The following is a 55832-nucleotide window of genomic DNA, read 5'->3' as shown; positions in this document are numbered from 1 at the left end:
GACGGACCCCCGGTCGTGGGCCACCGACCGGGCCAGCTCGGCGACATGGGGGTAGCGCCGGGCCGTCTCCTCGTACGCGGCCGCCTGCGCCCGGTCGTCCCACGGCGTGCTTGCCCGGTCGTCCTGCGGCGCGGTGCTCGCCGGGTCGTCGAACAGCTCCTCGGTGAATCCCAGCACCCGGCTGCCCAGGGCGTGCATCACGTGGTGGGTGAGGTCGAGCGAGAAGCCGCCGGCCCGGAACATCGCGATCACCGAGTCCAGGTACGCGAGTACGGCCGGGGTCGGGGTGGCGCGCGACCGGATCACCTGGGCCGCCCAGGAATGCGACAGCAGGGCGCCGCGCGCTCCGAGGATCCGCCCGCGGACCGCGCTCTTCCAGTCGGATCCGGGTACCTGGCCCCCGATCTCCGCGACCACCACCTCCACCATGCCGTCCAGCAGCTCTTCCTTGTTGGCCACGTGCTTGTAGAGCGCCATCGGTACGACGCCGAGCTCCTGGGCGAGCCGGCGCATGCTCAGCGCCTCGATCCCGGAGCCGTCGGCGAAGGCGACGGCGGCGCGCAGCACCCGGTCCCGGCTCAGGGGGGTCCGGCGTGGTTCCTGCGGCTGCTCGGGCATGTGGGCTTCTCCCTCGTTCCGTTCCCGGGGTGGCGCGGCCGGTGGCCCGCCTTGACGAGTGTACGGCGTACACCTAGGGTGGGCGCCAACTGTCGGGTGTACGCCGTACACCCATCGAGGGGGGTCTTTTCCGTATGAGCTCAACCAGGAGAATCGCGGTCGTCGCCGGTGTGTTGTTCCTCGTCACCGAGGTCGCCGCGATCGGCGGCCTCGCGCTCTACCGACCCGTCCTGCACGACGCCGCGTACATCGTCGGTCCGGGCGCCGATCCCCGGGCGTTCCTGGGTGCGTTGTGCGAGTTCGTGCTCGCCCTCGCGGTCGCGGGCACCGGGGCCGCGCTGTACCCGGTCCTGCGGAAGCGCAACGAGGGGGCCGCCGTCGGCTACGTCTGCGGGCGGCTGCTGGAGGCCGCCGTCATCGTCGTGGGCATCATCAGCGTGCTGTCGGTCGTGACGCTCAGGAAGCAGGCCGAGGGCGCGGCGGGTGCCGACGGAACCTCGCTGATCACGGTCGGCAAGGCCCTGGTGGCCTTCCACGACTGGACGTTCCTGTTCGGGCCGAACTTCGTGCTGGGCGCCAACACCCTGGTACTGGCCGCCCTGATGTACACCTCGCGGCTCGTGCCGCGGTCCCTCGCCGTCCTCGGGCTGGTCGGCGGGGCGATGATCTGCGCCTCGGCGACGGCCGTACTGTTCGGGGTCTACGAGCAGGTCTCGGTGGCGGGCTCGCTCGCCGCCCTCCCCGTCTTCGCCTGGGAGGTGACGCTGGCCGTCCGGCTGCTCGCCAAGGGCTTCGACGAAGGCGCCGGCGCCCGGGCGGACGCCGACGCCTGCGCCGGGTGACGGTTTCCGTCGCCGCTCAGGGCATCCGGTCCACGTTCCACATCGGCAGGCCGCGGAAGAACTCCACCGCCTCCGCACGCCAGTACGGCTGCCAGGACGCGGCCTCGGCGGAGGCCTGCTCCGCGTACCGCCGGACCTCCGCCTTCAGCCTCCGGTCCACGCCGGCGGCGCGGGCGATCTCCCTGATCCGGCCGAGGGTGGCCGCCGAGCAGCCGGGATCGCCGAGCGCGGCCTCGACGAGCGCCGCCTCGGCCCCGCTCACGGAGGCCAGAAGCGCGCGGACCGCGTAGGTGCGGCGGCCCGAGCGTATGTCGGCCCCGGTGGACTTCACCTCGTCCGCAGGGTCGTTGCCGGGCGGGCCGAACAGGTCGATGAAGTCGTCGCGCATCTGCTCGCCGATGCCCACCAGCCGCGCGTACCGGTGCAGTCGGGCACGGTGCGGCGCCGGGTCCTCGCCCGCGGCCAGCAGGCCCATCGTCAGCGGCGCGAGGATCGAGTACCGCGCGCTCTTGAAGTCGGTGACGGTGTGCAGGAACTCCTCGTCGGGCAGTGCGTGCGCGTCCCGCTCCAGATCGGCGAGCTGCCCGGCCACGGTCTCCGCCGCGGTACGCGTGTGGACGGCGAGCAGGGCCTGCCGCAGCTCGGCGGGAGCATCGGCCTCCAGCAGCACCTGGGTGGAAAGGAACGCGGCGAGGTCCCCGGCGAGTATCGCGAGCCCGAGGGCGGTGGCCCCGTGGTCGGGGAACTCGCGGCGGTACGCGTAGTAGGTCGAGGGTCCGCCGCGGCGCAGGGGCGCGTCGTCGATGATGTCGTCGTGGACGAGCCCGTGCGTCTGCAGCAGTTCAATGCTCAGCGCCGCCTCCGCGAGCCCCGCCGCCTCGTCGGTGGTGACCAGCCGGGCCGCCTCGTACAGCAGGACGACCCGCAGCCGCTTGCCGCCGCGCATCGAGAACTCCCGCAGGAGCTCCAGGCACCGGGGAACGTACCGGCTCGGCACCGGGACGTCGAAGCGCTCGTCGAGGCCGTCGAAGTACTGCTCGAACCGGGCGTCGAAGCGCGCCCGGTGCCCGGCGGCGCGCTCAAGGGCGGCGGTGACGTTGGCATACATGAAGATCAGTATCCCTACGAGTCCGGCCGGCGGAGCACCGCCAGGATGCGCTCCGTCGCGGCGGGTTCGGGATCGAGGTAGCGGGGAGCCCGGTGCCTCCGCGGCCATCCCTGAGCGGGCTGAGCGGCGAGGAGCTGCTCGGCCTGCTGGCCGACGACGGCACGGAGCCCGAGACCAAGGTCGACGCACTGCGAGCACTGTCCGGCCGCGGGCCGACCGAGCGACTGATTCCACTGGTCCCCTCACTCGGCACCGGCACCGGCAACGGCCGCCGGGCCCTGCCCTATGTCCGGCGAGCGGTCAACCGGCTGGGACCCCTCGCCGTGCCGGCCGCCCGCGGATGGGCCGTGGACGAGCGGGAGTGGCTGGCCCGGCTGGGCACGGACGTCCTCGCCGACCACCCCGGCCCCGAGGCACTACCGGGGCTCGTGGCCGAACTCGCCGACCAGTGGCAGGCGCGCAGCTGGTGCGGCCCGGACGTGACAGCGAAGCGACTGGCCCGCTTCGGACCCGAAGCCGCCGAAGCCGCACCCGTCCTTTGGGCCTACTGGCTGCACACCCCGCACTCGTACGAACGGGCCGACTACCTGCGCGCGCTCGCCGCGATCGACCCGACCGGCCTGGACGACGCGTACACGGAGTCGCTCTGGGACTGCGAGGAGCGGGCACGGTTGCCCGGCATCGCCTCGGCGCCCCGCAGACCGCAGACCACGGAACGAATCGCCGCGCTGCGCGACGACCCGATGGAGTGCCCCGAGGTACGGGCCGCCGCCGGAGCCCGCTTGGCCGCTACCGCCTGACGCCGGGGGCGGGTGTACGGACGTGCTTCGCTCATGGGGTGGAGGCCCGGTGGTAGCGGATCGAAGCGTCGGGCCGCTCTCGCACGTTCCGGTACCGCCCCGGCCCGGACCGGAACGGCTGCCGGTGGGGGAGTCACATGCGACGCCGACCGGGAGCAAGTCTCTGCGCGGCGCGTCGTATCAGTATTCGCCGTCGAGGGACTTCGCGGATTCCGCCGTGAAGCATTTCGAGACGACCTTGAAGAGGATCATGGGGTCACCGGTGGCGGACTTTTTGCTGCCGGTGACGTGGAGGGCGAACTGTTCGGCATCGTTCTCGGCATAGATCTCGGGGTCCTGTGCCTGGCTCTTGGCCTTGCCGTCCTTGGTGATCTTCCAGCCGCTGCCGTTGAGTGCCTTGCGCAGGTTGGTCATGCCGGTGTCGACCTGTTCGTCCGTGATCTCGTAGACGGACCAGGGGTGCGACATGGAGAACAGGTCGTCGCCGAATTCCCGGCAGCGGGTGACGCTCGGGCCGGGTTCGGTCACCTTGCCCTTGACGCCGGTCATCTCCAGGAGGCTGCTGGAGACCTGCTTGGTCCTCGCGCGGGCCGGTTCGGGGTCCATCCTCGCCGGTGTGTAGTTGAGTTCTTTCACGTTGGAACACCCCACGGACAGTGTCGACAGCAGGCCGGTGAGGACGACGGCGAGTGCGGTGGCCCTGATCGTTTTGGCGGTTCGGCGGATGCGGCGGGTGCGGCCGGTGCCGCCGGTTGCCCCGGTGTCAGCCACGCTGGACCTTGTCGTAGCGGCCGGCGACCACGTTCGCCTGGTTTTCGATGCTCAAGGAGTGGTCTCTCCAGTAGTCGGTGTGGCTGTCGGCGTCGTTCGTCATGATATTCGCTCCGAAATCTTCGTCGGAGGGCACGTTCGATCCCCATACGGTGCCGAACGGCGACATCTCCTCCCACCAGTCGGTGGGGCCGCCGAGACCTGCGACCTTCCCGCCGAGGGGTACCTGGTCGTCGAGGGTGGAGGCCGCCTGGGACCATACGTGGCCCTCGCCCGTGTCGAGGTCCTTGGCGTGTTCGACCAGCATGCCGGGGCTGCCGACCGCGATCATGTCGTCGGCGCGCAGGTCGCCGGCGTTGGAGGCGGCGCCCAGGACGGTGCTGCCGTAGCTGTGGCCGATGATCGTGGTGTGGCTCTTCTCGTCCTTGGGCGGCGGGGGCTTGATGTGGTCGAGGTAGTCCTTGGCTCCCGCACGCACCTCGCCGGTGTCGGCCCCGCCGCCGCCCCCACCGTCGGGTGCGGCACTCGCCAGCCGCATCTGCGGGTCGGCCGCGGTGCCCTGTTTGAGGCCTGCCCACTCCGCGTCGAAGGACGTCATGCTCACTCGAGCCCCCGTAACAATCTGCGAATGCAATGATCGAACGGTCATCCTGCGAGTGCCCCGGAGCGGTCGGGACCCCACCCCACCGGGCTGTTGGCTGCGGTACCGGACGATGGCCTCCTGCGAGGTCGACGGCGCGCTCCCGTAGGCGGGAGCGACGGTGTGGAAGGCGATGATGGAACCCCTGGTGACGGCGTCCAGGACGCCGGCCCAGGGGATGGTGCGGCAGGCCGAGGTGATGCCGGCGGTGATGCTCACGACCAACGCCGGGCGGTGAGGCCGGATCCGCGTACATGGCCCCGCCCTCGGTGGTGTTCGCGTCAGCCCTGCCCGGGCGCCGGGTCGGCTTTCGCGGGTGCCCGTCCGCCGGTCGCAACCTCCCCCGCATGTGCGGCGTTGTGCTCCTGTTGGCCCCCTCTTTCTCAGGAGTACCGCGTGACGCCTACCTCTTTACCCGCCACCGACGGCCTGTTGCGCCAGACCCTCGGCGAATGGCGCATCGGGCTGGTGGCCTGGCGGCTGCTCGTCCTGCAGACCGCGCACCCGGCCGTCGCGGCCGGCACCGCCCGCTACTCCACCTACCGGGCCCACCCCTGGCGGCGGATCGAGCACACCATGGACAGCGGCAGCCGGCTGTTCTTCGCCGGGCCCGAGGAACGGCAGCGCGAAGTCGCCCGGCTGGAGCGCGCGCACCGCCGGATCCGCGGCACCGACGACGCCGGCCGCCCGTACAGCGCGGAGGACCCGGAGGTCCGCGCCTGGGTGATGGTGACGCTGTACGAGGCCATGACGGCCATGCGCGAACTGTCCGGTGATCCCCTCGAACCGACCGAACTCGACGCGCTGTACGCGGAGTTCACCGAGGTCTGCGCGGCCCTCGGCATCCCCGGCGAGTTCCTCCCGGCGACCGCCGCCGACGTACCCGCGTACGTCGACCGGACCGTCCGGGAGGTCCTCGAGGTCGGCGACCAGGTCCGCTACCTGCTCTTCGAGATGCTGCGCGAGGCGCCCGCACCCCGTCGACTCGGACGGCTGCGGCCCGTCTGGCCACTGGTGCGCACCGTCGCCGCGAGCGTGCTGACCAGCTTGACCGTCGCCGACCTGCCGCCGGCCTGGCACGAGCGGTTCGGCATGCCCCGCACCCGTACCGCCGCAGCCCTGTCCTGGACACTGCACCGCGGAATGCGGCAGGTGATGACCCGCCTGCCGGACCGCCTGCGCTACCGCGGCCAGTCCGGCGACGACGAACAGGCAGCCGGGAAGCAACCCGCCTCCCGGCGGCCCATGGCGGCCCCGAGCCTGCCCCGGCCCCGCACCTACGACTCCCGCCCGGCGCGGCTGGAGGCGTTCTTCCGCCAGGTGCTCGACCAGACCGGTGACGGGCGGGTGGACTCCGCAGACCTCCAGGCGATGGTCCACAACGTGTGCTGGCAGCTGGAGCTTCCCGTCGAGCGCGAGGACCGGCTCTACGCAGCCTTCGAGTCCTGGTGGGAGCAACTGCGCGAGGGCATGGACGCGGACGGCGACGGCGCGGTGGAGTGCGCCGAGTTCGTGTCCGCGATGCTGGGGGGCATCGACCGGGATCCGGAATACCTCGACCGGGGCCTGGGCCCGGCGGTACGCGTTCTGTTCCGGACCGCCGACACCGACAGCAGCGGATATCTCTGCGCGGACGAGTACCGCGTCCTGTTCGGCGGCCCGCGCGTCCACCCCGCCGAGCTGAACGATGCCTTCCGGCAACTGGACGGGGACGGCGACGGCCGGATCAGCGAGGAGGAGTTCGTCGCCGCCTTCGTCGACTTCTTCACCGCCCGTGCGGACACCGCCGCGGGCGTCGCACTGCTGGGCCGCCCCTGACCCCTGCGCTCCCCACCGCCCGGGACGGCCTGTCGCAGGGACCCGCGTGGTCCTCCCGGTCCTCCCGGTCGTCCTGGTCGTCCTGGCCGTCCCGGTCGTCCCGGTCGTCCTGGTCGGCAGCCGGGGGCGCGGCCGTTGCCATGCCCTGGGCGCCCCGCGCTGCGGCTGGATCACCGAGGGCGGCCCTGCGAAGGTCGTCTTGATGAACTCGATCACTCAGGGCCGAGCGCAAGCGGGTAGAGGGGTTCCACGAGGTCCCGGCTCCTGAGTCGGCAGAGTGCGAGAACAGAAGCGATCGTGCCCAGTATCGGCCATCTGGCACCGGCGATTCTGTGCAGAGGATCGCATGCGGGCCGACAACGACGAAGGCCGACTGCTCACGCTACGCCGATGCCCCTCCGCGATGACGCCGGACGAACCTCTGGCCTCACGAATACCGGTGATCTTCAAGCGGAAGCGGAAGGCTTCGAGCCTCAACGCCACCGTGTCCGAGCTGGAGGAGGCCGTCGCGGCTCGCGACGGCGACCGAACCGAGCGCGCCTTCATCGCCGTGATCGACGCCGTGCAGCCGGAGCCGGAGACCGAACACGTGCTGGCAGGGCCCCGGCTCGCAGCGCTGATCACGACATGACACAGGCCCTAGAAGGGTTCAGCGGCCCGCAGGAGTTCCTGCGGGAGGTACGGGGATTCGACGCGGATGTCCCAGCCGCGACGGCGGGCGTGGCAGGCCAGCGCGAGGATGTCGAGGTTGACGGAGACCCCCGGATGGTCGGCGCGGTCGGCGACCTCGTAGTACGCGCGGTGGGCTTCGAGCGCGTCGGCCAGGGCGAGGTTGAAGCTCTCCTCATCGCCCTCCACGAGCTGAGAGAGCAGTACGGCCGGAGGCATCGCGAAGCCCCAGTCCCTGGCCTTCTCGGCCTCCTGAAGCGCCCGCTGCGCTGCCGCTTCGGGCTCGGCGCCCTTCAGGTAGGCGTGGAGGGCCTCGCGGTACGCGGCGAAGGCGGAGCCGTCCGGGCGGGCGAAGGCCGGGCCGGTGAGGACCAGCGGGGCGAGGTCCTCGCGTGCGCCGGTGATCAGGGCGAAGGCGGTGGCCGTCTGCCAGCTCCCGGCACCGGCGTCCTCGCCACGCTTGGCCCGGTAGCGCAGCGTGCGGCCGTCGATGCTCACCTCGACCTCGATGCCCGGCTCCGCCAGCGCGATGCGGAACAGGGCCGCCCCCACGCGAGAGGCCAGCCGAAGGGTGGCGAGCTGGGCGCCCACAATGTCGCCGGGATTCCCCGCCCGCCACTGGAAGAGGCGCTGCTGATCGCCCATCACGCTGCCGAGCCGCCAGACGGCCGAGGGGCTTCCCGTCGGCGGGGGTGAACGCCTCCCGCAGGTGTTCCTCGTACATGGCCTCGACCCGCGGGATCCCCTCGCGCTCACAGGCGGGCCGCTCCACCACCAGCGGTCCCGCGGCGAGCGCGGCGACCGCGTCCGGCCGCCGGTGCCGGCCGAACCCTGCGACCCGCGGGCCCCGGTTCTCGAAGCCGGTGACCAGCGCGTGCGGGAGGTAGTCGGTGTGAACGGCCGGTGCCCAGCCGAGCGTCCGGTACGCGAGCGCGGCCAGGGCGAGGGGGACGAGCGGCAGAAGGCTGCTCGGAGAGGCCGTTGGACCGTGCAGCGTGCTGTGCCGGACCAGGAGGTCGGCCAGCGCGGCGTCGAAGGCCTGCCGGTCCTCGGCGGCCAGCGCGCGCAGCGTCCGCAGCGCCAGGCCGTTCGGCTGGTCCAGGAGGGGCTCGCCCGTCTCCGCCGCGCGCGTACGGATCCGGTCCAGAGCCGCATCGACAGCAGCCAGCCTGGCCCGCGCACTCGGCGGGTACTCCCCGTCGCCGGCGTCGTCCAGGGCCACGGCCGTCAACCCCGTGGCGAGCTCGCCGACGGGCGTTCCCCTCGCCTGCTCGGCGAACTCGCCAGCTCGCCTACCGCGAGGAACGGGACAGGGCCTCGGCCATGTTCGGGGGCACCACCTCGCCCCCACCGGCCGGAGCGCCCCGCTCGTCGAGCGGCGACGGGACCCTGCTGCTGTCGGCGCTGATCCTCGCCCCGATCGCCGTGGTGGGCCTGGTCCTGCAGGGGCTCGCGGCGGGAGTGGACGGGCTGACGTACGACTCCCCGCTCGCCTCCCTCTTCCCGGTCCCCGGGGACAGCCCGATCCGCTTCGCGCTCTCCCTGATCACCCTGCTCCTGCTCCTCCCGGGCACCCTGCTGTGGACCTCCCGCAGACTGCGGACCACGAGGCTGCGGCCGCTCGGCGCCTGGCTGCTCTCACCGGCCGCCGTCCTGCTCGTGCCCGTGGTCGTGTACATCGCCGTCACCACCTACACCACCGATGTCGTCAGGCTGGGCGGGTGAAGGCCCTCACCGGCGCCAAGGGCCGGGCCGCCGCCGTACTGTCCTCGCTGGTCACCCCGCAGCGGCTCCCGGCCGCCCTCGGCCTGGCCGGGGCGATCCTGATGCTGCTGGGCGCCGTACTGCCATGGGTCGTCGGGGCCGACAGCGACACCCTGTCCTGCGGCTTCCACCCGGACGCCGCCACCGGCGCCCCTGCCCTGGGATCGCGGGCCGGACTCCCGGGCGGGGACGCCCTGGTCGTGGTCCTCACCGGCACCGCCGCGCTCTGGGCGGCCGGCCTCCTGCTGATCGGCCGGGGCCGGAGCGTGCACCGCGCGACACTGATCGGGGCGGCGGTCCTGGGAGGTGCCTGGGCGGCACTGGACCTCGCCGAGACCGGCACCGTCGGCGACCGCGCCGGGCGGCTGCTCGATCTCTCCACGGGACCCGGACCGTACGTGGTCCTGGTGGCCGTGCTCCTCCTCCTGGCCTCCGGTGTCCTCACCCGGTACGACGCCGAATCGGAACTGTACGTCCGCACGGAGCGAGCGAACCGCCTGTGGAACAACGGGCGTTCCGGCGAGGCCCTGGAGATGCAGCAGTGCACCGTGCGCGCGGCGCGGCGTTCCCCCGGCCGGAACCACCCGTCCACGACGAGCGCGTCGATGGGACTGATCTGGATGTACGCCTGGGCCGGCTGGCCGGACCGGGCCGCGGAACTGGCCCGGCAGGCCTTCGAGGACGCGGGCCAGTGGGCATCGGAGCACCCGGAGGACTACCGGCGTCTTCGGGCGGACATCGCCGAGATCCTCGGCTGACGAAGGGGCGCGCGTTCCGCCGAGGGATCCGGTGGAGGTCCGGTGGCGCTGAGCCCTCCGGCAGAGCCGCTGCCGGCGCAGCGCCGGTCACGACGATGCCGGGCAACTCCCGCGCCCCCGCCCCCGATGGGGGGAGGGGGCGGGGGCGGTGCGGTTCGGTCACGGGGGGAGGGGCCGGCTCGCCGGGCCGGGTGGGTGTTCTAGCCGGCGATGATGTTGTGGAAGAAGAGGACGGAGCCGGCGAAGGCGGCGCCGCCGGCGAGGACGGAGGTCGCGGTGTTGTGCTGCGCGAGGTAGGTCAGGACGCCGGCGCCGGTGCCGACGAGGATGCCGAGCACGAGGACCAGTGCGCTGCGCAGGCCGATCAGGGCGCCGCCGGGACCTGTTGTCGCCTGGGGCGGGTGGGGGTCGGCTGGTCCTTGGGGTGCCGGCGTGGCGTGTGGGGTGTGCGGGGTGTGTGCGCACGGCTGGGTGGGGACCGGGGCCGCGACCGGGGCCGGGGCGGTTGCCTGCGGCTGGGCGGGCGGGGTGGGGTGTCCGTGTGCGGCGGGCGTGGTCACCGTAGGCCTCCGGCGTGTGTCGGTCGCGGCTACCGCTCCTGCGGTGGCCGTCACTTCAGGTTTAGGCAGCAGCACCCCGGCCCCCCTTGGTGAGCCATGTCACATAATTTTGTTGCGGTTGGAGCGGGGGGAAGCGCCCGGCGGCCGCCTATGACCTCATGAAGCGGACGGCCGAACGGCCCTGCTCACGAGGTACGGGCGAGCGCAAGGGAGCGGATGTGCTGGATGAGGCCTGTGAGGGACGCGCTCACCACCGTGACCCCCTGTGTGAGGCGACCGGCCACGTGGGCCGCTCCCTGAGAGCCCTGGAAGCGTCCCTCGCCGAAGCCGGCGGCGAAAGCGCCGCTGCCCGTGATCAACGTCGTCAGGCCGACGCCGCCATGATCGCCTTCTTACGGCGCAAGGGCTTCGAAGGCCCGCACTACCGCCAGTTCATGCAGACACTGATGGAGTACGGCTGGCGCATCCTGAGCGGTTGGAGCGCGACCGGACAGATCTTCGACCGCGTGGCCCGTGCCGGCCGGCCCGTCCCCGCGACCATGGTGACCACCGCGTGGGCCGACGACGAACGCAGCCAGGTCGTCACCGACACCGTCATCAAAGGCAGCACGCTCTTCCGCGAGCACGGACTCGTCCGCGGCAAGTGGACGCCCGAGGGCGGCGCGAGCCTGCCCACCTATTTCGTCGGTGCCGGTCTGCTGGCCTTCAACCCGGTATACGTCAAGTGGTACAAGACCTACCGCCTCGGACAGTCCGAGCTCGACCACCGCGCGGCCGGAGAGGACGACGTCCTGTGCGCGCAGCGTGATATTCCCGACCAGCGCGCCACCGATCCCGCCCACATCGCCGCCGTGCACGACGACATCGCCCGCCTGAGGCCGCTCCTGCCCGACGAGCAGCTGCGCCGAGCGCTCGCGCTGATGACCCTGGGCTACTCCCAGGTGGAGGCCGCGGCAGAGGTCGGACTGACGACGAGGGCACTGGAGGGGCGCCTCGCCCGCGCCCGCACGAAGGTTTCCGCCAGCCGCTCGATTCGAGTCGGGCTGGAGGAGGGGGGAGCACGATGAGTGTTGACAAGGACGACACGATGCACAGCACCGCTGAGGACGCCGAGTTCGCGGCCTTGATGGCCGCGTCCAGCCTCGGAGCACCCCACGTGCAAACCTGCGCCACCGGCATGGACGAGGGCACCCGCGGGCGGCTGCGAGACGCCGTCGCCGCGACCGACGACGCGACACCGCTGCTACTCGACGACGGCGAGGACGAAGACGACGGCGAGGCCCTGGACGTGGCCGCCGCCGCAGCGCCTCGCATCGGCGCGGAGGCCGACGGGGCCACCTCCACAGGTGAGGGCGCGGTGAGCACCTCCATGAGCGCCCTCGCTTCTGAACTCCGCGAACTCCGGAGCAGGTACAGACTCGCGCCCGGACTGTCGCAGATCGTGCTCATCGGCTACTGCGGGCTGAGCTCACGCGACGAAGGCACCGCTTCCGTGCGGCGCCGGATTCTGGCACTCCTTGCCGAGCAAGTCCTCCATGACGGGGGCGGTGCGTCGTGGCGCTACGGGCATCCTCTGCAAGCGGACCGAGGGGACGGCGTTCTGTTGCTTGTTCCCCGTGGGCCGGTCGAGAGCGAGGCGTACGTCAGCCTCGTTCGGGGTGGGCTGCGGGGAGCGGTGAGAGACGAACGTCCGTGGCGCCGACGCTTCCTGTGGACTGCCGGCGAAGCGGCACTTCCCTGGCCGCGCCGCGCCGATTGGCCCGAGCAGCCGCGTCCCGAACCGGACTACCTCCTGCACCTCGGCCACGGGTCCTGGAATGTGGAGGCCAAGGATCAGCCGCCAGCCTGCCTCGACGAAGGCCCGCAGCGCCTCTTGCTGGAGGTGTGCAAGTGTCGCAAGGCACCCGGCAGGCTGTCCGAACCGCAATCGGCGCGCGGTTCGGCGATGTTGCCCGGCGCCGATCCGGCACTGGCCGTGCGGGGGTTGGTCGTGCGTGCCTTGGTGAGCGCCGGCATGATCCCGCAGGCGTGTCTGACCGATCTGCTGCACGCTCCGCCTCCTGCACGATGGGTTCGTCCGCAGCTTGCCGGTGATCCGTTCAGGGAGCGGAACGAAGCGTTCGCATGGCCACCGGGCCGACCGGCAGACGGATGGCGAAGCCTGCCGGGATGGAATGCGCTCACCATGTGTGAGGGGAGAGAGGGGACCGGGCTGTTCGAGGCGCGCCCGGAAACGCTTCCCGATCTGACGCTCCCGTCCGCGTCGCTGCTGGTCGCAGCGGAGTTGGCCGTGGATCTCGGTGGGGTGCACCGGCAGTCCATTCCGGCCCAGGCGTCGACTCCGCCGAACCTGGACGAGTACACCGTCTGGCCCGGTAGCTCGATCCTCGTACCACGTGCGGAGCGGACAGGGTTCGAACCCGGGCCTGAGCCCTCGCGACGCGGTCCGGATCCGGTTGAGGGCGAAGGCCTGGTGGAGGGCGCGGGCGAGCTGCTGTGGAGCAAGAAGGGAAAGGAGGGCGGCGAGCATCGAGCGAGACTGTGGATGCGCGTGCACTTCCACGAGGGCGATACGGGAGAACGCCTGCCCGTGACGATGATCTGCAGCCAGGCCGACAGGCATGCGATCACGGTCGTCTTCTATGCCGGAACCGACGATGAAGTGCGCTGGACGTTCGCCCGGGAGCTCCTGGCCGACGGCCTGCACAACAGCGTCGGGATCGGAGACGTGATCGTGTGGCCGACAGCACCCAACCCGGTACCGGAGGCGGAGACCGGCAAGGTCCAACGCGTCCACGTCCGATTGCGATCCCCGGAAGGCACAGCACTGCTGTCGGTGGCGCGCCCGGACATCACCGCCTTCCTGGAGATCAGCGAGCCACTGGTGTCATCGGTGGTGACTGAGACTGACGGCGACTACCTGAAAGTGTGGGAGCGGGAACTGGCCGAGCTCATCTGTCCTCACGTCAGCGAGTAGCCAGAAGGTCAAGGAGTAGCGCGGCACAGCAGAACGAGAAGCAGGAGAAGCGGGAAAAGCAGGAGAGGCAGAAGAAGCGAAGGGCACCTGACGGGCCGGCTCGGGCCGGTCCGTCAGCTCTGTCTGCCCCGTGCGTCGGGAGCCCGCGTCGGCGGCATCGGCAGATTGCGGGCGGTCCGCAGTACCGTCCCTTCCCGTCCCGACGGGTCAGTCGAGGCCGAGCGTTGCGGGCATGGGGGGCCTTGGCTCGGACCGTCGTCATCGCCCCACCAATTTGGGATGGATGCTGTTGTCGATCAGGTTGTCGAAGTGTGAGCCGTACAGGTTCTGGCAGGGGTGGCCCTGTCCGAGGGTGGTAGCGGCCGCGGTGACACAGGCCGCGACCACGGACGCGAACAGGAGGTCGTCGTTACCGCCGATGGTCATGGTCACCAGATCGGTGCTGGGGCTCAGTACGTTCGCCTGGGGCGGGGTGATCAGGAACTGAGGGCTGGTGAAGTCCTGCGTACGTGCGCCGCCGCATGACACGTCGGTGAGGCGGGTGCCGATCCTCTCCGCGAGAACGTGCGGGTAGTTCAGCCGGTGGTGAGGGTGGCGGCGGCCAGCACGGTGGCGGCCAGGCGGCGGGTACGGGAACGGAACGACATGCTCCCTCCTGGGTCGGCGGGTGGACCGTGGCGGGGAGGTGCGGGGAAACCGGAGCGGTGTCCCGGTGGTCGCGGCCTATGGACAAGCCCGTCGTCAGGGATTCCCTGACGGCCTAAATTGTCAGGAACACCCTGACGATTTGGGAGAGCGTGCAGTGTTACAGCCTGACACCCTGGCCGAGCCCGCCCGGTGCTCCTTCTGCGGCAAGCCGAGCGCCGAAGCCGGAAGGCTGATCGCCGGTCCCGGCGTGTACATCTGCGACGAGTGCGTGGCTCTGTCCACATCGATCATCGACGGGAGCCTCGGTGGCCCCGTGGGACCGCGCGCGCCGATCTGGGAGTCGATGGCGGACGAGGAGGTGCTGGGTCACATTCCGCGTGTTGCCGTGCACATCGACCAGGCTGAGGCGGACTTGCGCTCGTGGGTGCAGGAACTGCGCCGGCGAGGCGTCACCTGGACCAGGATCGGTGAAGCTCTGGGGATCACTCGCCAGTCCGCATGGGAGCGGTTCTCCGGCGAGGAGTGATGCCCGGGGCCCGCCAGGGCGCAGGAACAGCTGAACTGGGTGCCTGCCGGTGCGTCTTCCGAGTGGGTGAACTGATTTGGGCAGTAAGGGGATCGGGCGGGAGACTGCCCGGATGACTGCACCCCGTGACCGGGCCGCTCTCGGTCGAGGCGTTGCCCAGCTGATCCCGCCGGTATCGGCAGATCCCGTACAGCAGGCCGCGGCCGCGTTGTCCGGCCTGGCGACGGCGACCGTACCGGTCGCTGTGCTCCATGCCGCCCTGCTGCTCCTGGAGGCCACCGCCTGTCGGTCGGAGGACGACAAGATGCGAGCCGTAGCCGAGCGTACGACCGGGCATCTGCGGAATGCCCTGAACCTCGAGCTGCCCCACCCGGCCCCGGCGACGCAGGATCGCGCGCCCGGCAGCCCCTGGTTCGCCGCGCCCCTCTCCGCGCCTGGTCTCCCGTACGACCGTGCATGGTTCGCCGCACCGGTCCCGGCGGCCGATCAGGACTAGGGTCGGCGAGCGGGCTGCACGCGGCATCCGCTACGCCATCCCCGGGAAGGCGGACAGCCGCGCCGCCCGCCTGGGTGGAGCCGTGTGCTCGTTCACGATGCCTCCCGTCCTGCCGACGCGGAGGGTGGCTGCGGGCGACGCGGCGCAGCTCGACGCCGCCGGTCCGCCACCCCGCGGGAGCGGCCCAGTGCGGGTGTCCGACCCGGGCATTAGCCTTGGCGGATGATTTCTGCACCGGTGTCGAAGGTCCTCACGCGCCACCGCGACGGGCGGATCCATGCCTACGTCGTGGACCCCGGCGCCCGCGGGGAGCTGGAGCCCGCCGCGGTGTTCCGGCCGCGGGCCGGCGACGAGGTCGAGGCGTCCGTGGTCCCCCGCGACCTGGAGCGGGTCGTGTACACGACGCTGAACGCCGTCGTCTGCCTCACGCGTGCGGGCGACCTGATGTGGGCCACGGACTTCGCGCCGCACTCCGACGTACGCCATGGCCACCGCCCCGGATGCGCGCTGTCTCTGGACGGCCGCACGGTGTGGGTCTACCGGCCGGACGCGATGGCGGGCCGCGGGGGCGGTGACCAGTGGGTCGTGCACGACGCCGACAGTGGGGAGGTTCTCGCCCGCCGGGACCTGGAGACGGTCGGACGCGGCGCCGGTCACCACGTCCACCCCGTGGACGGCAGCGTCTACCTCGACATCGGTGAGGGCCAGGACGGGTCCGTCATCCTCCGGGGTACGGCCGGGGCGGACGGCGAGCCGGAGTTCGTGACGTACCCGTGGTGGGACCGCTGCCTGATCGACCTGGCCCCGTCCGGGCAGCAGTTCATGACCGTCGACCACGGGCAGGCGGACGTCGCCTTCCACAGCCACCCCACCGGGGAGGTGCTCTTCACGCTCCCCGTCGAGGCCTTCGGGTACGACCCGCAGGAGTGCTTCGTGGGATGGAGCGGCGGCTACCTGACCGCGAACACAGCCGTCGTCACCCTGGGCGGTGAGACTCCGGACGAGGAGGTGTGGTTCCGCCACCACCTGGTCGACGTACGCACGGGCACGCTCGGAGGCGAGATCACCCTCGAGGTGACCAACCCCTACGAGCTGGTGCCCCTGGGCGACGGTTCCTGGCTCACGGACGGCCCCGATGGCCACCCCGTCCGCTGGTTCCCCGCTCCGTAGCCGTCCGCGCGAACGCCCCGTGACGTCGGTGGACCGACATCACGGAGCGCTCCTCGGGCGCGGCCGTCCGGACGGCCACCCGCTACCTGCTATCGGCTGAGGGACCTGAGCGCCGCCGCGTCGTACGGCTTCAGTTCGTCGAAGCGGTTGCCGAGGACCTTCGCCGCCCAGTGCGGGTCCTGGAGCAGTGCCCGGCCGACGGCGACCATGTCGAACTCGTCGCGTTCCATGCGGTCCAGGAGGTTGTCGATGTCGCCGAGCGCCGCACCCTCGCCGGCGAAGGCGCGGATGAAGTCCCCGTCGAGGCCGACCGAGCCGACGGTGATGGCCGGCCGGCCGGTGAGCTTCTTGGTCCAGCCCGCCAGGTTCAGGTCCGAGCCCTCGAACTCCGGGAGCCAGTAGCGCCGGGTGGAGGCGTGGAACGCGTCGACGCCGGCCGCCGCCAGCGGGGCCAGGATCGCTTCCAGCTCCTGCGGGTTCTGCGCGAGCCGGGCGTCGTAGGCCTCCTGCTTCCACTGCGAGTAGCGGAAGATCACCGGGAAGTCGGCCGGGACGCGCTCGCGGACCGCGGCCACGATCTCCGCCGCGAACTTCGTACGGGCCACCGCGTCACCGCCGTAGCCGTCGGTGCGGCGGTTGGTCCGCTCCCACAGGAACTGGTCGAGCAGGTAGCCGTGGGCGCCGTGCAGTTCGACGCCGTCGAAGCCGATCCGCTCGGCCTCCGCGGCGGCGTCGGCGAACGCGCCGATGACGTCGTCGAGGTCGGCGCGGGTCATCGCCCGGCCGGTCCCCTCGGTACCGTCGACGCGGATGCCGGAGGGGCCGACTGCGGGAGCGTCGACGTACGGCGCCTCGCCCTGCTTGCGCACCATGCCGATGTGCCACAGCTGAGGCACGATCGTGCCGCCTGCCTCGTGCACGGCCGCGGCGACCTTCGCCCACCCCGCCAGCTGGTCCTCGCCGTGGAACCGCGGGACCCGGTCGCTCTGCCCGGCGGAATCGTGGCCGACGTAGGTGCCCTCGGTGACGATCAGGCCCACACCCGCGGCGGCCCGGCTGGCGTAGTACGCCTGCACGTCCTCGCCGGGCACGCCGCCGGGGGAGAACATCCGCGTCATCGGAGCCATCGCGATGCGGTTGGGGACGGTCAGGCCGTTCAGCGTGACGGGCCGGGACAGGATCTCGGCCGCGCGGGAGGCGGTGGACGTGGTGACGGTCATGCGGTCCTCCGGGGTGGGGCTGTGGCTCGTCGGGGTGACAACCAGAAGTGCATAGTACACATGTTATGTATCATGCATATTGCCGCGCCCGCGGTCCGGGCCTGCCCGGACCGGCCCTCGCGCGGAGCCGTCCGCGTCCACAGGACACCCCCCCCGGCAGGGGTCCACCGGTCCACGGGTCGGCGATAATGGAGCGCCGGAAGGAGTGGGAGGCGCAGTGCTGGAGAAACTGGAGCGGGAGCTGATGCTGCTCTCGCGGCACCAGGTGCTGGCCCGGCGCGAGCGCGACCCCGAACGCCTGGAGCGGTCGGCGTACCTGCTGCTCAGTCGGATCGATACGCAAGGCCCCATGTCCATCGGACAGTTGGCGGAGGCCTTCGCGCTCGACACCTCGACCGTGAACCGCCAGACGGCGGTACTGCTGCGCTGCGGACTGGCCGAGCGCGTCGCGGACCCGGACGGCGGCATGGCCCGCAAGCTGCGCATCACCGTTGAAGGCGGGCGCCGGCTCGCCGGAGACCGCGAGGTCAACCAGTCCTGCCTGGCCAGGGTGGTCGCCGACTGGTCCCCTGAGGAGGTCCGGGAACTGGAGGACGTCCTGGTCCGGCTCAACCGCAGCGCCGAGGCCCTCGAGGGGCGGTACTGGCCGCGCTCGGAGGAGGACGGCACCCGCGCCGCATGCCACCCGCACCTCTTGCAGGTCTCGCAGGAACCCGTGGCGCCCGCGACTCCAGCCGCGCAGGAATCCGCGCCGCGAACCACGTAGGAACCCACGACTTCCGCCCGGTGGGTACGCCCGTGCCGTGGGTGGCGGCCAGCCCCGCCGGTGAGTGGCCGTGCTACGGCGCCCGACGGGGCCCCGGCCCGTACGGTCGGGTCAGCGCAGGCCGGTGAAGAGATCGTTCTCGGGCACGGCCGCACCGGTGGCGTCCTGGACCCGTACGAAGGTCTCCATGCCCATCAGATCGCCGAACCTCTCCTTGCCCATCCTGAGGAAGAAGATGTTCTCGCCCTGACTGGCGTGTGCGGCCAGCGCGTCGAACTTCTGACCGCTGAATGCGGTGGTGTCCACCCACGTGGTGATCTCGTCGTCGGGGAGGCCGATCTCGGCCAGCGCGGCGGTCTCGGCAGGATCCGGCTCCGGCATGTCCTCATGGAACTCCCGCATGATCTTGCCGAACCGCTCCATCGCCGAGCGCGGCATCGTCGTCCAGTACACCTTCGGTGTCAGCGCGGTCATCTCGAGCGCCGCCATCGTGATGCGGTGGGCCTGGATGTGGTCGGGGTGGCCGTAGAAGCCGTTCTCGTCATAGGTGACGACCACATCGGGCCGGTAGTGCCGCATGAGGGTCGCGAGTCGGGCGGCGCCTTCCTCCACGGGGGTCTTCCAGAAGGATCCAGGGGCGTCGTTGCTCGGCCAGCCCATCATCCCGGAGTCGGCATAGTCCAACATCTCCAGATCGCTGACCTTCAGGACGTCACAGCTCGCCTCGAGTTCCTGTCGGCGCATCAAGGCGACGGCCGCCGGATCGTGCCCGGGATCACCCGGCTTGACGCCCCCCGGCCCGTCACCGCAACCGCCGTCGGTACACGTCACGAGAACCGTGCGGATGCCCTCTGCCGCGTACCGCGCGAGGACTCCTCCCGTACCGGTGGCCTCGTCGTCGGGGTGGGCGTGCACTGCCATGAGCGTCAAGGGCCGGTCAGTCATGAAGGAGTCCTCCTGCAGAGACATGTGGTGGTCCGAGTGCGCGGTGGGCGTTCCGCGTTCCCGGGAGGCCGGATCCTGCCGGTGCGGATGACGTTGGGACCACCCCCGCAGTGCCAGACCCCCGGTCGGTGCAACGCTGCCGCCCGGACCGGCTGTTCCCGGCGCGGCCGCTTGGTTTTCCCAGGCGCCGGCATACCCCCGCCCGCCAGGGCGTCGAAGTCGTGGCACACGGGCCCGACAGGTCAGATGGGTTGAGTGCCGTGACCGAACCTCGCGGGGCGGCTCGCTCCGGTCTGTGAGTGATCAGCTGGAGGCCTCATCGTCGAATGCCTCGCCATAGTGCGCGTGCCGGCGTCCCCAGGGGATGTCCCAGGTGGGAGCCTCGTTGCTGGGGCGGGGGAGGACGGGCAATGGCCCGGGCGCTGTTTCGATGAGGTGGATCAGAGTCCAGCCGACGCCATAGCAGTCGTCCGGACCGAAGCAGGCGGCCGGCGCGTGCGCTTCCTCAGTCGTGACGGGATGGCCGATCGCGTCCAGCTGCAGCCAGCGCCTGTCGATCTCCTCTTCGGTGGAGTTCCAGTCGGGCTGCGGGCCGTCGGCGACGAAGATCTGGACGTCGGTTCTCATACGCGGATGATCGGCTGCTGACGCTGGACCGGGCAAGTGGGGTGATCGTCATGGTCCTCTGCATCACGTCTCGGGGCCCTCGCCCAGCAGGGATCCGGCCGGTGGGGACCCCGGTACCGCCGGGGTCTCCTGTCCGTTCGAACCGCGGGTGCCGCCGTCACGTCGGGCGATCAAGTGACCGGCTGCGAGGTCCCGTCGGGCAGCACGCAGAGGTCGCCGGCGTAGGGGCGTGACGTGATCTTTCCACCCGCGGCGGTGCATTCGTCTCCGGTGATGGTCGGAGATGAGGCGGCCTCCGCGCTGACGGCGCCGAAGGCGCTCATGCCGGCAACCGTCACCGTGGCCAGGGCCAGGCCCAGAGTTCTTCGTATGCGCATGACTTCCTCCCTCTCTCAGGCGCCCTCGTCGGCCTTCGGGAAGGAAGAAACTCCGGGCGACGGCGCCCTCTCTCCTCAGCATGGGCGCTCCGAATGGGGCCCGCGAGGCGGGGGCGATGACGGCGCACCGCGGGCGCTGTGTCGCCATCAGGCGCGCTCGGATGTCCCACGGTTCGGTCGCGGGCCGGCCCGCCGTCGTCAGGTGCCCGCGTCGCACCGGTACGGCGCGCCTGGATCGGACGCGGAACGTGAAAAGATCACTACCCTAAGTGCCGAATGCTGTGGGGAGTGCAGATGTCCGAAGGACTGGTCCTGAAGGTCGAGCAGCTCGAGCAGATCTGGGTCGACGCCGAATCGAAGCTCGATCAGAGGCGCCGTGCCGAGATCGAGGACTACATCGCGAAAGCGAAGCAGGCCCTGAAGGATGGCAAGGACCAGGCCGGGTACGCGGCGGCGGACAGGGCTCTTACGGCTCTGAAGACGGCGCGCGTCTGACAGCCCGCCGCGAGCGCAGGCGGGATGTTTCCCGGCTTCCGACGCACCTCCGCGTTCCCCGTCACCGACAGCTGACGGCCCCGGTTTGCTGCGTCCGGGCCGGACCGGCCATCCCCCGCGGGGGATGGACTCCGTCCTCACTTGCGTGCGCGCGGTGTGCGACGCGCACACCAACGCGCCCTGAGATCAAGCCGGAGCGGCTCTCCACGCGACGATGGAGAGCCGCGCCGCCATGCGTGCAGGAGAACGAGCCTGTCACGGCCCACCCGAGGACGCTCCCAAGGTGGGGGAGAGGGGAGAGGGGAGAGGGGAGAGGGGAACGGGGTGAGCACGGCTGGGTGGTCAGCTGCGCTGCGATCGGCTCCTCCACCGGCCCGGGACGCCCGCCGGTCATCGTGGAGGAGTCTGGGTGCCGTCGATCCGCCCCGTGGTACCGAGCCGCGACGGTCGCGCGAGCGCCGAGCGCATCTGCTGACCGGCCCCACCCGCGCCCACCTGCGGGCCTCCCGGCCTTCGCACCCGCACCGCGGGCATCGGCCGCGACCGTGGTCGCGCTGCCGGCATCGCCGGTCCGGCCCTGCCATGGAACGCAGGCGCGATCGAAGGGCACGTCGACCACCTGATCAAGACGCTCAAGCGTCGGATGTGCGGCCGCGCCGGCCTCGACCTCCTGCGAAGGCGGGTCCTACTCGCTGACCGGCTCCGTCGTCTCCGGGCGGAGATCGTGAATCGGGAACACCGTGGGTGAAAGACGTTCCTTGCACGTTTCGCCGTGCAGTTCGTCCGGCCGCAACGCCCGGGCGATGGCCTCGCCCGGACCGCAGAATGAAGGATCAAGATGGAAGGTGGTCCGGGTCCCGAACGGTTCAGGTGCTGAAAACTCTTCCCGGACACCGGTTGGGGCCGTCCCGACCAACTCCTGGCGATAGCCGTGGCCGTCCAGCCAGATCTCGACGACCGTGCGGACGCTGAGCGCGGCAGCCGCTGAGGGAGCCCAGCGCCGCATGTCGAACATGTCGAGCAGGGAACCGAAGAATCGCGGCAGGATCCTCTCCCGTTGATCGGAGCTGGGGTGCTGATCGCTCTCCACCGTGAAGCTGAGGTCGGATCCGATCTCGACACCGATCTGTCCATGCCGGCCGTCGCGACGGTGCAGAGCGTCCCGGGCCACTGCCCTGAGGACCTCGGTGGGCAGCTCGGGGCTGCCCTGCTCAGCCAGAAAGTACAGCGCTGGGCGGCGACGAACGTGCTCCACGAAATCAACCACCAGAAGCTGCTCGACTGTGAACCTCTCCACTCACCCTCCCCGCCTCTGGACCCGTCGGTCGGCCACAGTCGATCATGGCATCCCCCACGGTCAAGATCCACGCTCCAGGCCCGCCGCTACGGTGCGGCGGACTGCTGGCCATCACGGGAGTGAAGCCAGAACCGAAGCGCGGGAACAGGCACGGCCGCCTCTCGCGGCCGAGTGCCGCCCGAACGCATTGCCTTGACGGACCGTCAGGGGAAGATCAGTTCGTCGTGACTCCGGAGACATGCGCGACTGCGGAGTCGTGCTCCTGGAAGCGGATGTCGACCGACAGGTGGTCGGCGCTGTCGTCCCCGTCCTGAAGGACGGTGGGCGAGGAGCAGAGGTCGGCATCCACGCAGTCACGATAGACCCGGGCGTCGGGATACGTGGTGTGCAGCCACGCTTCCGCCTCTGTTCGCGAGGCCTGGAAGTCCATGGTGTACCAAGTGGTCTGCCACTGGCCCCACGTGCACTGCTTGTTCCGTGCGGTCTCGGGAGGGTGGGCCGTTTCGAGGAAGCGGATGGCCTCGCCGCAGGACACCGGGGCCTTCCCGTCCAGGACCAGGCTGACCTGGTGCAGCCACCAGCCGGCGGCCGCCAGCACGGTCGCCACCGCTCCGGCCGAGGGCCGTACGGCGATCTTCGTGCGTTGCGTGGCCAAGGAAACCTCCGGAAAGTGATCACTGAACATGTTCAATGATGCGTGTCGGCTCCGATCGGTTCCACGGTGCTCGCTGCCGGGTGCCGGGTGGCGTGTCACCCGGTGGACCGGTCGGTCGAGATGCGGACTCCCGCGGGTGTGGCGGATGGCCGCTGCCCCCGGACGGTCGCGGATACAGGATCTACGCATGAGTAACTTAATGAGCCCGGTCGACCCCGCGGTCACTTTCGTCCTGGTCCATGGAGCGGGCAGCAACGCCTACGGATGGTCTCCGGTGGTGACCGAACTGGGGCTTCGAGGGCACCGTGCGGTCGCGGTGGACCTGCCCGGCCACGGCCCCGGCGCCTACCTTCCGGTCTCGTACCAGGCGCCGCAGGACCTCGAGCGACTGCGCACGGAGCCCTCCCCGATCTCCAGGACCACCCTGGCAGCCTGCGCCGCTCACGTGGCCGCGGTGGTGCGGCGGGCACACCGGAACGGCCCGGTGGTCCTGGCCGGCCAGAGCCTCGGCGGCGTCACCCTCAACGCGACGGCCGACCTGGTACCCGAGCTCATCTCGCACCTGGTGTACGTCTCGGCCCTGTGCCCGGCGAAGCGGGCCTCGATGAACGAGCTGATGGCGACTCCGGAAGCGGCCACCAGCCACATATTCAGGATGACTCCCGTCCCGACCCCGCCGGAACTCGGGGTCACCCGGGTCAACTGGCGAAGCAACGACGCGGCGTTCTTCCGGATCGCCAAGGAGGCGATGGCCGCCGGCTACTCCGACACCGAGGTCAGGACCCTGCTCAACATCCTCGAGCCGGACGAGTCAGCCTCGATCGGGGCATCCGACGGCCGCGGGCCGCCACACAAGTGGGGCCGGATACCGCGTACGTTCGTGCGGTTCACCGAAGACCGGACCCTCCCACCGGCACTCCAGGACCTGATGATCCGGGAGGCCGACGAGACGACCCCGGACAACCGCTTCCGTGTGCGATCGCTGGCGGCTCCGCACATCGGCCCCCGCGACCCGGCGCTTCTGGCGGACGAACTGGAGCAGGTGGCCCGGCTCTGCCTCTGAGCCGGAGGCACGGCTGTGGTCGCGGTCAGGAGGTGGACCGGCGGACGGTGTTCACCGTTCCTCCGGGCCGCCGAGCGGCGCAGTGAGCCGCGCCCTCCAGCCGTTCTCCGTCAGCGCCACCAGCTGGACCGCCGCCGCACGGGTGCGCAGAGGCAGCAGGCTGCCGACCGCGTCGCGCACAGGGGTGGCGGCCGTCGGGTTGTCCGCGCCCAGGGCGACCGTGAGGTGGGCGGCGGGCCACGGCCCGAAGCGGCCCCGGTACGGGCGCAACCCGGGCCACCGGGCGTGGAACGCATCGACGACCGGTTGGAGTTCCGGAACGGCGACGGCGACGAAGCCGGGCTCCGCCACGACCTCTCCCAGGAGGAGATCTGCTGCCGGGAAACTCGCCGCCAGGGAACGTACGCCCTTCTCGTCCTGACCCGTCAGCGCTGACTCCGGCACGAACGGGTAGAGGAGCGAGACGTGCGCCGGAACCCCGTGTCGCACGAGAGCCGGGTCGATGCGCCGCACCGCCTCGAGAAGAGGGGCGGCATCGGGCAGAAGAATGACGACGGCGGTGGTTCCTGGCTCTGGCACTCCGTCATCATCGCAGGCCAGGTGCAGGACCCGACGCTGTCGGACTGGTGGCGCGCCCTGCCCGTATCGGCCCTCACGGCGCCGGTCCTCCTGAAACCGCCGCGGGCGTGGATACGGCGACGTGCGCGGTGATGGTACGAGCGACACCGGCGCCACCCGGAGCAACTGACCGCGTCCTGCGGATGGGCGAACCTACACGGGGGGAGTTGTCGTGCGAGCCGGGCTGCACTCCACGATCTCTCGTGCTGCGCGCAGTTTGCTGGGGTGGTCGCCCAGAAGTCCGGTGGTGATGAGGATGGCGTAGAGCATGCCGACGCCTTGTTCCTTCAGGTGCTGTTGCACTGCATCCATGTCGGCGCCCGCCTCCATCAGGAGCCTGCACTCGTCGATGTGGTCAGCAATCTGCTGTGCGCGCTCAGGGGTCAGACCGCTGACGTTGGTGAGGAGCTCGTGTGCGGTGGGGCTTGCCATGGCGGTGATTCTTTCAGCGGTTCGCCGACACCTCCACGCAGTTTCGCCTCGGTTCGCCGTGCCCGACGCCGAGTCGGCGCTGTCGTTCGTGGGCGAGCTCTTCGTGTCGGGTCACCCCGGGTACTGCGTCCGCGGGGCCCGCCGCCGGGCCCCGTGGGGCCGTTGTCACAGGTGGCGGTTATCTTGCAGCTCAGCACACAGGCACGGCAGGACATGCGAACAAGGAGCGGCCATGGTCGTCGAGGTGCGGTACGCGCAGGCGTGGGACCTGGAGGCCCGTGCGCCCTGGCGGCCGATATCCGCCGGGGAGGCGCGCGCCAGGGATGCCGCCGGTCTTCCGTACGTGGTGGTGTACCGGGAGCCGGGCCGGGAGGCTCCGCTGGAGGTCCGGCTCGTGTCATGGCGGGACCACTACGTCGGCCTGTGGGTCTACGACGCCCAGGGCCGCCGCACCTACGACCTGGACATGCGGCTGCTGGACGATCCGTCGCGACTGATGCGCCGGTACAGCGTCGCTTGGAACTACACCGGCCCGGAGATGCCGGAGTTCGACGGGAAGTGCCCGCGCATCACGGTGGACCTCTTCCCGGACGGGAGGGGCCGGCGGACGGAGGAGCCCAGGGGGGAGCGCGGGGGTTCGTACGTCACCAGGCCTGCTCTCCGCGACGACGAGCGCTGGATGGACCGCCCGGCCTTCGGGGAGTGGCCGCTGCTCTCGGCCCGGGTGCACGGGCTCATTGAGCCGCCGACCTTCGAGCCGGCCGAGCCGGCCGAGCCGGCCGAGCCGGCCGAGCCGGCCGAGCCGGCCGAGCCCGGTGGCGGAGACGCCCCCGGCACCTGCTGGCGTCCGCCGCGCCCCGCGCAGCCCGGGCCGATCAATGAGCTGTTCCGGCCCGGGGTGCGCGTGACCGACGGGTACCACCCGGAGATGACCGTCGTGGAGCCGCGCCGGGTCGGCTCCCTGCGCGTGCCCAGCGGGCTGCTGGCCGTCTCAGGCCCGGACATCGACCACGGCGGTGGTCCTCGCATCACGGTCCCCGTCCCGCCCGGGGAGTACGTACTCGACGAGGCGCGGGTCCGCTACAGCTACCACTGCGAGTGGCGGGACACCGAGGTCACGACCACGTCACCCACGGCCGTCCGCGTCCTCGTCGGCGAGACCCCCGCCGCGAGCTGGGAGATGGCCCTCGGTCCGGACGACGACCTCCGGCTGTTCATCGAGGATCAGATAGCCGGCTTCGCCACCGACGGAGCCACCGGCTGTTTCGCCGACGCCGGGGCCTGGGAGCCGCTCGTCGGGCTCTTCGAACGGGGGCTGATCCGAGGGGAGCCGGACCTGGACGGGTACGAGGACCTCGACGACGGTTCCATGTTCATGCAGCGGACCTGGGACGAGGCTTCCGGTGGCGAACTCATGGCCTTCGCCACGACGGGCGACGGTACCTACCCCGTGTGGGTCGGCCGTTCCGAGGTTGGTGAGGTGGTCGGTGCCGTAGTGCTCGTGGAGGGGATGCCCGAGCTGCTCCCGGAGCAGGACGGAGCCACCGCCGATGCCTGAGACGTACGTGACCGTGAGCTTCGAGGAATCCTGGGACGCGGCGTCCCGTACCGGCGGTCGCGAGCTGTCCCCCGAAGAGGCGCGCGCCCGGGATGCCACCGGCCTTCCGTACGCGGTGGTCTACCGCGCACCGGGGCGCGAAGTCCCGCTCGGGGTGCGGATGGTGGCGTGGCAGGCCGGGGTCCTCGACACCTGGGCGTACGACGAGCACGGCCGCCGGACCGCCGAGACCGAGCTGCGGCTGCTGACCGACGAGCGGCGGCTGCTGCTCCGGCGCCTGCTCGTGCGGGGGTACCCGGACAAGCGGACGGCGGAGTTCGATGTGGACGCTCCCCGCACGGAGGTGGAGCTCGCCGCCGACGGAACCGCGCGCGTCTCGCACCAGCCCGAGGGCATGCGCGGAGCCTCCCTGGAGGCAGAGGTGGCGGTGGCCGAGGAGGACCTCTGGACGGCCCGCCCGGGCTTCGACGACTGGCCGGCGCTCCCGGTCGCGGACGCGCTCCCCCACTGGGTCGCCGCCGAACTGCGTACCGCGGCGTCCGGCTGGCGCCGGGAGCCCTCCAGGCTGCTCGGGTCCACCGACTTCGACCGGGTCTTCCGGCCCGGCACCCACATCCCCGGGCTGACGGTCCTCGAGCCGGTCCCGTGCGGCAGCGTGCGCGTGCCGAGCGGGGTGCTGGCGGTGGCATGCCCGCAGAGCTGGGACGAGGTGCCGAGGCTCACGGTGGCCGTGCCGCCGGGTACGTACCCGGTGACGGCGGCCCTGGTCGAGGTCGCAGACGCGGGCTACGGGCCCTACGAGGAGGTCGCGGCCGTCCGGCTGCAGATCGGCGACGCTCCCGTGGCGGCATGGGAGATGGCGCTCGGACCGGGTGACGACACGCTCCGGCTCCGTGCCGGAGAGGCCTTCGGCTTCGGCACGGACGGGGCAACGGGCGCCTTCGGCGACGCCGGGGTCTGGCAGGACCTGCGGGACCTGCTGGAGCGGGCGAACTGGCAGGGTTCCCCGGAGGCCGACAAGCTCGCGAATTCCGCAGCCGGTATGCACCTCGACGGCGGAGGCCTGGGCGCGGACCTGGCGGTCTTCTGCACCGGTGGCGACGGCGTCCACCCGGTCTGGGTGGGTCGGTCCGCCTCCGGGGAGGTTGTCTGTGTCGACGTCCGGACGGCCTTCGATCTGGACCTCGACGCCTGAGCCCGTCGCGTGGGCCCGGTTCGAGGGCCAAGCGAACGGGCCGGCCCGGTGCGCCGGGAGGCTCGGGCTCTGCGGTCGACCGCTGCGAGCCGTGACGTCGGAGCGGCCCCGCGAAAGGAGCCCCGCGACAGCGGCCCCGGACTGTGACCCGGATCACCCTCAGGGGAAAACCTGACGCCCCGGCGACGCGTCTAGCAGGTGTGAAACGGGTTGGGGCGGCAGCGCCGCAGGAACTGGACGAGGAACGCCTCCTACGACGGGTGGCCCGGGGAGACCGGGCCTCCTTCGAGGAGTTGTACCGGCGCACGTCGCCGTGGCTGGCGGTGCGTCTGCACCGCCGCTGCGCCGACCAGCAGATCGTCGCCGAGGTCATGCAGGAGACGTACCTCGCGGTATGGCGGGCGGCCGGCTCCTTCGCCGGGAGCCGGGGCGGGGCCGGCGGGACGGCCGTCGGCTGGCTGTGGACCATAGCGGCCCGCCGCCTCGTCGACGCGTTCCGGCGCAGGGCCCACCACGCGCAGCCGCCGCTCGCCGCCGCCCCGTACTCCGTCGCGCCCGCGGCCGAGGAGGAGGCGCTGGTGGCCACCGTCGGCGGTGACGTCGGGGACGCGCTGCGGCGTATCGCGCCGGAGCTCAGAGACGTACTGCAGGCCATGGTCCTCGACGGACTCTCCGTCCGTGAGACAGCGGTTCTGCTCGGACTGCCCGAGGGAACGGTCAAGACCCGCGCCCGCCGGGCCCGGACGGCGATGCGGGAGGCGCTGGCATGAACACCGGCAAGGACGCTGGCAGGAACACCGGAAAGAACAAGCACGAGGAACACGCGTCGCCGCGGCTGATCGACGGGTACGTGCGCGGCGGGACGGACCTCGCCGCCGACGAAGTATGGGCCCTGGAAGCCCATCTGGAGGGCTGCCGGGTCTGCCGTGACCGGCTGTCGGCCGCCGTCACGGCCGGTTCGCCCGCCGTGGCCGCCCTGACTGAGGCCGTCTGGTCCGATCTCGAACACCGACTCGCCGCGGCCGCCCCGGCGCCGCCCCGCCGGCTGCGGGCCCGGCTGTCGGCGTGGACGACGCCCGCCATGACGCCGTGGCTGGCCATGGTGCCGGCCGTGGCACTGCTCGCCCTGCTGCTGGACCTGACCGGGCCCGGCTTCGGCGAGGTGTCCCTGATGCTGCTGCTCGCCCCGGTCCTGCCGGTGTGCGGGGTGGCGGCCTCCTGGTCGCGCGGTCTGGACCCGGCGTACGAGCTGACCTCCTCCACGCCGAGGGCGGGGCTGCAACTGGTGCTGCGGCGCACCGCCTCCGTGCTCGCCGTGGTGATCCCCACACTGCTGGCGGGGGGATGGGCGACAGGGGTGACGGCCGCTCAGTGGCTGCTGCCCTGCCTGGCCTTCACCTCCATGACCCTGGCGCTCGGCGGGGTCATCGGCGTGACCCGCGCCGCCGCCGTGCTCGTGTTCGTATGGGCTGCGGTGGTGGCGGCGCCGACCCTGGCCACCAGCCGTACGGCCGTCGCCCTCGGGACGGACGGCCTGCCGGTGTGGGGGCTGCTCCTCGCACTCGGCGTCGCCGTGCTGATCGTCCGCAGGGGCACCTACGCCTACGCCTGCACCGCACCCAAAGACCACCGTTGAACCCATCGAAGGAGAGGAAGCGCATGATGCCCGCATTCAGCAGGGCCGACATCGCACCCACGGCCTACGCCTGGCAGATCCGGGCGACCGCACTGAAGGTCAGGGTCGGCAGGAAGCGGATGGCCGTCGACGGGCTCGACCTGTCGCTCGGCACGGGCGTACACGGTCTCCTCGGTCCCAACGGCGCCGGCAAGACCACCCTCATCCGGGCGCTGGCCACCGTGCTGCGCCCCGACGAAGGTGAGCTGGAACTGCTCGGCGAAGCCGTGGGAGGACTCGGTGAGCACCGTGCGCTGCGTCGCCGCATCGGCTACCTGCCACAGGATTTCGGCTACTACAAGCGCTTCACCGTAAGGGAGTTCGTCGAGTACATGGCGTGGCTGAAGGAGGTGCCCACGGCGGACATACCCGGCGCGGTGCAGCGTGCCGTGGAACGGGTCGGCCTCGCCGACCGCGCCGACGAGCGGATGAAGGCCCTGTCGGGCGGGATGGTGCGGCGGGCCGGAATCGCCCAGGCCATCGTCAACGACCCGGCGATCCTGCTCCTGGACGAACCGACCGTCGGCCTGGATCCGGCGCAGCGGCTGCGCCTGCGCGAACTGCTCCAGGAACTGGGCCGGGACGCCTGCGTGGTCGTCTCCACCCACCTGGTGGAGGACGTGGCCGCCGCCTGCACCGATGTGGTGCTCTTCGCCGAGGGACGGCTGGTCTTCCATGGCTCCCCGGGCGAGCTGGCCGCGGCCGGCGGCCCGGAACACGAGGGCGACAGCCCGCTGGAACGCGGCTACTCGGCGCTGCTGGTCGACCCCGCACGGACGAGGGGCGCCTGGTGACCCGACTGGTGAACTTCCGTATCCTGCGCATCGAACTGAGGCGGTCCGTCGCCCCCTGGGCCGGCGTCTTCGTCCTGGCGAGCGCGCTCGCCTTCCTGTACCTCGTTCCCGGTCCGTGGTGGCAGGGCACCGCGCGGTGGACGTCCCAGTGGACCTCCATGGCCCTGTGGACCCGGAGCCCGCTGATCTTCCTGTGGCCGCTCGCCGTGGGACTCGGGGCGCTCCAGGGGCTGCGCGACCACCGCTCGAAGATGCCCGAACTGCTGATCAGCACCCCGAGACCGGCACGCCATCGCGCCGCCGCCCTCGCGGGTACGACGGCCTTCGCGCTGGTCTCCTCCTTCGCGCTCCTCGTCCTGCTGGGCGCGGCGCAGGTGCTCGCCGGTGACGCCACGTACACCCATCTCGGCTGGCTGCCCGTGTCACTGGTGGGGGCGCTCGCGCTGACCGCGGGGGCTGTCCTGGGCATGGGGGTGGCGCGCAGCGTGCCCTCCCTCCTCACTCCGCCCGCGCTGGCCGTGGGTGCCTTCCTGGTCGTCAACCTGCTGCGGCAGACCTCGGACGCGGCGCTGCCGGACTCCGCAGCGCCGCACCGCCTCTCGCTGCTGTCGCCGGCGGTGGCGGACGTACGCGAAACGCTCCTCACGCTCTCCGTCCCCGTGCACCTCGGGCAGACGGTCTGGCTGCTCGGCATGGCCGCGACGGGCTTCGCGCTGCTGGCCGCCGCCACCCCGCGCGCCCGGCTGCTCGCCCTCACCCCCCTGCTCGCGGGCGGGGCCGTGGCCCTGCTCCTGTTCCCGGCCGACCCGCGCGCCACGTACGTCGTCGACCGGGACGCGGCGAGGCCGGTGTGCGACGGCCCGGTGTGCGTGACGACGGCCCGGCGGGCGCGGCTCGACGACCTGGCGGCGCCGGGCGGGGAGGCGCTGCGCCTGCTGCACGAGGCACTGGGCGACCGGGCGCCCGTCGGCATCCGCGAGACGACCCTGCCGCGGGCGCTCGGCGACACGCCCGAACGGTCCCACGAGTACGTGCTCGTCGACTTCGACGACGCGGCGATCGGCGACGCCGAGGGCGGGCGGCTGACCCGGGCCCTGGTCGCCCAGGGCATCGCCCCGCTGTGCCGCCCCCGCAGCCACACCGAGAGCGGCACACTGCAGGAGGCCGCCGCCCAGAGCATCGCGGCCGCCTGGGTCCTCGGGGAACTGCGGCCGCTCGAAGGGACCATGCACGACGTGGGTGACCAGGCCGCTGTGGCCGAACCGGTGTGGAAGAAGTTCATGGCACGGCCGAGGGAGGAGCAGCGGCAGGGGATCGGCGCCCTGCACGCCGCCGCCGTCTCCTGCTCGGGCGACCCGCTCGGCGCGCTGACCGGCGAGTCGTCCCGGTGAGATGGCTGACGCTGTACGCACGCTCGCGACGGGCCCCCGCCTCGCTCGCCGCGGTGCTGATCAGCGCGGTGGCGGTGGGGGCACTCGCCCGGATCGGCGACGGCGGGCCGATGGATCCGCGACTGTCCACGCTCGCCCTCGCCGCGGGCGCGACGGCGCTGTCGGCCGGACTCGGCGGGCAGGACCTCGCGTTGGACCGTACGGCCGCCATCCACTGGCTGCCCCGCAGGGCGGCGCACGTGCTGCTCTGCGGTGTGCTGATCGGCGCGGTGCTGCTGGCGGTGCAGATGCCGATCGGCGGGTCGGCGGTCGCGTCCTCCACTTCCTCCTCCTCCGCGGCCTTCGTGGTGCGCAACAGCGCCGGGCTGATGGGGCTCGTCGCGATCGGGGCGGCCTGGTGCGGAGGGCCGTACGCGTGGATCCCGCCCTTCGCGTGGCTGGCGGTCTCCTTCGTCGTCCCGTCCACGACGGACGGGGTGACGCAGGTGCTGACCTGGATGCTGCTGCCGCCCGGAACGACGGCCGGGACCTGGACCGCTCTTGTCCTGGCCGTGGTGGGCACCACGGTCTACGCCGTCGGAGGCCCGCGGCGTTAGGCCTGTCGTGCCCGCCACAACCCGGCCCGGGAACCCGGCCGCCCATGGCCTCGACTCCTGTCGTGGAACGGGCTGCCGGCCCGCACGATCGGAGGGGATCACCAGATGAACCGCAGGAGCGTGCTCCGGGCCCAGGCCGCGGTCGGTGCGGCGGTCACGTTGGCGGGCGCCGCCGGGGTGGCCGCCGCGGCGGAACCGCGACCGGCCGGGAAGCCGGCGGGGCCGTTGCGCGTGCACGTCGTCATGTACGACGGGGTGCTGGACCTCGCGCTGTGGCTCGTCCGCCGGGAACTCGGCGCCGACGCGGCGACGGGCGTCGAGACCATGCTCGAGTACGAGGCCCGCGGCACGGTGTGGACCCCGCCCGGCGCCGCACGGCGGTAGCCGCAGGTCAGCGGTGGAGCTGGTGGTCCCAGTCCGCGGGGACCCGGTCGGCCGGGCCGGGGGCCGGCTGGTCCGTTGGGTGGTCGCTCGGCGGGGTCAGCCGGGGACCGGAGTCGTACAGGGCGTCGGTGCCGTAGTTCCAGAACCACTCTTCGCCCGGCTCGAAACTCTGCACCAACGGGTGCCCGGTGGACTTCCAGTGGGCGGTGGCGTGCTGGGCGGGGGAGGAGTCGCAGCAGCCGATGTGGCCGCACTGGGCGCAGCGCCGCAGGTGGAACCACCAGCCGCCGAGCTCGTCGCACTCGACGCAGCCATGGCCGGTGGGCGGGGCGCTCGGGTCGATTCCGTCGATGTCGGTCATGCGGGCTCCTCGGCTGTTCCGGTCTCGGTTGAGGGGTCGGGGTCGGGGGAGGTCAGCGGCAGCAGGACCTGGAAGCGGGTGTCGCCCGGGGCGGACTCGACCTGGAGGCTGCCGTGGTGCTTGTTGACGACGATCCGCCAGGAGATGTCGAGGCCGAGGCCGGTGCCCTCGCCGACCGGCTTGGTGGTGAAGAAGGGGTCGAAGATGCGGCTGCGGATGTCCGCCGGGATACCGGGCCCGGTGTCGCGGAACTCCACCAGCAGGCGGTCGCCCTCCCGCGCCGTACGAACCGTCAGCTTGCCCTCGCCGCCCGTGCTGCCGATGGCGAAGACGGCGTTGTCGATGAGGTTGGTCCACACCTGGTTGAGCTCCGCCGGGTAGGCGGGCACGTCCGGCAGGGAGCGGTCGTACTCCTTGACCACCCGCACCCGGGAGCCGATCTTGCCGGACAGCATCAGCAGGGTGCTGTCGAGGAGTTCGTGGACGTCGACGACCCGGTACGGGGCGCGGTCGAGCTGCGAGTACTGCTTCGCCGCGTCCACGAGGTGGGAGATGCGGGTGGTGGAGTCGTCGATCTCGTCCATCAACAGCTCGGTCTCGACCGTGTAGTTGAGCCAGCCGATGGCCGACGGCAGGATCTCCTCGGCCACGGTCGCCGCGACCTGGTCCAGCCAGTCCGTGTCCAGCCCGGCCTGCACGAAGACCGGCGCGATCCGCCAGCCCTCCGCGATGCCGTGGTCATCGAGCCAGTCGGCGAGCTCGTCCTCCCGGTCGGAGGCTTCCAGCGGGCTGAGCGCCGTCGCCTTCGCGACGCGCTCGACCGTGCGCTCCTGGATCTCGATGAGGTCGGCGATCACCTCGCGCGAGTACTGGCCCTGGGAGATGTGGGCCAGCTTGTGCCGCATCTTGCCGACCCGTTCCCGCAGCGTCGCCGTGGCCCGGACGGCCGCCGCGGCCGGGTTGTTGAGCTCGTGGGTGAGACCGGCGGACAGCGATCCGAGGGCCAGTAGCCGCTCGCGCTGCCCGATCGCCCGCTGGGTGTTCTTGGAGCCGAAGAACAGCCCCTCCAGCAGGTGCGCCGCCATCGGGAACCACTCCCGCATGATGTCCGCGAACGACTGCGCGGGCAGCACGAAGAACCGCGTCGGCTCGGTCACCCGCATCGAGTTGGTGTACGTCTGCGGCACCTGGTCGCCCAAGTAGGCCTGCATGGCCCCCGCGTACACGCCGCGCTGCGAGGTGCGGCTCACTTCGACGTCGTCGCCCCCTACCCGGCGGGACAGGACGACGGTGCCCTCGATCATCACGTAGAAGCAGGTGGCCGGGCCGCCCTCCGTGTACACCGGCCCGGCTTCGAAGCGCTCCACCCGCCCCTCGGTGCACAACCGCCCGAGCTGCTCCGGGGTGAGCTTCTCGAACAGGAACAGCGAGGCGATCTCCGGCGGGCTGCACGGCATGGCCTGGCCGCTCATGACTGCTCCAGGTACCGGTGGACGAGCATCACGGCCATGGCTCCCTCTCCGACGGCGGACGCGACGCGCTTCGCGGACTGGGCGCGCGCGTCGCCCGCCACGAACACGCCGGGAATATTGGTTTCCAAGTGGTAGGGCGGCCGGTCCAGTTCCCACTCGGCCGGCGGCCGCCCGTCCGCGGTGAGGTCCGGCCCGGTGAGGATGAAACCGTGCTCGTCGCGCAGCACGGTACCGTCCAGCCAGTCGGTCAGCGGGGCCGCGCCGATGAACACGAACATCCACTGCGCGTCGACGAGTTCGGTCGCACCGCTGTCCACGTCCCGCAGCGTCAGCTGCTCCAGGTGGCCGTCTCCGTGCGCCGACTCGACGACCGTCCGCGTGCGCACGGTGATGTTCGGCATCTCTTCGATCTGCTGGACCAGGTAGTACGACATCGACGCCGTCAGGGACTCCCCGCGCACCAGCAGCGTCACCGACTTGGCGCCCCGAGCCAGATACATCGCCGCCTGCCCCGCCGAGTTGGCGCCGCCCACGATGTACACGTCCTGGCCCTGGCAGGAGGACGCCTCGGTGAGCGAGGAGCCGTAGTACACCCCGCAGCCGGTCAGCCGGTCGCAGCCCGGCGCGTGGAGCTGGCGGTAGGAGACACCGGTCGCCAGGATGACGCTGTGGGCGGCGATCGTCGAGCCGTCCGAGAAGTGGACTACGCGGGCCGCGCCGTTGACCCCCAGCCCGGTGACCTCGCGCGCCGTCAGGATCTCGGCGCCGAACCGGCCGGCCTGGCGGCGGGCGCGGTCGGTGAGCTGGGCACCCGAGACACCGTCCGGGAAACCGAGGTAGTTCTCGATGCGGGAGCTCTGGCCGGCCTGGCCGCCGGTCGCCGACCGCTCGATCAGTACGGTACGCAGCCCCTCCGAGGCCCCGTACACCGCCGAGCCGAGCCCGGCCGGGCCACCGCCGATGACGACCAGGTCGTAGAACTCGGCGGTCGGCGTCGTCGCGAGCCCCACGTGGGCGGCCAGCTCGGGCGCCTCCGGCTCGACCAGCGCCGTGCCCTCCGGTGTGATCACCAGGGGCAGCCGCTGCCCGTCGGCCCCGGCCGCCTCCAGCAGGCGCCGCCCCTCCGGCTCGTCGGAGGAGTACCAGCGGTACGGCACCTGGTTGCGGGCCAGGAACTCCCGTACGTCCGAGGAACGCGCCGACCAGCGGTGCCCGACCACCTTCGTCGCCGGTACCGGCCGGTAGTCGCTGGTGCGCCAGGCCGTGAGCAGGTCGTCCAGGACCGGGTAGAGCTTCTCCTCGGGCGGGTCCCAGGGTTTGAGCAGGTAGTGGTCGAGGTCGACGACATTGATCGCGTCGATGGCCGCGTTGGTGTCGGCGTACGCGGTCAGCAGCACGCGGCGCGCACCCGGGTACACCTGGAGGGCCTGTTCGAGGAACTGGATGCCGTTCATCTGCGGCATGCGGTAGTCGGCCAGAATCACCGCCACCAGGTCGCCGCGCAGCTTCAGCTCGCGCAGCGCCTCCATCGCGGAATCGCCGGACTCGGCGCGCACGATCCGGTACTCGGCGCCGTAGCGGCGCCGCAGGTCACGGGCGATGGCCCGGGAGACTCCCGGGTCGTCGTCCACGGTCAGGATGACGGTCCGCGCTGTGTCGGCGGCCTGTGCCATGCGTTGTCTCCACCCCGAGTCCTCTGGGCGGGCGGCACGGCGAGCCGCCCGCGCCGTTTCCCGCCCATCGTAGGGGCGATCCTCCGGGACCGCTCCGGGACGCCGCGGGCGGTGCGCTCCCGGTGCGCGCCCGGTCGCTCCTGGTCAACGGCCCGTGGCGGGTTCCGGCCCGGACGGCCGAGGGGGTGCGGGGGTGCGGGGCCACGAGCTGCGGGGTCACGAGCTCGGGGTCAGGAACCCTTGCCCGCCCCGACCCAGCCCTCGCCGCCGAGGGGGAACTCGTAGCCGAGGGGGAACTCGTAGCCGGGCCGGCCGTCGCGTCCGCTGGTGCGGAAGGGCTTGCCGTTGTGGTCGATCGTGAGGGTGCCGTGGCGGGAGCCACGGGACCAGGTCAGCTCGAGGTACCAGCTCACGTCATGGGCGGAGTCGGCGGCCCTGATGTGGAACACCTCCGGTTCCGCCTCGCTCACCGAGAACGGGAAGCCCCGCTGGCCCTCCAGGGGCGCGACGGCCGGGCGCGCGGAGTCGAGGGAGACGCCGAACGAGCGGGTCGGGACGTTCCCGCCGCAGCCCACCCCCGGGTAGCCCATGGCGTAGTCGTTCCAGGCGAGCGGCGCCCGTTTGGCGACGGTGCGGACGGCCAGGCCGTCCAGGACGACGGTGTCCTTGCTGGAGCCCTGCAGGGTGAGGGTGACGTACTGCTCGCCCGCGGGCACCGCCCCGGCCGACGCGACCCAGGCGGGTGCGTCCCGTTCCACGGGGGGCGGCGCCACCTGGGACGGGGGCTTGGCGATCAGGTAGTGCTGGCCGCAGGGGGCCTCCCAGGTGTGGGGGCGGACGGTCACCTTCACCGGCGCACCGGCAGCGGCTTCGCCGGCGCCCGCGCCGCTGCCGCCGCCTGCACCGCCGGTCGCGGGGGCGTCGGGCACGGGGCCCGAGGACGAGTCCGCGGACGGTGACGGTGACGATGACGGGGACAGGGTCGACGTACTCATGTGGAGCCGCCCGGCGAGCGTTCCGTAGCTGAGGCCGGACCGGTCCTTCAACTCCCGCAGCAGCCCGGCGAACCCGGGTTCAGCCGTGTCCCGCGGCACTGTTCCTCCCACCCCATGTCCAGTTCCGCATCCCAGGAACAGGTTGTTTTCGCAGCTCAGAGCGTGTGCAGGTATCCCAGCATTCCGGATTGGCCGACAGATGTGGCGGCTGGGACGGATCACCGCTCAGGCTGTGGTCATCCAAGCACACCGCTCCCGGCGGCCGGTCCCGGCGGACCCCGACCGGGCCCTGCGGCCACGCCCCATGAGAGGTCGTCAGCCATGCACGCGTTCCACAGCACCCTCCTCGCCCGTACCGGCCGTCCGCACTCACTCCGGCGCCTGGCGGGCGCGGTCGCCGCGTCCCTCGTCGCCCTCTCCCTCACCGCGTGCGAGGACGGTACGGGCTTCAAGGACGGGGGAGCGGCGACCTCTTCGGGCCCCGCCACGGCAGCGGCCGGGAGCCCCGCCACGACCGCCGCCCCCTCGGCCGCTCCGAACACCTCGCAGGCCCCCAAGGGCGCGCCGTCGACTTCATCGGCCCCGTCGGCCCCGTCGGGCAGTGGTGAGCGCGTCCTGTGCAACGGCTCCAACACCGCCGCGACCGCGCAGCCCGTCTCCCGACCGCTCGACCAGCTGCTGATCACGGTCAGGAACACCGGGTCGAAGACCTGCGACCTGACCTACTACCCCGTGCTGCGCTTCGACGAGATGCAGTGGGCTCCGGCCGCGCAACCGGAGACCCGGCCGCAGGCCGTGGTGTCCCTCGCGCCGGGCGAGTCGGGCTACGTCGGGGCCCTGCTGTCGGCCGCCGACGGCAGCGGCGAGGGCGGGACGACCGGACACCGGCTCACGATCGCCTTCCAGGGCCGTACACCGCTGAGCGACGGCGGGGCGTCCGCGACTCCCGGCCTCCCGGCCGCCGGTCTCGCCTACGACAGCTCGCTGACGGTCACCTACTGGCAGCGGAGCAGCGCGGACGCGCTCGGGTCATGAGTCGGTGTCGACGATGCGGCCGTCGCGCAGTTCCACGACCCGGTCGGCGAGCTCGATCAGGTTCGGGTCGTGGGTGGCGACCAGGATGGTGACCGACTCGCTGCGCACCACCGCGCGCAGCAGCTCCATGACCGAGCGGCCGGTCTCGGAGTCGAGCTGGCCCGTGGGTTCGTCCGCGATGATCAGGTCGGGGTCGTTGGCCAGGGCGCGGGCCACGGCGACGCGCTGCTGCTGGCCGCCGGAGAGTTCGCCGGGGCGCTGCTCGGCGTGGTCCGCGAGGCCGACGAGGGCGAGCAGGGTCCGGGCGCGCTCCTCGCGGACCTTGGCGGGGACGCGGCGCAGCCGCATGGGGACGCCGACGTTCTCGGCGGCGGTGAGGACGGGGATCAGGCCGAAGGACTGGAACACGAAGCCGATGCGGTCGCGGCGCAGGGCGAGCAGGCCGCTCTCGTCGAGGTCCGCCAGGTCGGTGCCGTCGAGGGTGATCCGGCCGCCGCTCGGGGTGTCGAGGCCGCCGACGAGGTTCAGCAGGGTGGTCTTGCCGGAGCCCGAACGGCCCCTGAGGGCGGTGAGTTCGCCGCGGCGGACCTCGAAGGACACGCCGCGCAGGGCGTGGACGGCCTGCGGCCCGCTGCCGAAGCTGTGGTGCACGTCGTCCACCACCACGATCGGCGAGCCGCCGCCCCGGCCGTCCCGCTCCCGCGCCGCCGTCGCGACCGCCGCCGGTTCCTGGTGATCCCTCATCGCGTGTGTTCCCCCGTCGCGTTGTCCGTGTGGGGCGCCCGGTCCCGCGTCCCGCACACCCTGCTGTTGAAGCTTTCTGATCGCATTTGCGCATCTGTCGCACCAATCACGCAAGCCCCTTCCCTCAATCGCTCATTTCTGAAAACATCGTCCGCTATCCGGTACCGAGGGTCCGGACGGGGGAGGAATTCAAGACGTGCTCGGCTTCGTCGTGCGCCGATTGCGCGGGCGATGGCCGCTCGCCGTCGCCGTGCTGCTCACCGTACTGATCACCGCGACCACGCTCACCGCGCTGACGGCCTTCACCCGCGGCGTCGGCGAGGAGGGGCTCAGACGGGCCCTGAGCGGCGCCGAACGGCCCCGGACCACGGTCGTCGTCACCAGCGGCCGTCCCGCCTCCTCCCGCGCCAAGGACGACGAGTCCCTACGGACCTTCTCGGACACGGTGTTCGGACGGCTGCCGGTGGCCTCCGAGAGCGTGGCCCGCAGTCGGTCCTACGGACTCCCCGGCGCGGCCGCCTCCGGCCGCGACGCCGACCTGACCGTGCTCGCCGCCCTCGGCAAGGACCACGTACGCCTGCTCGCCGGCGAGTGGCCCGGACCGGTCGCCGCACCCGCCGCGGGCACCCCTGCGGCCCCGACCCCGGTGGCCGTGCCCCGCGCCGCGCTCGCACGGCTCGGCCTGACCGAATCCGCACTGCCCGCACCGGTCAGGCTGGACGACCGGTTCGGCGGACCGCCGTTGAACGTACTGGTCACCGGCGTGTACCGGGCCGCCGATCCCGACGCCGCGTACTGGCGGCTCGACCCGCTCGGCGGCCGCGAGGTCCAGGCCGACACCTTCGCCATCTACGGCCCGCTCCTCGTCGACGACAGCGCCTTCACCGCCGGCGGCCTCCTGCAAAATCACCGCCTCACGCTGCTGACCCCGGACCTCCGCACGGTCAGCGGCTCCGAGGCCGAGGCCGTCCGCGCCTCGACCGAGCCCGCGAGCGCCGAGCTCGAACGCGCCAGCTCCCTGCGGACCGCCGCCGAACTGCCCAAACTGCTGGCCGAGCTGCGGGCGGGCACGGTCGTCGCCCGGTCCACCCTGCTGATGGGCGCGCTCCAGCTCGCCGTCCTGTCGACCGCCGCGCTGCTGCTCGTCGCCCACATCCTGACCGTCCGACAGGAACCGGAGCGGGTCCTGCTCACCGCGCGCGGCGCCTCCCGCCGCCGCCTCGGCGTGCTGACCGCGGCCGAGTCACTGCTGCTCGCCCTGCCCGCGGCCGTCCTGGCACCCCTGCTCACCCCGCCGCTGCTGCGGCTGTTCGGCCGGTTCGGCCCGCTCGGGCGGGTCCACCTGGAGATACCGGACACCTGGCTCGTCTGGCCCGTCGCGACCGGCTGCGCCCTGGCCTGCGTCCTGCTGACCACCCTGCCCTCCGTCCTGCGCGGCGCCTCCGCCGCCGTACTGCGCCGCGTGGGCAGCCGCCAGGCCCTGGTGACCGGCGTCGCCCGCTCCGGCGTGGACCTGGCCGTCGTCGTCCTCGCCGTCCTCGGCTACCAGCAACTGGCGCAGTACGGCGGTACGGACACCCCCGCGCCCGACGCCTCCGGGCTCGGCATCGACCCGGTCCTGGTCGCCGCCCCGGCCCTCGCCCTGTGCGCGGGCACCCTGCTGGTCCTGCGGCTGCTGCCGTTCGCCGCGCGGGCCGCAGGACGGCTGGCGGCCCGCGGCCGGAGCCTGGCCCCGGCCCTCTTCGGCTGGCAGCTCGCCCGCCGGCCCGGCCGGGCGACCGGGCCCGTACTGCTGCTCGTACTCGCCGTCTCCAGCGGGATCCTGGCCCTCGGCCAGCACGCCGCCTGGTCGGCGTCCCAGCGCGACCAGGCCGACTTCGCGACCGCGGGCGGCCTGCGGATCTCCGGCAGCAGCATGTCCCCGATGGGCCAGGGCGGACGCTACGCGGCCCTGCCCGGCGGGGACCGCCTCATCCCGGTGGTCCGCCGCGAGCAGAAGCTGCCCGACGGCAACTCCGCCGACATCGTCGCGCTGGACGCAGCCAAGGTGGGCGAACGAGTGCCGCTGCGCGCCGACCTGCACGCCGGGCACTCGATGCGGGAGCTGTTCGCACCGCTCGCCGCACCGGCGGACCCCGCCCCCGCCGGGCCCGGAGCCGCCCTGCCCGGCTCCCCGCGCCGGATCGACCTCGCCGTGTCCGTACGCTCCTCCGGTACCAGCTGGGCCGCCGTGAGCCTGCTGCTGCGCGACCGGTTCGGGGCCACCTACGGGACGGCCTCGGTCACCTTGCCCGAAGCCGGCGACGCCACCCTCCCCTTCCTCCTCGACGCGCTGACCGGCGCCCCGGTCGGATCGGCCGCCACCCCGCTGACCCTGGCCGGGATACGCCTCTCGTACGCCGGGGACGGCGATCACCCGGGCAACGGCAGCGAGCTGACCGTGCGCGGGATCGCCGTCTGCGACACCGCGGACGGCGCCGCCGCGGGCGTCGCCGTACCCGCGACCACCGGCGGCTGGCGCTCCTCGGCCGTCGCGGGGCCGGGTACGCCGCGCGTCCCCGAACCGATCCCCGTCCCAGACGGCTCCACAGACCTGCTGCGCCTGCGCTACTGGGGCGGCTTCGGCACCCTCCAGGGTGTGAACACCGTGCTGTTCCCGGCGCCCGCCGCGCCGCCCGCCGCCACGGTCCCGGCCGTCGCCACCACCACCTACCTGCGGTCCCTGGGCGCCTCCGTGGGCGATACGGTCCCCGTCACGCTGGACGGCGCCGACGTCCCCGTGCGGATCACCGCCTCGCTGGACTCCCTCCCCGTGGCCGGCCGGTCGGCGCTCGCCGTCGACCTGCACGTACTCGGCCGGTTCCTGCTGGAGTCCGCCGGCCGGCAGCCCGGCTCGCCCACCGAGTGGTGGCTGCCCGCCACCTCGGCCGCCGACCCGATACCGGCCCGCGCGGCGGACCGGCTGCGCGAGAGCGCCCGTATGGAGCGCGTTCAACTGCGCGAGGAGATCACCGAGCGGCTGCTCGACGACCCGCTGAGCGCCGGACCGCAGAGCGCGCTGGTCGCGCTCGCCGCCGCCTGCGCGGTCCTCGCGGCCATCGGCTTCGCGACCTCCACCGCCGCCGAACGGCGCGTGCGCGGCCGGGAGTTCTCGGTCCTGCTCGCGCTCGGCACCCCGCGCCGATCGCTGGCCCTGGCGTCCGCGGCCGAGGGCGGCGTGCTCATCGCCATCGGGACCGCCGTCGGGACCGGGCTGGGCATCGCCCTGACCCACGTGATGGCGCCGCTGGTCGTGCTGACACCCGCTGCCGGGCGGCCCTTCCCGCCCGTACAGGTGGACATGCCGTTCTGGCAGACCGTGCTGACGGTCGCCGCCATCGCAGCCGTACCCCTGCTGTCGGCCGCGCTCAGCGGCCCCCGGGGCCGCGACATCGCCGCCCGGCTGCGTCCCGTGGAGGAGATGTGACCACCCCGCCGTCCGCCCCGCCGCCGGCCGCCACCCCGCCGTCCGCCACGCCGCCGTCGTCGACCGTCCCGCCGTCGTCGACTGCTCCGCGGCCCGCGCCCTGGGTCAGGACCCGGCTGCGGGCGGCGCCGCTGGGCACCGTGCTCGGCGCCGCGCTGGCCTTCGTCGCCGTCCTGCTGGCCGCCGCGCTGCCCCGGGCCCAGGACCGGGGCGCCGACCAGGCCCTGCGGTCCTTCCTGGAACACAGCGGATCGACGAAGACCAGCCTGCAGGTGACCGCGCCCGCTCCGGAGACCGGTCAGAGCGCCCAGGCCCTGGACGCCACGCTGGAGAAACTGCTCGCCGCCACCGGATCCACCTTCCGCGTGGACCCGGACGGGACGGTCCACGGCACGCGCACCACCAAGCGGCAGCCGCTGCTGAACCCGGAACTGTCCCGCCCGTCCGGCTTCCCGCCCGCCATGGACCTCCTGCACGTCCGCCAGGCGGAGTCGCACGTCAAGCTGGCCGAGGGGCGCTGGCCGAGCAGCACAGCCACGGCCCCGCCCCAGGGCGCCACCGCGGACATCGCACCCCTGGAGGTCGTCCTCTCGCAGAAGGCCGCCGCGACCGTCGGCGCACGCGTCGGATCCGTCCTGAAGAGCGCGCCCCGCGTCGACGGCACCCCCTCCGTCGAGGTCGTCGGCCTCTTCTCGGTCCTCGACGAGAGCGACGACTTCTGGGTCGACAACCTGGGATGCCTCGCCCGTGCCTGCGAGCACTACAACGGCGAAAACCTCTCCTGGGACGTCGACGCCCTGGTCGGAACCGGCGACCTCGACCGGATGAGCACCTGGAGCCGCACCGCCGAGGACTTCTGGCGGTTGCCGGTGGACGTCGGCGGCCTGCGCGCCGACCGGCTCGACGCCACGAGCAAGGAGATCGCCTCGTACGTCGCCGGGCCCACCGCCGCCGCCCTCACCCGGGAGACCGGCCGGGCACGGCTGCGCACCACCTCATGGCTGCCCGAACTGTTCGAACAGGCCCGCGCCCGCACTCAGGCCGCGGCGCCGCTCGCCGCGATCGGACCCGCCGGGGTGGGCGGCGTCGCCTTCGTCGTCCTGTGTCTGGCCGGTGCACTCGCCGCCGACCGCCGCGACGCCGAACTGCGGCTGCTGCTGGCGCGCGGCGGCTCGCGCGCCGCCATCGTCGGCCGGCTCCTCGGCGAGGGCGCCGTCACCGTGCTCCCGGCGGCCGCGGCCGCCACCGCGCTCGCCGTACTGCTGCTGCCCACACCCCGGCTCGCACCCGCACTGCTGTCGGCGGCGGCCGTCGCCCTGCTCGCACTGCTGGCCTTCCCCGTACGGGCCGCCGTCCTGCTGTCCCCGGCCCGCCCGGCCGGGCGGTGGCGCAGGCCCGTGGCCGAACTGCTCGTCCTCGTCGCCACCGCCGCCGCCGTACTGGAGGTCCGCCGCCGCGGGGTCGCGTCGCCGGGTGGCGACCCCGACCCGCTGCTGATCGCGGCCCCGATGCTGCTCGCCCTGTGCGGGGGACTGTTGCTGGCCCGGCTCCAGCCGGTGGTGACCGGCCGGCTCGCCCGGGCCGCCGGCCGCCGCTCCGGACTGGTCGGCTTCCTGGGACTCGCGCGGGCCGCCCGCGGCTCGGCGACGACCGGCACACGGGGCCGAGGCCGCACCGGCCCCTCCGTCCTGCCGATGGTCGCGCTGCTCCTCGCCATCACCACCGGGGGGTTCGGCGGCGCCGTCCTGAATTCGGTGGACTCCTCCCGGCTGGACGTGGCCCGGCTGACCGTCGGGGGCGACGCGGCGATCTCAGCGTACGGAAAGTCCCCGCTCCCGCAGGGGCTCACGAAGGCCGCGGGCGAGCTGCCGGGCGTGCGGACCTCCGTACCGCTGTGGATCGACCATGACTCCTCCGTACTGGGCACCCCCCAGCGGTCCGGCCAGGTCACCGTCGTCGTCGCCGAGCCGGCCGCCTACGCGGAGCTGTCCCGGGTTCTGGGCTGCGGTTCCTTCGACCCGGCCCTGCTGGCCACCAGTGGCACGCAGTCCGCCGACGCCCCGGTGCCCGCGCTGTTCAGCGCGGGCCTGGCCGGGCAGGCCGCGCAGGGCGGCACGTACACGGTGCTGCCGGGCGAGGGCGGCCAGTTGCGGGCACGGGTCGTGGGCGTGATCGACTGCACCCCGGCCCATCCGGCCCGGGCCGCCGCGACCGTGGTCCTGCCGGCGGGCGCCGCGAGCGCCCTCATGGGTGGCGCCGACCACCCGAACCGGTGGCTCGGCCTCGGCTCCGTCGACGGGGACCGGCTGCGCGCGCTCGTCCGGTCCAAGCTCCCGGCGGCCTCCGCGACCCCCGCCCCGGCCCCGGCCCCGGCTCCGATCCCGGGTTCCGGCTCCGCCGCGGGCCCCGCCCCGTCCGACGAGGTGTACCCCGTCAGCACCAGCGCCGAGGCCGTCACCGCACTGGGCGCCGATCCGCTCCAGCGGTCGGCCGAGCGCCTCTTCTGGGCCTCCGTGGCCGGAGCCGCGGGCTTCGCGCTGCTGGCCGTACTCCTGACGCTGATGCAGACCGTGCCCGACCGCGCGGCGCTGCTGGCCCGGCTGCGCACCATGGGGCTGCGCCGCAGGCAGGGCGTGGCCCTGATCCTGGCCGAGACCTTGCCGCAGACCCTGGCAGCGACCCTGGGCGGGGCCCTGGTGGCGGCGGCCGCGGTGGCCCTGCTGGGCCCGGCGATCGACCTGTCCACCCTGGTCGGCGCGCGCGTGCCGAACGGGGTACGGCTCACGGCGGGGCCCGTACTGACCCAGGCCCTGGGCCTGGCCGCCCTGGTCGCCGCGGCCGTGTTCGCCGAGGCGGCGACATCCGGGCGACGGCAGATCACCACCGAGTTGAGAGCGGGAGACCAGCGTTGAACACCGACCAGCCGACGTACGAGGAGCTCCGCCGCCGGGCGACGGCCGCCGCGGAGCCGCGCACCCCGGCGGCGGACGCCGCGATCGCCTGCGACCGCCTGGTCCGGATCTTCAGCCAGGACGGCATCGAGGTGCAGGCCCTCCAGGGGCTGGAGCTGACGGTCGACCAGGGCGACCTGATGGCCCTCGTGGGCGCCTCCGGCAGTGGCAAGTCCACCCTCCTGAACATCCTGGCGGGCCTCGACGTCCCGACGGCGGGCAGTGCGGCGGTCGCCGGCTACGACCTGCTGGAACTGTCGGCGCGGGACCGGCTGCGCTACCGGCGCGAAGCGGTCGGCTTCGTCTTCCAGCAGACGGCCCGCAACCTGCTGCCGTTCCTGACGGCCGGCCAGAACGTCGCCCTGCCCATGCAGTTGAAGGGCGACAGCCCCCGCCGCGGCGCGGGCGCCCGCCGCGCGGCCCGCGTCGCGGAGATCCTGGAGGCCCTCGGGATCGGCGAACTGGCCCACCGGCGCCCGACGGAACTGTCCGGCGGCCAGCAGCAGCGCGTCGCGATCGCCGTGGCGATGGCGAACGACCCCAAGGTGCTGCTCGCCGACGAACCCACCGGCGAACTGGACTCGGAGACGGCCGCGGCGGTCTTCGAGACCTTCCGCACGGTGAACAAGGAACTCGGCGTGACAGTGGTCATCGTGACGCACGACCCCATGGTGGCGGGCGAGGTCCGCCGCACCGTGGCGATCCGCGACGGCCGCACCAGCAGCGAGGTCCTGCGCCGGCTCGTCACCGACGAGCACGGCGAGGAGTCGATCAGCGAACGCGAGTACGTGGTCCTGGACCGCTCCGGGCGCGTCCAGCTCCCGCCGAAGTTCCTGGAGGCCCTGGGCATGGAGCACCGCGTGGCGGTCGACCTGGCCGCGGACCACATCGAACTGCGCCCGGACCGGAGCTAGACCGTCTCTGGTCGATCCTGCAGGGCCCGCGCGATCAGGTCGTGGACGAGGAACTCGCCGGGGAGGCGGTTCTCCTTGAGGCGGTCGAGGTCGCCGGGTCCGAACCAGCCGCAGGCGGAGTGCTTGGACCATTCGAGAGCAGGACGGCCCAAGTCGCCCTCGACCTCGACGAGATAGTCGGCCTCGTGGCGCAGTCCGCCGCCGTCGTCACCGGTCCAGGTGGTGGCGCCGAGGAACCGCCGCACGCGGCGCAGGCGCCAGCCGGTCTCCTCCTCGACCTCGCGCGCGAGCGCCTCCAGGAGCTTCTCCCCGGACTCGACATGGCCGCCCACGATGTCCCAGGAGTCGGGGAAGAGGCGGCGGTTCGGGCCTCGCTTCTGCGCGAAGGCCTCACCGTCGTCGTTGACGATGACGGCGCCGACGGTCCAGATCTCGCCGGGTGCGGGAACGGGCAGCTCGACGTCGGGGTCCACGCTGAACGATGGTTGACGGATCGGCACGGCCGCCAGCGTAGTGCGGGCGCTTCTGGGGCGTCTAGCGGGTTCCGGCGGTGGACGGCCGGGTTTCGAGGGCCCAGGGATGGTGCCGGACGGTGTCGGGCTCCGCGCGGCCGGCGAGGAGGTCACAGAGCAGTTCCGCGCAGGCCCGACCGTACGCGGCGGGGCGCAGGTCGACCGCCGTCACGGGTGGGTTCGCGCCCCGGTTCGCGGCGCCGTCGACGCACGAGGCGACGAGCAGGTCGGCGCCCACCGTGCGGCCGAGGGCGGCCGCGGCGCGCAGGGCTCCGGGGGCCGCCCCGTCGGGGGCGCAGAGCACGGCGTCGATTGCGGGGTCGGCTGCCAGCAGTTCGCGGGTGGCGGCCTCCGCGTCGGCGGCGGTCGCCGCGAACGGCACAGTGAGCAGGGTGACTTCGCAGCCGTACGAGGCGCCCCAGGTGGCCGCCGCCCGGCGCAGGGCCGCGGCCCAGGCGGAGGCGCCCTCGGGGGCGAGGAGGGCGGGGCGGCGGCCGCCGCGGTCGCGGACGTGGTCGAGGAGCGCGGTCAGTGAGGCGGCGTTGTCGCAGACGACCGCGCCGGAGGGGGCGGGGGAGGGGCCGAGGTAGCGCTCGCCGGTGACCACCGGGACGCCCGCGTCGAGCAGTCCGGGTACCGCGCTGTCGCCCACCTCGGGGTCGATCACGAGCAGCCCGTCGACCCGCGAGGCGAGCGGGCCGGAGGCGGCGCCGGCCGGCGCGAGCAGGACCACGTCCAGGCCCCCCTCCTGGGCGCGCTCCACGGCGCCGAAGGCCAGGTTCATGTAGTAGTCCAGCCGGGTCGCGGTCTGCGGAAGGTGCAGGCCGATGGCTCCGGTGCTGGAGCGGCGCAGTCGGCGGGCGGCGCTGTTGGGGCGGTAGCCCAGCTCCGCAGCGATCTCGCGGACCCGGTCCCGGGTCGCTTCCGCGACCCGCCCGGAGCCCTGGAGCGCGTCGGAGACGGTGCTCTTGGAGACGCCGGCGGCGCGGGCGACATCGAGCAGGGTCACGGCAGGTGGGGTCACGCGCCGCATTCTAGACGTTCGGGTCCGGCCTTGCCGGAACGTTCCGGCACGGTCTACATTCATGTTCTGCCGGAACGTTCCGGCATTCTCCTCTTGACTGATCCTTTCCGTATCCCGCATTCTGACTGAAAATTCAGCCAGACAAGCGGCGGGGCGGGTGCCGAACCCTCCCCCTCGACCTCTCGACCCCTCGACCTCTCGAAAGCAGACCGCCCGTGACCCCGTACGCGCTCCTCACCTCCTTCGGATCCCCGCTCGGCTCCCCCGGCCGCACCCAGCCCGGCGAACGCGAGCCGCTGCGCGTCGGCCTCGTCCAGATGCGCTGGTACGCGGACGCCGCCGAGCACGACAACCGGCTCCGCGAGGGCGTGGCGCTGGCCGCCGGGCAGGGCGCCACGGTCGTCTGCCTCCCCGAGCTCACCCGCAGCCCCTACTTCTGCAACACCGACGACCCCATGGCCGACGGCGCCGCCCGTTACCTGGAGGACGTGGAGAGCGGCCCCACCGTCGCCCTCGCCACGGAGCTCGCCACCGAGCTCGGCATCACCGTCCACGCCTCCCTCTACGAGCGCGCCGAGGACGGCGGTCTCGGCTACAACACCGCCGTCTGCGTGGACTTCGACGGCAAGCTGATCGCCCGGACCCGCAAGAACCACATCCCCGCCTTCCCCGGCTACCGCGAGGACCTGTGCTTCCGCCCGGGTGACAGCGGCTTCCCCGTCCTCGCCCACGAAGGGGCCCGCTTCGGCTTCCCCACCTGCTGGGACGAGTGGTTCCCCGAGCTGGCCCGCGCCTACGCGCTGGCCGGGGCCGAGATCCTCGTCCACCCCACCGCCATCGGCTCCGAGGTGGACCTGCCGGACTTCGACACCCGGCCCATGTGGGAGCACGCCATCAGCGCCAACGGCCTGGCCAACGCCCTCTTCATGATCGTGCCCAACCGCGTCGGAACCGAGGGCCGCTCCACCTTCTACGGCTCCTCCTTCATCTCCGACCCCTACGGCCGCGTGATGCTGCGCGCCCCGCGCGACCGCGAGGCCGTACTCGTCGCCGACCTGGACCTCGACCAGCGGCGGGACTGGCTGGAGTTCGGCCTCATGCGCACCCGCCGCCCCGAGCTGTACGGCCGCCTCACCGAACGCCTCGACGCTTCCTAGTCACACGTGCGCCGAAGTGGATGGCGTATAGGCCCCTGTCCATGCCGTTGCGCACGAAGCGCTACGTCCTCCCCCCGGCCTCCTCGAACGCCTGGTCGCCCGCCAAGTCGTACAAGACACGCCCACGTACGACTTCCACCACCAAGATCAGCTGGCGCTCCACTCGGCAGCCGCTGAAGCAATGCACAAGATGCTGAATAACCCGCTGAAGTTTTGGCCAAGATGCTGAAGCGCTGAGCGATGCCCGGCACCACCGGCCCACCCGCCGGCGTCCGCGCTCACTGCGGTGCGACGGCTCCGGAGTCCGGCGACTGCTGGAGTCCGGACGCGTCGACCGCCTCGAAGTCCGATCCCTTGAAGTTCTTGAGTCCGTCCAGTTGGGAGTTGTCCCAACGGGAGCTCTCCTCGCCGGTGATGTACCAGGGTGAGCCGTTGTCCGCCACGATCGCCCCGTACTTCTTCAGCGCCTCGGCCACCGCCTTGGCCTGCGGGGCCAGTTGCGAGGTGTCCACCGAGCTCTTCAGGCGCAGCCGCAGCCCCATCGGGGGCAGCGAGCTGTCCGCCGCCGTGCCCGCCTGGTGCCGCGCGGGCCAGAGGTAGCTCTGGTCCGAGCGGGGGACGGTGATGCGGATCGCGTGGTCGATCCGCCCGCCGGCGGCCTCGTCGTAGCGCACCAGGCCGGGGAGGATGGCCAGGCCCGCGGCATCCGCCGATGTCCATCCGTCGGTCCGTAGTGCGTTCGACCGCAGGTCGAAGATCGCGCCCGAGCCGGCGTGCCAGGCGTTGCCGCCGCCCTGCCGCTCGGAGTCGAAGAGCTCGTAGGACTTGCACAGGGCCCGGTCCCAGACGATGACGTGCCGGTCCCCGTCGCTCGCCGGGCCGTTTTCGATTCCGGCGTTCGGCGGGATCCGGTAGCCGGACGTGTCGCTCTCCTCGGGGTAGTCCAGGGTCACCTTGGACTCCGGCACCGTCGTGTCCGAGACGGTGATGGGAATGCCGAACGGCCGGCCCTCCACGAGACCCGATCCGAAGTCCGGGTGGAGGGGCTCGGCGGCGCCGATCGAGGCGACGTACCGGTCGGAGCTCGGGTGGACGGGAAGGCCGTCCACGGGTGCGTGCCAGAAGCTGTCCGAGGGCGCGGTGGGGCAGGGAGCCGCGGCCGCGGCGGGTGCCCGCCGCTCCGGACTCGAGGCCCCGGAGAGCAGGCACGCGGCTGCCGTGGCCGCGAGAGCGGTGATCGCGGTGACCCCGCGGCGCGGGTGCCGGGCCCTGGTGCGCTTCGTCGGCATCGAACGTCCTCACGCCGGTCGAGCGACTCGGTCCACCCGAAAGGGATACGAAAAATGTGGCGTTTATGGCCGTTTTATCCATGCTACGGCCGGGGCTGCCGGACCGCCTGTGCGTTTTCCGGGCCTCCTTCACCGGTCATCCGGCTGCGGCGACGTGCGGCGAGGGGCCCGGCCGACTCCCGGCACGGCACGGGCGGTGTGCGATGCGCCACTTGCGTGGCCGCCGGCTCGGCGGGCCGACGCGCTCGCCGGCCCGTCGGCGTCGCGCGAACCGGCCCGTGGCCAGCGCATACGCCGATTCGGACCGGTTTAGCGGGCATATCCCGCGATGAGTGACAAATAGGGCATTCTCTCCACATTTCGAGCACAACTGGCTTTCCCGTCATAAGCGACTTGATGGTGTGTCAGCCGCAAACGTGCGGGACATAATCGGCCCCGGTCGTCTCCGGAAGCAGTGGAGCCAGCGGGACACCGACCGACCTCCCCGACGGAACTCCCGCACCGGACCGACCTCCAAGGCGCGTTACATGTCCCTGGCCAGCCGCACCCGACTCGCGGCCCTGCTCGCCGCGTTCTCCGTCGGCGTCGCCGGGGTGACGACCTGGGCCTACGGATACGGGACGCAGGGGGCCGAGCAGCGGGCGGCGGCCCCCGAGGTGGTGTTCAGCCCGAGCGTCACCGAGGGCTCCGCCCTCCAGGTCGTCGCCCATCCCGACGACGACCTCTTCTTCATGAACCCGGACCTGAGCCGCTCCATATCGACGGGCATCAAGGTCACCACCGTCTACCTGACCTCCGGTGAGTCCGACGGCAGGAACGAGGCACACAGCCCGCACCTCCAGGACGCCGCCGGACCCGCCGACCGAGCCGCCTACGCGGAGGCCCGGCAGAACGGCATACGGGCCGCGTACGCACAGATGGCCACCGGGGACCGCACGAGCGCCTGGCAGCGCAAGGCCGTACCCACCGCCGGGGGCGGCAGCGCCGAGGTGGACGTCCTGGTCTCCAGGCCCCAGGTCAACCTGGTCTGGATGGAGCTCCGCGAGGCCCGCAGCATCTCCGGGGACAACCCGGACAGCCTCCGCGGCCTGTGGGACGGCCGGACCCCCGCCCTGGGTGCCCAGCTCACCTCCGGGACCCCGGTCAAGAACTGGTTCTCGTACACGAAGGACCAGGCCGTGGCCGCCATAGCGGGCGTGTTCGACGCGTACCGGCCGACGACGATACGGACGCAGGACCCGACCCCCGGCCGGGCCGAGGGCGGCGGTGCCTTCCTCGACCACCAGGACCACATGTACGGCGCCCGCTTCGTGCAGGCCGCCGCCGAGCGCTATGCGCAGACCGCGGACCGGCCGCACTTCTCGGTCCAGAACTACGTGAGCTACCCGAACAGCTCGCTCCCCCCGACGCTCGACCCGCAGACGGCCGAGGAGAAGCTCGGCTACCTCGAGACCTACGCCTGGATGGACCACCAGGACTGGTGCGGCAGCACCGCCGGCTGCGGCGACCGCAAGACCGCGACCCGGCCCGCCGGGGCCGGCTGGAGCCAGACCATCCGCTACAGCCGCGGCGACGGCACGTCGTGGATGGCCGAGGGCGTCTCCGGACGGCTCTGGGCCTTCACCGCCCTCGACGGCCGGATGGCGTACTGGTCGCGCAGCGGCCCGCAGGCCCCCTGGCAGGGACCCGAGTTCCTGACCGGCGACGGCATCGACTCCGGGGCCTCGGCCGTCCGGCTGTGGGACGGCAGGATCGCCGTGTTCGCGACCCGCACCACCCTGGGCGCGACGCCCCAGGACTACGGTCGCGAGATCGTGTACGCCGTCCAGGCCGAGATCGACGGCGGATTCGGTCCGTGGCAGTCGCTGGGCACCCCGGACACCGCGGACCGGTCCGGCACGTCGGCGATCAGCGGGCCGGCCGTCGCCGTGGATCCGGAGGGCCGGATGACGGTGTACGTACGCGACTCCCGGCGTACGCTGCGCGCCCGGGAGCAGGCGACGCCCGGTGGCGCGTTCGGAGCGTGGCGGGCCCTGGGCGGCGCGGGCCTCCAGGGCGACCCGGTCGCCTCGACCGACGCGTCGGGACGGCGCCACGTGTACGCGGCCACGGCCGGGTCCGTGCTGGCCTGGGTCCGGCCGGCGCAGGGCGCCCCGTACGGCGGCCCCTTCCCGACCGGCCTGCCGCAGACCACGGGCGCGCTCTCGGTGCGCCCGGAGGGCGACGGCGTCCGCCTGTTCTTCCGCAGGCCCGGCCTCGGCAGCGTCGCCACGAGCCTGGGCCGCGCCGACGGGGCCGCGCCGGAGTTCTCCCCGGTCGCCGAGGCCGGCGGCCTCGGCGGCTACGGCGCGGTGGGCATCGCGGGCGACCTGCTCGCGGGACGCGCGGGCGCGGGGACGGTCGGTGTGGCGGGCATCGGCGGCCCGCAGGCCTGGCAGGAGTCCCAGATGCTGTACACGGGCGCCCCGGCGGGCGTGGCCGAGGGGGCCGGTACGGCCGTCGCCGCGGCCCTCGGCCTGGACGCGGATCTGCACGTCATCACCAGCGCCCCGGCGGGCGGCGCCGAACCGGTCGGCAGCCGGACCCCCAACCCGTGGCACCGGGCGGTCCAGCCCTGGACGCTCGCACAGGCCGGACGCCCCGGCTCGAGCGTCGCCGGGGGACAGCCCCCTCGGTGACCTGCGGGCCCGCCGGGTGGCAGGGCCGATCGGGGCGGGCGAGGATGGCGGGCAGACCACCTCGCGGTGTCACGGCGGCCGCACTCGGACCAACGGGCGATCGGGGCTCCATGACCCCTCCTCTCATCTCGTGCCGACGCGGGCGGCCCGGGCTGCTCGGCCGGGGCGGCCGACGGAGGTGCAGGGAACCGGGAACGAACCGCGCGGCGGCCGCCCTCGTCGCCTGCACCGCCGTCACGGCCCTGGTGGCCGGATGCGGCGACGACACCGTGCCCGAGTGGGAATACCCACAGCTCGGCACGGCCCTCACCTCGCTGTCCCGGGCCCTTGACGAGGGCTGCGGCCCGGCGGCGACCCCGGCGGGCTGCGCACTGAAGCTCGACGGACTGACCGCGCCGATGGAGCGGGCCTTCGCCGAGGTCCTCGACCACAAGCTGCTCGATGTCGAGACCGTGGCCGCGATGAACGAACTGGACCGGGCGCGGGAGCTCCGCATCACCGCCGCCCGGGAGGCCCGATCGCGACAGGACCCGGACCACATCCCGTTCCGGGACGCGGTCGAGGCCGAAGAGCTCGCCTACCGGCGCCTGATCGCCGAGCTGCAGCGCCTGCGCACCGCTCCGCCGCCCGGTGACGGGACGGATCCCGTCTGAGACACCCCTACGGACCCGGGCTCGGACCCGGACCCGGACCTGGATCCGGATCCGGATCCGGATCCGACGGTGGTGTGGCGAGCGCCCCGCCGTCCAGTGCCACCAGGGACAGGACGACGATCGAGCCCGTCCAGGCCAGCGGCGCGACCGAGGAGGGCCGGCCCTGCCGGTCCACCTTCTCGGGCAGCTCCCCGAGCGAGTTCCGCTTGGAGAGCACCCAGTCCAGCACCCGCGCGGCCTTCGCCGGCTTCCCCGTACCGGCCCATGCGAGGGCGAAGAACGAGGTGCTGGGCGTCCAGGCGTTCGCACCCCAGGGCGCCGTCGGATCGTTGCCGGGGGTGAGGCCGCCGCTCGGCAGGAGCAGCGCCTCGTACGTGGTCTCCAGCGCCCGGGGCAGGTCGGCCGGGGCCGTGTTGAAGGGCGGCGCCATGAAGGCCACCGCGCTGTCCCGCCCGTGCTGTCCGTCGACGGTGCGCTGATAGCCCAGGGGGGCGAACCTCTTGGCGATCCCGGCCGACAGCCGTCCGGCGGCCCGGCTCCAGCGGGCCGCGTCCCCGGGCCGGTCCAGCTCTCCGGCGAGGTCCGCGGCGGCGTTGAGCCCGGCCAGCAGGGGAGCGGCCGTACCGATGTTCGTCGTGGTGGTCATCACCTCCCAGTAGTCCGGGGAGGCGGGAGGCAGTCCGTCCGCCCCCAGGGAGGCAGCCGAGCGGTCGGCCGCCTTGCGGATCATCGGATAGAGGCCGGCCAGCCGGGCGCCTCGGGTGGCGGGCGGCGCCGTCCGGTACCACTGCCAGGCGGCCCAGGGAACCCAGCCGTTGGCGTCGAGCTGCCACTTCCTGCCGTCCGGCGGGCCCGATCCGTCGAGTTTCGTCCGCGCCTCCCAGGTGCCGTCCTCGCGCTGGGTCGCCGCGCTGTAGCGCAGGATCCGGTAGGCCTCGGCGTCGTGGCCGGTGTGCGCGAACGCAGCGGCGGCGAAGCCGGAGTCGCGCGGCCACGAGTACATCCAGCCGTGCGACCACCCCGCCGCCATGGCCCCGTTCGGCCGGAGCAGGCCGCGCATGGCCAGCAGGGCCCGCTCGGCCGCCGCGCGCTGCACGGGCGAGCGGCCCGGCACCCGGCCGGCGGCCAGCCAGGCGCGGCTCTCCGCGATCTGCAGCCGGGCCGTCGGATCCTCCGGGGCCGCCACGACCGATGCCGTCCGGCCGGCGGGAAGGTACCTCCACCGGCCGGACAGCTGCCGCAGTACGTAGCTGCGCTCGACGTACCGCGCGCCCTCGGCGACGGCGGGCGGGATCCCCTCGGCGGCGTCGGCGTTGGCCAGGAGCCCGACGGTGGGGGCGGCGAGCATCGACAGCGGCGCGTAGTTGCCCTCGGCGTCGCCACGGATCTGGTGTCCGAGGGGCCGCACGAAGAACACCGGCCGCTCCTCGTCGGCGGGGCGGCCGACGGGGCCGGCCGCGGCCCACACCGGGAGGGCGACGCTCGCGAGGGATGCCGTGACGGCCGCCCATCGAACGAGCAGGGCAGCAGGCATCGCCACTCCTTCTGTCGGGCTTGCGCGCGCTCGGCCCCCGGAGTTGCCATCGTCGGCCGGAGTCGCGCGGCCCGCCACGACATACCGCCGCCCGGGTGAGCGAAGGGCCGGGGCGCGGCCCGGAGTTCTCGCACGGAGTAGCGGAGCCGCGGTCCCGCGGGGGCGCGAACGCCCCGGCGGCGCGGGGGACCAGGGGCCGGGGACCCGTCCGGGCGGGACCCCTCGCGGATGCCGCCGGACGGCGTTCCGGGCACATTGGGGTGACCGGAACGGCCGCGCGTCGCTGCGAAGGACGGGTGAATGAGCACTGCTTCGACCGAGGGCAACCGCCGGTTCGTCCGCCGGGTCCTGCCGGTCGCGGGCGGCTGCCTCGCGGCGGCGGCCGGGGCGCTGATCGCCGTCGGCTGCTTCCTCGGGCTGTACGTACGGCCCACCTCGGACGACTGGTGCGCCGCCTGGAAGTCCCGCGACCTGGGAGTCCTCGGCATCACGCACGACTTCTACGCGACCCAGAACGGCCGGATCACCAACGCCTTCCTCAGCGGCATCATCTACGGCGACGGCCTCGCCGGGGTGAAACTCCTGCCGACCGTCATCGTCGTCGCCCTCACCGTCGGCCTGGTCCTGCTGGGGATCCAGCTCTTGCGCCACCTCGGCCGCCGACCACGCGTGCTGCTCCTGGTCGCGGGCGCCCTGGCCGTCCAGGCGCTGGTCTACTTCGGTGGAACACGCAGCTACCAGGTACTGCTGTGGGCGCCGGCCAGCATTTCCCACACCGTTCCGAGCGTGATCGGGGCGTGGGCGCTGCTGCTGGCCGTGTGGACCGTCCGTCAGCAGCGGGCCGCCGTGCGTGCGGGCGGTTTCGCCGCCGCCCTCCTCATCGGCTTCGCGATCGGCACCCTGAGCGAGTCCTTCGCCCTGGTCAGCGGCCTCCTCGCGGGCGCGCTCGCCCTGTTGACGCCGCCCCCGTTCAAGCTCGCGCGGACCTGGTATCCGTTCACCTGGTGCCTGCTGTGGTGCGCCGGGCTCGTCTGCGGTCTGACCGTGCTCTACACGTCCCCCGGCGCCCGGTGGCGCCGCGCCCAGCAACCGCCCCGGGAGTCCATGCTCTCCGCGGACGA

53 protein-coding genes and 2 pseudogenes (2 of these 55 running past the window's edge) are annotated in these 55832 nt (G+C 72.7%); 30 read left to right on the top strand and 25 right to left on the bottom strand.

From position 1 onward, the window contains the following. Positions 1-618: the 5' portion of a TetR/AcrR family transcriptional regulator C-terminal domain-containing protein gene (locus ACIQZO_RS04830; protein ID WP_403620140.1), read on the bottom strand. 105 nt of this gene lie to the left of the window's left edge; the window shows 618 of its 723 coding nt (coding positions 1-618); its start codon is at positions 616-618; its stop codon lies beyond the left edge, outside the window. A 134-nt stretch (positions 619-752) separates the two neighbouring features. On the opposite strand from ACIQZO_RS04830, the gene ACIQZO_RS04825 reads away from it, so the two are divergent. Then, positions 753-1460: a DUF4386 domain-containing protein gene (locus tag ACIQZO_RS04825; protein WP_403620137.1), complete on the top strand. Its 708-nt coding sequence runs from the start codon at positions 753-755 to the stop codon at positions 1458-1460. A 16-nt stretch (positions 1461-1476) separates the two neighbouring features. Here the strand turns inward: ACIQZO_RS04825 and ACIQZO_RS04820 are convergent, their stop codons facing one another. After that, a complete protein-coding gene (locus tag ACIQZO_RS04820) occupies positions 1477-2568 on the bottom strand; it encodes a polyprenyl synthetase family protein (RefSeq protein WP_403620134.1) in 1092 nt (363 codons plus the stop codon). A gap of 92 nt (positions 2569-2660) precedes the next feature. Between ACIQZO_RS04820 and ACIQZO_RS04815 the strand changes: the two genes are divergently transcribed. Further along, complete coding sequence (locus tag ACIQZO_RS04815; protein ID WP_403620131.1) at positions 2661-3368, top strand: hypothetical protein; 708 nt, start codon at positions 2661-2663, stop codon at positions 3366-3368. Positions 3369-3548: 180 nt separating this feature from the next. Here the strand turns inward: ACIQZO_RS04815 and ACIQZO_RS04810 are convergent, their stop codons facing one another. Together ACIQZO_RS04810 and ACIQZO_RS04805 are read right to left on the bottom strand one after the other, a co-directional pair. After that, the gene (locus ACIQZO_RS04810) at positions 3549-4139 is read right to left on the bottom strand and encodes a hypothetical protein (protein WP_403620128.1); all 591 of its coding nucleotides are present in this window, start codon (positions 4137-4139) and stop codon (positions 3549-3551) included. Continuing rightward, on the bottom strand, positions 4132-4737 hold the full coding sequence (locus ACIQZO_RS04805) for an alpha/beta hydrolase (protein WP_403620883.1): 606 nt from the start codon (positions 4735-4737) through the stop codon (positions 4132-4134). Before ACIQZO_RS04805 ends, ACIQZO_RS04810 begins: the two co-directional genes overlap by 8 nt. A 438-nt stretch (positions 4738-5175) precedes the next feature. Here ACIQZO_RS04805 and ACIQZO_RS04800 point away from each other — a divergent pair, with 438 nt between their 5' ends. Together ACIQZO_RS04800 and ACIQZO_RS04795 are read left to right on the top strand one after the other, a co-directional pair. Beyond that, positions 5176-6597 (top strand): oxygenase MpaB family protein, encoded by a 1422-nt coding sequence (locus ACIQZO_RS04800; RefSeq protein ID WP_403620125.1) that lies wholly within the window; start codon positions 5176-5178, stop codon positions 6595-6597. A 346-nt stretch (positions 6598-6943) separates the two neighbouring features. Continuing rightward, positions 6944-7228, top strand: a complete 285-nt coding sequence (locus ACIQZO_RS04795; protein ID WP_403620122.1) for a hypothetical protein — start codon at positions 6944-6946, stop codon at positions 7226-7228. 8 nt (positions 7229-7236) lie between these two features. On the opposite strand, the gene ACIQZO_RS04790 is transcribed toward ACIQZO_RS04795, so the two are convergent. Next, on the bottom strand, positions 7237-7911 hold the full coding sequence (locus tag ACIQZO_RS04790) for an immunity 49 family protein (protein WP_403620120.1): 675 nt from the start codon (positions 7909-7911) through the stop codon (positions 7237-7239). 283 nt (positions 7912-8194) lie between these two features. Further along, positions 8195-8488: pseudogene (locus ACIQZO_RS04785) on the bottom strand (Imm49 family immunity protein); the annotation flags it as partial. A gap of 101 nt (positions 8489-8589) precedes the next feature. Here ACIQZO_RS04785 and ACIQZO_RS04780 point away from each other — a divergent pair. Continuing rightward, positions 8590-8991 carry a hypothetical protein gene (locus tag ACIQZO_RS04780; protein ID WP_403620117.1) on the top strand — a complete coding sequence of 134 codons (402 nt, stop codon included), beginning with the start codon at positions 8590-8592 and terminating at the stop codon, positions 8989-8991. Then, positions 8988-9788 (top strand): hypothetical protein, encoded by an 801-nt coding sequence (locus ACIQZO_RS04775; protein WP_403620114.1) that lies wholly within the window; start codon positions 8988-8990, stop codon positions 9786-9788. Before ACIQZO_RS04780 ends, ACIQZO_RS04775 begins: the two co-directional genes overlap by 4 nt. A gap of 200 nt (positions 9789-9988) precedes the next feature. Here ACIQZO_RS04775 and ACIQZO_RS04770 read toward each other — a convergent pair whose 3' ends face one another. Further along, positions 9989-10348 carry a hypothetical protein gene (locus tag ACIQZO_RS04770; RefSeq protein ID WP_403620111.1) on the bottom strand — a complete coding sequence of 120 codons (360 nt, stop codon included), beginning with the start codon at positions 10346-10348 and terminating at the stop codon, positions 9989-9991. Between the two features lie 284 nt (positions 10349-10632). Between ACIQZO_RS04770 and ACIQZO_RS04765 the strand changes: the two genes are divergently transcribed. Beyond that, a complete protein-coding gene (locus tag ACIQZO_RS04765) occupies positions 10633-11415 on the top strand; it encodes a sigma-70 family RNA polymerase sigma factor (protein ID WP_403620108.1) in 783 nt (260 codons plus the stop codon). Continuing rightward, positions 11412-13325, top strand: a complete 1914-nt coding sequence (locus ACIQZO_RS04760; protein WP_403620106.1) for an SsgA family sporulation/cell division regulator — start codon at positions 11412-11414, stop codon at positions 13323-13325. The genes ACIQZO_RS04765 and ACIQZO_RS04760 overlap by 4 nt, the downstream gene beginning before the upstream one ends. A gap of 258 nt (positions 13326-13583) precedes the next feature. Here ACIQZO_RS04760 and ACIQZO_RS04755 read toward each other — a convergent pair whose 3' ends face one another. Continuing rightward, on the bottom strand, positions 13584-13853 hold the full coding sequence (locus tag ACIQZO_RS04755; protein WP_403620104.1) for a hypothetical protein: 270 nt from the start codon (positions 13851-13853) through the stop codon (positions 13584-13586). Between the two features lie 274 nt (positions 13854-14127). Between ACIQZO_RS04755 and ACIQZO_RS04750 the strand changes: the two genes are divergently transcribed. The 3 genes from ACIQZO_RS04750 (at position 14128) to ACIQZO_RS04740 (ending at position 16165) form a co-directional block, all read left to right on the top strand. Continuing rightward, a complete protein-coding gene (locus tag ACIQZO_RS04750; protein WP_403620101.1) occupies positions 14128-14499 on the top strand; it encodes a ClpX C4-type zinc finger protein in 372 nt (123 codons plus the stop codon). A gap of 112 nt (positions 14500-14611) precedes the next feature. Continuing rightward, complete coding sequence (locus ACIQZO_RS04745) at positions 14612-14995, top strand: hypothetical protein (protein ID WP_403620098.1); 384 nt, start codon at positions 14612-14614, stop codon at positions 14993-14995. A 222-nt stretch (positions 14996-15217) separates the two neighbouring features. Continuing rightward, entirely contained in the window at positions 15218-16165 is a 948-nt protein-coding gene (locus tag ACIQZO_RS04740) for a hypothetical protein (protein WP_403620095.1), read from the top strand. Between the two features lie 89 nt (positions 16166-16254). On the opposite strand, the gene ACIQZO_RS04735 is transcribed toward ACIQZO_RS04740, so the two are convergent. After that, positions 16255-17385: an NADH:flavin oxidoreductase gene (locus ACIQZO_RS04735; protein ID WP_403620092.1), complete on the bottom strand. Its 1131-nt coding sequence runs from the start codon at positions 17383-17385 to the stop codon at positions 16255-16257. Between the two features lie 244 nt (positions 17386-17629). Between ACIQZO_RS04735 and ACIQZO_RS04730 the strand changes: the two are divergent. Next, positions 17630-18037, top strand: a pseudogene (locus ACIQZO_RS04730) (MarR family winged helix-turn-helix transcriptional regulator); the annotation flags it as partial. Positions 18038-18262: 225 nt separating this feature from the next. Here the strand turns inward: ACIQZO_RS04730 and ACIQZO_RS04725 are convergent. From ACIQZO_RS04725 to ACIQZO_RS04715, 3 genes are all read right to left on the bottom strand, one after another. Then, a complete protein-coding gene (locus tag ACIQZO_RS04725) occupies positions 18263-19096 on the bottom strand; it encodes a PIG-L family deacetylase (protein ID WP_403620089.1) in 834 nt (277 codons plus the stop codon). A gap of 303 nt (positions 19097-19399) precedes the next feature. After that, entirely contained in the window at positions 19400-19723 is a 324-nt protein-coding gene (locus tag ACIQZO_RS04720; RefSeq protein ID WP_403620086.1) for a hypothetical protein, read from the bottom strand. 170 nt (positions 19724-19893) lie between these two features. Then, a complete protein-coding gene (locus tag ACIQZO_RS04715; RefSeq protein WP_403620083.1) occupies positions 19894-20100 on the bottom strand; it encodes a hypothetical protein in 207 nt (68 codons plus the stop codon). 294 nt (positions 20101-20394) lie between these two features. On the opposite strand from ACIQZO_RS04715, the gene ACIQZO_RS04710 reads away from it, so the two are divergent. Continuing rightward, the gene (locus ACIQZO_RS04710; RefSeq protein WP_403620080.1) at positions 20395-20595 is read left to right on the top strand and encodes a hypothetical protein; all 201 of its coding nucleotides are present in this window, start codon (positions 20395-20397) and stop codon (positions 20593-20595) included. A gap of 685 nt (positions 20596-21280) precedes the next feature. Here the strand turns inward: ACIQZO_RS04710 and ACIQZO_RS04705 are convergent. After that, on the bottom strand, positions 21281-21892 hold the full coding sequence (locus ACIQZO_RS04705; protein ID WP_403620077.1) for a hypothetical protein: 612 nt from the start codon (positions 21890-21892) through the stop codon (positions 21281-21283). A 214-nt stretch (positions 21893-22106) separates the two neighbouring features. After that, positions 22107-22547, bottom strand: coding sequence for a hypothetical protein (locus ACIQZO_RS04700; RefSeq protein WP_403620074.1), 441 nt, complete (start codon positions 22545-22547; stop codon positions 22107-22109). Between the two features lie 187 nt (positions 22548-22734). On the opposite strand from ACIQZO_RS04700, the gene ACIQZO_RS04695 reads away from it, so the two are divergent. After that, a complete protein-coding gene (locus ACIQZO_RS04695) occupies positions 22735-23610 on the top strand; it encodes an alpha/beta fold hydrolase (RefSeq protein ID WP_403620070.1) in 876 nt (291 codons plus the stop codon). Between the two features lie 51 nt (positions 23611-23661). Here the strand turns inward: ACIQZO_RS04695 and ACIQZO_RS04690 are convergent, their stop codons facing one another. Both ACIQZO_RS04690 and ACIQZO_RS04685 read right to left on the bottom strand, forming a co-directional pair. Next, the gene (locus ACIQZO_RS04690; RefSeq protein WP_403620067.1) at positions 23662-24189 is read right to left on the bottom strand and encodes a 2'-5' RNA ligase family protein; all 528 of its coding nucleotides are present in this window, start codon (positions 24187-24189) and stop codon (positions 23662-23664) included. A gap of 192 nt (positions 24190-24381) precedes the next feature. Then, positions 24382-24660 (bottom strand): hypothetical protein, encoded by a 279-nt coding sequence (locus ACIQZO_RS04685; protein WP_403620064.1) that lies wholly within the window; start codon positions 24658-24660, stop codon positions 24382-24384. 232 nt (positions 24661-24892) lie between these two features. Between ACIQZO_RS04685 and ACIQZO_RS04680 the strand changes: the two genes are divergently transcribed. The 8 genes from ACIQZO_RS04680 (at position 24893) to ACIQZO_RS04645 (ending at position 32253) form a co-directional block, all read left to right on the top strand. After that, positions 24893-26218, top strand: coding sequence for a DUF4241 domain-containing protein (locus ACIQZO_RS04680; protein WP_403620061.1), 1326 nt, complete (start codon positions 24893-24895; stop codon positions 26216-26218). Further along, complete coding sequence (locus tag ACIQZO_RS04675) at positions 26211-27413, top strand: DUF4241 domain-containing protein (protein WP_403620058.1); 1203 nt, start codon at positions 26211-26213, stop codon at positions 27411-27413. The genes ACIQZO_RS04680 and ACIQZO_RS04675 overlap by 8 nt, the downstream gene beginning before the upstream one ends. A gap of 200 nt (positions 27414-27613) precedes the next feature. After that, positions 27614-28183, top strand: coding sequence for an RNA polymerase sigma factor (locus ACIQZO_RS04670; RefSeq protein ID WP_403620055.1), 570 nt, complete (start codon positions 27614-27616; stop codon positions 28181-28183). Then, positions 28180-29049 (top strand): zf-HC2 domain-containing protein, encoded by an 870-nt coding sequence (locus tag ACIQZO_RS04665; protein ID WP_403620053.1) that lies wholly within the window; start codon positions 28180-28182, stop codon positions 29047-29049. The genes ACIQZO_RS04670 and ACIQZO_RS04665 overlap by 4 nt, the downstream gene beginning before the upstream one ends. Before the next feature lie 23 nt (positions 29050-29072). Beyond that, positions 29073-29882, top strand: a complete 810-nt coding sequence (locus ACIQZO_RS04660; protein ID WP_403620051.1) for an ATP-binding cassette domain-containing protein — start codon at positions 29073-29075, stop codon at positions 29880-29882. An 8-nt stretch (positions 29883-29890) separates the two neighbouring features. Further along, entirely contained in the window at positions 29891-31273 is a 1383-nt protein-coding gene (locus tag ACIQZO_RS04655; RefSeq protein ID WP_403620880.1) for a hypothetical protein, read from the top strand. Continuing rightward, positions 31270-31869, top strand: coding sequence for a hypothetical protein (locus ACIQZO_RS04650; protein ID WP_403620048.1), 600 nt, complete (start codon positions 31270-31272; stop codon positions 31867-31869). The genes ACIQZO_RS04655 and ACIQZO_RS04650 overlap by 4 nt, the downstream gene beginning before the upstream one ends. A 105-nt stretch (positions 31870-31974) precedes the next feature. After that, positions 31975-32253, top strand: a complete 279-nt coding sequence (locus tag ACIQZO_RS04645) for a hypothetical protein (RefSeq protein WP_403620046.1) — start codon at positions 31975-31977, stop codon at positions 32251-32253. Between the two features lie 7 nt (positions 32254-32260). Here the strand turns inward: ACIQZO_RS04645 and ACIQZO_RS04640 are convergent, their stop codons facing one another. From ACIQZO_RS04640 to ACIQZO_RS04625, 4 genes are all read right to left on the bottom strand, one after another. Then, on the bottom strand, positions 32261-32614 hold the full coding sequence (locus ACIQZO_RS04640; protein WP_403620043.1) for a UBP-type zinc finger domain-containing protein: 354 nt from the start codon (positions 32612-32614) through the stop codon (positions 32261-32263). Continuing rightward, positions 32611-34086, bottom strand: coding sequence for an ATP-binding protein (locus tag ACIQZO_RS04635; RefSeq protein ID WP_403620041.1), 1476 nt, complete (start codon positions 34084-34086; stop codon positions 32611-32613). Before ACIQZO_RS04635 ends, ACIQZO_RS04640 begins: the two co-directional genes overlap by 4 nt. Beyond that, complete coding sequence (locus ACIQZO_RS04630) at positions 34083-35759, bottom strand: FAD-dependent oxidoreductase (RefSeq protein WP_403620038.1); 1677 nt, start codon at positions 35757-35759, stop codon at positions 34083-34085. Before ACIQZO_RS04630 ends, ACIQZO_RS04635 begins: the two co-directional genes overlap by 4 nt. 230 nt (positions 35760-35989) lie before the next feature. Continuing rightward, positions 35990-36853, bottom strand: a complete 864-nt coding sequence (locus ACIQZO_RS04625; RefSeq protein ID WP_403620035.1) for a hypothetical protein — start codon at positions 36851-36853, stop codon at positions 35990-35992. Between the two features lie 222 nt (positions 36854-37075). Here ACIQZO_RS04625 and ACIQZO_RS04620 point away from each other — a divergent pair, with 222 nt between their 5' ends. Next, positions 37076-37789, top strand: a complete 714-nt coding sequence (locus tag ACIQZO_RS04620) for a DUF4232 domain-containing protein (RefSeq protein WP_403620032.1) — start codon at positions 37076-37078, stop codon at positions 37787-37789. Here ACIQZO_RS04620 and ACIQZO_RS04615 read toward each other — a convergent pair. Further along, on the bottom strand, positions 37784-38533 hold the full coding sequence (locus ACIQZO_RS04615) for an ABC transporter ATP-binding protein (protein ID WP_403620029.1): 750 nt from the start codon (positions 38531-38533) through the stop codon (positions 37784-37786). The genes ACIQZO_RS04620 and ACIQZO_RS04615 overlap by 6 nt on opposite strands. Positions 38534-38729: 196 nt before the next feature. Between ACIQZO_RS04615 and ACIQZO_RS04610 the strand changes: the two genes are divergently transcribed. Genes ACIQZO_RS04610 through ACIQZO_RS04600 form a run of 3 tightly spaced genes read left to right on the top strand, consistent with a single transcriptional unit; the run spans position 38730 to position 45864 of the window. Beyond that, positions 38730-41999, top strand: coding sequence for an FtsX-like permease family protein (locus tag ACIQZO_RS04610; protein ID WP_403620026.1), 3270 nt, complete (start codon positions 38730-38732; stop codon positions 41997-41999). Then, complete coding sequence (locus ACIQZO_RS04605; RefSeq protein ID WP_403620023.1) at positions 41996-44911, top strand: hypothetical protein; 2916 nt, start codon at positions 41996-41998, stop codon at positions 44909-44911. Before ACIQZO_RS04610 ends, ACIQZO_RS04605 begins: the two co-directional genes overlap by 4 nt. Continuing rightward, entirely contained in the window at positions 44908-45864 is a 957-nt protein-coding gene (locus tag ACIQZO_RS04600; protein ID WP_403620020.1) for an ABC transporter ATP-binding protein, read from the top strand. Before ACIQZO_RS04605 ends, ACIQZO_RS04600 begins: the two co-directional genes overlap by 4 nt. On the opposite strand, the gene ACIQZO_RS04595 is transcribed toward ACIQZO_RS04600, so the two are convergent. Both ACIQZO_RS04595 and ACIQZO_RS04590 read right to left on the bottom strand, forming a co-directional pair. Next, positions 45861-46364: an NUDIX hydrolase gene (locus tag ACIQZO_RS04595; RefSeq protein WP_403620016.1), complete on the bottom strand. Its 504-nt coding sequence runs from the start codon at positions 46362-46364 to the stop codon at positions 45861-45863. The two genes, ACIQZO_RS04600 and ACIQZO_RS04595, sit on opposite strands and share 4 nt — an antisense overlap. 34 nt (positions 46365-46398) lie before the next feature. After that, the gene (locus ACIQZO_RS04590; RefSeq protein WP_403620012.1) at positions 46399-47400 is read right to left on the bottom strand and encodes a LacI family DNA-binding transcriptional regulator; all 1002 of its coding nucleotides are present in this window, start codon (positions 47398-47400) and stop codon (positions 46399-46401) included. Between the two features lie 215 nt (positions 47401-47615). Here ACIQZO_RS04590 and ACIQZO_RS04585 point away from each other — a divergent pair, with 215 nt between their 5' ends. Then, positions 47616-48557, top strand: coding sequence for a nitrilase-related carbon-nitrogen hydrolase (locus tag ACIQZO_RS04585; protein WP_403620009.1), 942 nt, complete (start codon positions 47616-47618; stop codon positions 48555-48557). A 278-nt stretch (positions 48558-48835) separates the two neighbouring features. Here the strand turns inward: ACIQZO_RS04585 and ACIQZO_RS04580 are convergent, their stop codons facing one another. Further along, a complete protein-coding gene (locus ACIQZO_RS04580; RefSeq protein ID WP_403620006.1) occupies positions 48836-49846 on the bottom strand; it encodes a hypothetical protein in 1011 nt (336 codons plus the stop codon). A gap of 527 nt (positions 49847-50373) precedes the next feature. On the opposite strand from ACIQZO_RS04580, the gene ACIQZO_RS04575 reads away from it, so the two are divergent. Continuing rightward, positions 50374-52524: a PIG-L family deacetylase gene (locus ACIQZO_RS04575; RefSeq protein ID WP_403620002.1), complete on the top strand. Its 2151-nt coding sequence runs from the start codon at positions 50374-50376 to the stop codon at positions 52522-52524. A gap of 110 nt (positions 52525-52634) precedes the next feature. Next, on the top strand, positions 52635-53177 hold the full coding sequence (locus ACIQZO_RS04570; protein WP_403619998.1) for a hypothetical protein: 543 nt from the start codon (positions 52635-52637) through the stop codon (positions 53175-53177). Between the two features lie 7 nt (positions 53178-53184). Here ACIQZO_RS04570 and ACIQZO_RS04565 read toward each other — a convergent pair whose 3' ends face one another. Beyond that, entirely contained in the window at positions 53185-54711 is a 1527-nt protein-coding gene (locus ACIQZO_RS04565) for a hypothetical protein (RefSeq protein ID WP_403619995.1), read from the bottom strand. A gap of 300 nt (positions 54712-55011) precedes the next feature. On the opposite strand from ACIQZO_RS04565, the gene ACIQZO_RS04560 reads away from it, so the two are divergent. Then, on the top strand, positions 55012-55832 hold the 5' portion of the coding sequence (locus ACIQZO_RS04560; RefSeq protein WP_403619992.1) for a hypothetical protein. It continues 745 nt past the right edge of the window; only the first 821 of its 1566 coding nucleotides appear in the window; the start codon lies at positions 55012-55014; its stop codon lies off the right edge, out of view.

The sequence above is a fragment of the Streptomyces sp. NPDC097617 genome, assembly GCF_044761485.1.
Taxonomy (GTDB): Bacteria; Actinomycetota; Actinomycetes; order Streptomycetales; family Streptomycetaceae; genus Streptomyces.
This window is presented reverse-complemented; position numbering and strand designations above follow the sequence as displayed.

Coding starts and splice junctions, on each gene's coding strand:
- ACIQZO_RS04680 (WP_403620061.1), top strand. CDS start 24,893: ATGGTCGTCGAGGTGCGGTACGCGCAGGCGTGGGACCTGGAGGCCCGT.
- ACIQZO_RS04740 (WP_403620095.1), top strand. CDS start 15,218: ATGATTTCTGCACCGGTGTCGAAGGTCCTCACGCGCCACCGCGACGGG.
- ACIQZO_RS04635 (WP_403620041.1), bottom strand. CDS start 34,086: ATGAGCGGCCAGGCCATGCCGTGCAGCCCGCCGGAGATCGCCTCGCTG.
- ACIQZO_RS04630 (WP_403620038.1), bottom strand. CDS start 35,759: ATGGCACAGGCCGCCGACACAGCGCGGACCGTCATCCTGACCGTGGAC.
- ACIQZO_RS04615 (WP_403620029.1), bottom strand. CDS start 38,533: ATGAGGGATCACCAGGAACCGGCGGCGGTCGCGACGGCGGCGCGGGAG.
- ACIQZO_RS04710 (WP_403620080.1), top strand. CDS start 20,395: ATGTCCGAAGGACTGGTCCTGAAGGTCGAGCAGCTCGAGCAGATCTGG.
- ACIQZO_RS04640 (WP_403620043.1), bottom strand. CDS start 32,614: ATGACCGACATCGACGGAATCGACCCGAGCGCCCCGCCCACCGGCCAT.
- ACIQZO_RS04575 (WP_403620002.1), top strand. CDS start 50,374: ATGTCCCTGGCCAGCCGCACCCGACTCGCGGCCCTGCTCGCCGCGTTC.
- ACIQZO_RS04685 (WP_403620064.1), bottom strand. CDS start 24,660: ATGGCAAGCCCCACCGCACACGAGCTCCTCACCAACGTCAGCGGTCTG.
- ACIQZO_RS04565 (WP_403619995.1), bottom strand. CDS start 54,711: ATGCCTGCTGCCCTGCTCGTTCGATGGGCGGCCGTCACGGCATCCCTC.
- ACIQZO_RS04780 (WP_403620117.1), top strand. CDS start 8,590: ATGTTCGGGGGCACCACCTCGCCCCCACCGGCCGGAGCGCCCCGCTCG.
- ACIQZO_RS04725 (WP_403620089.1), bottom strand. CDS start 19,096: ATGACTGACCGGCCCTTGACGCTCATGGCAGTGCACGCCCACCCCGAC.
- ACIQZO_RS04720 (WP_403620086.1), bottom strand. CDS start 19,723: ATGAGAACCGACGTCCAGATCTTCGTCGCCGACGGCCCGCAGCCCGAC.
- ACIQZO_RS04820 (WP_403620134.1), bottom strand. CDS start 2,568: ATGTATGCCAACGTCACCGCCGCCCTTGAGCGCGCCGCCGGGCACCGG.
- ACIQZO_RS04795 (WP_403620122.1), top strand. CDS start 6,944: ATGCGGGCCGACAACGACGAAGGCCGACTGCTCACGCTACGCCGATGC.
- ACIQZO_RS04580 (WP_403620006.1), bottom strand. CDS start 49,846: ATGCCGACGAAGCGCACCAGGGCCCGGCACCCGCGCCGCGGGGTCACC.
- ACIQZO_RS04620 (WP_403620032.1), top strand. CDS start 37,076: ATGCACGCGTTCCACAGCACCCTCCTCGCCCGTACCGGCCGTCCGCAC.
- ACIQZO_RS04660 (WP_403620051.1), top strand. CDS start 29,073: ATGATGCCCGCATTCAGCAGGGCCGACATCGCACCCACGGCCTACGCC.
- ACIQZO_RS04675 (WP_403620058.1), top strand. CDS start 26,211: ATGCCTGAGACGTACGTGACCGTGAGCTTCGAGGAATCCTGGGACGCG.
- ACIQZO_RS04825 (WP_403620137.1), top strand. CDS start 753: ATGAGCTCAACCAGGAGAATCGCGGTCGTCGCCGGTGTGTTGTTCCTC.
- ACIQZO_RS04790 (WP_403620120.1), bottom strand. CDS start 7,911: ATGGGCGATCAGCAGCGCCTCTTCCAGTGGCGGGCGGGGAATCCCGGC.
- ACIQZO_RS04645 (WP_403620046.1), top strand. CDS start 31,975: ATGAACCGCAGGAGCGTGCTCCGGGCCCAGGCCGCGGTCGGTGCGGCG.
- ACIQZO_RS04805 (WP_403620883.1), bottom strand. CDS start 4,737: ATGACGTCCTTCGACGCGGAGTGGGCAGGCCTCAAACAGGGCACCGCG.
- ACIQZO_RS04665 (WP_403620053.1), top strand. CDS start 28,180: ATGAACACCGGCAAGGACGCTGGCAGGAACACCGGAAAGAACAAGCAC.
- ACIQZO_RS04745 (WP_403620098.1), top strand. CDS start 14,612: ATGACTGCACCCCGTGACCGGGCCGCTCTCGGTCGAGGCGTTGCCCAG.
- ACIQZO_RS04715 (WP_403620083.1), bottom strand. CDS start 20,100: ATGCGCATACGAAGAACTCTGGGCCTGGCCCTGGCCACGGTGACGGTT.
- ACIQZO_RS04570 (WP_403619998.1), top strand. CDS start 52,635: ATGACCCCTCCTCTCATCTCGTGCCGACGCGGGCGGCCCGGGCTGCTC.
- ACIQZO_RS04695 (WP_403620070.1), top strand. CDS start 22,735: ATGAGTAACTTAATGAGCCCGGTCGACCCCGCGGTCACTTTCGTCCTG.
- ACIQZO_RS04735 (WP_403620092.1), bottom strand. CDS start 17,385: ATGACCGTCACCACGTCCACCGCCTCCCGCGCGGCCGAGATCCTGTCC.
- ACIQZO_RS04760 (WP_403620106.1), top strand. CDS start 11,412: ATGAGTGTTGACAAGGACGACACGATGCACAGCACCGCTGAGGACGCC.